The sequence below is a fragment of the Corynebacterium sp. Marseille-P3884 genome, from assembly GCF_017942225.1.
Classification (GTDB): domain Bacteria; phylum Actinomycetota; class Actinomycetes; order Mycobacteriales; family Mycobacteriaceae; genus Corynebacterium.
In genome coordinates, this window is record NZ_JAGKSD010000006.1 from 113,507 (window position 1) to 164,099 (window position 50,593).

Annotated in this window: 48 protein-coding genes, 7 tRNA genes and 1 pseudogene (1 of these 56 only partly in view); 19 read left to right on the top strand and 37 right to left on the bottom strand. The window is 62.7% G+C overall.

Features of this window, described 5'->3' with window-relative positions; translation table 11 throughout:
• The 3 genes in view from J5Y21_RS05325 to aspS are tightly spaced (at most 50 nt apart) and all read right to left on the bottom strand, a layout consistent with a single transcriptional unit that may run on beyond the window.
• Positions 1-428, bottom strand: the start of a protein-coding gene (locus tag J5Y21_RS05325; protein ID WP_210573471.1) for a replication-associated recombination protein A. It extends 958 nt beyond the left edge of the window; the window shows 428 of its 1,386 coding nt (coding positions 1-428); its start codon is at positions 426-428; its stop codon lies off the left edge, out of view.
• Positions 425-1,564, bottom strand: a complete 1,140-nt coding sequence (locus J5Y21_RS05330) for a phosphotransferase (RefSeq protein ID WP_210573472.1) — start codon at positions 1,562-1,564, stop codon at positions 425-427. Before J5Y21_RS05330 ends, J5Y21_RS05325 begins: the two co-directional genes overlap by 4 nt.
• A 50-nt stretch (positions 1,565-1,614) precedes the next feature.
• On the bottom strand, positions 1,615-3,447 hold the full coding sequence (gene aspS / locus J5Y21_RS05335; protein ID WP_210573548.1) for an aspartate--tRNA ligase: 1,833 nt from the start codon (positions 3,445-3,447) through the stop codon (positions 1,615-1,617).
• A gap of 133 nt (positions 3,448-3,580) precedes the next feature.
• Between aspS and J5Y21_RS05340 the strand changes: the two genes are divergently transcribed.
• Positions 3,581-4,489: a neutral zinc metallopeptidase gene (locus J5Y21_RS05340; protein WP_210573473.1), complete on the top strand. Its 909-nt coding sequence runs from the start codon at positions 3,581-3,583 to the stop codon at positions 4,487-4,489.
• A 15-nt stretch (positions 4,490-4,504) separates the two neighbouring features.
• Positions 4,505-5,266, top strand: a complete 762-nt coding sequence (locus J5Y21_RS05345) for a CBS domain-containing protein (RefSeq protein ID WP_210573474.1) — start codon at positions 4,505-4,507, stop codon at positions 5,264-5,266.
• 191 nt (positions 5,267-5,457) lie between these two features.
• Here the strand turns inward: J5Y21_RS05345 and J5Y21_RS05350 are convergent, their stop codons facing one another.
• The 6 genes from J5Y21_RS05350 to ugpC are packed head-to-tail and all read right to left on the bottom strand — an operon-like array spanning position 5,458 to position 11,774.
• Positions 5,458-6,129 carry a hypothetical protein gene (locus J5Y21_RS05350; protein WP_210573475.1) on the bottom strand — a complete coding sequence of 224 codons (672 nt, stop codon included), beginning with the start codon at positions 6,127-6,129 and terminating at the stop codon, positions 5,458-5,460.
• 21 nt (positions 6,130-6,150) lie between these two features.
• The gene (locus tag J5Y21_RS05355) at positions 6,151-7,071 is read right to left on the bottom strand and encodes a carbohydrate ABC transporter permease (protein ID WP_210573476.1); all 921 of its coding nucleotides are present in this window, start codon (positions 7,069-7,071) and stop codon (positions 6,151-6,153) included.
• Between the two features lie 3 nt (positions 7,072-7,074).
• Positions 7,075-7,920: a sugar ABC transporter permease gene (locus J5Y21_RS05360; protein ID WP_210573478.1), complete on the bottom strand. Its 846-nt coding sequence runs from the start codon at positions 7,918-7,920 to the stop codon at positions 7,075-7,077.
• A gap of 30 nt (positions 7,921-7,950) precedes the next feature.
• Positions 7,951-9,294, bottom strand: a complete 1,344-nt coding sequence (locus J5Y21_RS05365; RefSeq protein WP_210573480.1) for an ABC transporter substrate-binding protein — start codon at positions 9,292-9,294, stop codon at positions 7,951-7,953.
• Between the two features lie 39 nt (positions 9,295-9,333).
• Positions 9,334-10,623, bottom strand: a complete 1,290-nt coding sequence (locus J5Y21_RS05370; RefSeq protein ID WP_210573481.1) for a DUF4032 domain-containing protein — start codon at positions 10,621-10,623, stop codon at positions 9,334-9,336.
• A 32-nt stretch (positions 10,624-10,655) separates the two neighbouring features.
• Positions 10,656-11,774 carry a sn-glycerol-3-phosphate ABC transporter ATP-binding protein UgpC gene (gene ugpC, locus J5Y21_RS05375; protein WP_210573550.1) on the bottom strand — a complete coding sequence of 373 codons (1,119 nt, stop codon included), beginning with the start codon at positions 11,772-11,774 and terminating at the stop codon, positions 10,656-10,658.
• Between the two features lie 148 nt (positions 11,775-11,922).
• On the opposite strand from ugpC, the gene J5Y21_RS05380 reads away from it, so the two are divergent.
• Positions 11,923-13,374, top strand: coding sequence for an L-serine ammonia-lyase (locus J5Y21_RS05380; protein ID WP_210573482.1), 1,452 nt, complete (start codon positions 11,923-11,925; stop codon positions 13,372-13,374).
• 216 nt (positions 13,375-13,590) lie between these two features.
• On the opposite strand, the gene hisS is transcribed toward J5Y21_RS05380, so the two are convergent.
• From hisS to tpx, 3 genes are read right to left on the bottom strand one after another with little or no spacing between them, the layout of a single operon-like run.
• Entirely contained in the window at positions 13,591-14,916 is a 1,326-nt protein-coding gene (gene hisS, locus J5Y21_RS05385; protein WP_210573483.1) for a histidine--tRNA ligase, read from the bottom strand.
• A gap of 11 nt (positions 14,917-14,927) precedes the next feature.
• On the bottom strand, positions 14,928-15,581 hold the full coding sequence (locus tag J5Y21_RS05390) for an MBL fold metallo-hydrolase (RefSeq protein WP_210573484.1): 654 nt from the start codon (positions 15,579-15,581) through the stop codon (positions 14,928-14,930).
• 48 nt (positions 15,582-15,629) lie between these two features.
• A complete protein-coding gene (gene tpx / locus J5Y21_RS05395; protein WP_210573486.1) occupies positions 15,630-16,127 on the bottom strand; it encodes a thiol peroxidase in 498 nt (165 codons plus the stop codon).
• A gap of 109 nt (positions 16,128-16,236) precedes the next feature.
• On the opposite strand from tpx, the gene J5Y21_RS05400 reads away from it, so the two are divergent.
• Positions 16,237-17,127, top strand: a complete 891-nt coding sequence (locus tag J5Y21_RS05400; protein WP_210573488.1) for a peptidylprolyl isomerase — start codon at positions 16,237-16,239, stop codon at positions 17,125-17,127.
• Positions 17,128-17,498: 371 nt separating this feature from the next.
• On the top strand, positions 17,499-17,933 hold the full coding sequence (locus tag J5Y21_RS05405; RefSeq protein WP_210573490.1) for a hypothetical protein: 435 nt from the start codon (positions 17,499-17,501) through the stop codon (positions 17,931-17,933).
• A gap of 111 nt (positions 17,934-18,044) precedes the next feature.
• Here J5Y21_RS05405 and J5Y21_RS05410 read toward each other — a convergent pair whose 3' ends face one another.
• The 18 genes from J5Y21_RS05410 to J5Y21_RS05495 all read right to left on the bottom strand — a co-directional run bounded on the left by J5Y21_RS05410 (position 18,045) and on the right by J5Y21_RS05495 (position 37,517).
• A complete protein-coding gene (locus J5Y21_RS05410) occupies positions 18,045-20,321 on the bottom strand; it encodes a bifunctional (p)ppGpp synthetase/guanosine-3',5'-bis(diphosphate) 3'-pyrophosphohydrolase (protein WP_210573492.1) in 2,277 nt (758 codons plus the stop codon).
• A 28-nt stretch (positions 20,322-20,349) separates the two neighbouring features.
• Positions 20,350-20,928: an adenine phosphoribosyltransferase gene (locus J5Y21_RS05415; RefSeq protein ID WP_210573493.1), complete on the bottom strand. Its 579-nt coding sequence runs from the start codon at positions 20,926-20,928 to the stop codon at positions 20,350-20,352.
• Positions 20,929-20,931: 3 nt separating this feature from the next.
• On the bottom strand, positions 20,932-22,728 hold the full coding sequence (locus tag J5Y21_RS05420) for an ABC transporter substrate-binding protein (protein WP_349236943.1): 1,797 nt from the start codon (positions 22,726-22,728) through the stop codon (positions 20,932-20,934).
• Positions 22,729-22,777: 49 nt separating this feature from the next.
• The gene (secF, locus tag J5Y21_RS05425) at positions 22,778-24,055 is read right to left on the bottom strand and encodes a protein translocase subunit SecF (protein ID WP_210573494.1); all 1,278 of its coding nucleotides are present in this window, start codon (positions 24,053-24,055) and stop codon (positions 22,778-22,780) included.
• Between the two features lie 2 nt (positions 24,056-24,057).
• Complete coding sequence (secD, locus tag J5Y21_RS05430) at positions 24,058-26,136, bottom strand: protein translocase subunit SecD (protein WP_210573495.1); 2,079 nt, start codon at positions 26,134-26,136, stop codon at positions 24,058-24,060.
• A gap of 274 nt (positions 26,137-26,410) precedes the next feature.
• Positions 26,411-26,737, bottom strand: a complete 327-nt coding sequence (gene yajC, locus J5Y21_RS05435; RefSeq protein ID WP_210573496.1) for a preprotein translocase subunit YajC — start codon at positions 26,735-26,737, stop codon at positions 26,411-26,413.
• 39 nt (positions 26,738-26,776) lie between these two features.
• Positions 26,777-27,853: a Holliday junction branch migration DNA helicase RuvB gene (ruvB, locus tag J5Y21_RS05440; protein ID WP_210573497.1), complete on the bottom strand. Its 1,077-nt coding sequence runs from the start codon at positions 27,851-27,853 to the stop codon at positions 26,777-26,779.
• 41 nt (positions 27,854-27,894) lie between these two features.
• Entirely contained in the window at positions 27,895-28,512 is a 618-nt protein-coding gene (ruvA, locus tag J5Y21_RS05445) for a Holliday junction branch migration protein RuvA (protein WP_210573498.1), read from the bottom strand.
• A complete protein-coding gene (gene ruvC / locus J5Y21_RS05450) occupies positions 28,512-29,066 on the bottom strand; it encodes a crossover junction endodeoxyribonuclease RuvC (protein ID WP_210573554.1) in 555 nt (184 codons plus the stop codon). The genes ruvA and ruvC overlap by 1 nt, the downstream gene beginning before the upstream one ends.
• 189 nt (positions 29,067-29,255) lie before the next feature.
• Positions 29,256-30,011 (bottom strand): YebC/PmpR family DNA-binding transcriptional regulator, encoded by a 756-nt coding sequence (locus J5Y21_RS05455; protein WP_210573499.1) that lies wholly within the window; start codon positions 30,009-30,011, stop codon positions 29,256-29,258.
• Positions 30,012-30,100: 89 nt separating this feature from the next.
• On the bottom strand, positions 30,101-30,949 hold the full coding sequence (locus J5Y21_RS05460; protein ID WP_210573501.1) for an acyl-CoA thioesterase II: 849 nt from the start codon (positions 30,947-30,949) through the stop codon (positions 30,101-30,103).
• A gap of 3 nt (positions 30,950-30,952) precedes the next feature.
• Positions 30,953-31,330, bottom strand: coding sequence for a hypothetical protein (locus tag J5Y21_RS05465; protein WP_210573503.1), 378 nt, complete (start codon positions 31,328-31,330; stop codon positions 30,953-30,955).
• Entirely contained in the window at positions 31,330-32,463 is a 1,134-nt protein-coding gene (locus J5Y21_RS05470; RefSeq protein WP_210573504.1) for a glycosyltransferase family 4 protein, read from the bottom strand. Before J5Y21_RS05470 ends, J5Y21_RS05465 begins: the two co-directional genes overlap by 1 nt.
• A gap of 6 nt (positions 32,464-32,469) precedes the next feature.
• Positions 32,470-33,381, bottom strand: a complete 912-nt coding sequence (locus J5Y21_RS05475; RefSeq protein ID WP_210573505.1) for a phosphatidylinositol mannoside acyltransferase — start codon at positions 33,379-33,381, stop codon at positions 32,470-32,472.
• Positions 33,381-34,037: a phosphatidylinositol phosphate synthase gene (pgsA, locus tag J5Y21_RS05480; protein WP_210573506.1), complete on the bottom strand. Its 657-nt coding sequence runs from the start codon at positions 34,035-34,037 to the stop codon at positions 33,381-33,383. Before pgsA ends, J5Y21_RS05475 begins: the two co-directional genes overlap by 1 nt.
• Positions 34,038-34,637: an HIT domain-containing protein gene (locus J5Y21_RS05485; protein ID WP_349236950.1), complete on the bottom strand. Its 600-nt coding sequence runs from the start codon at positions 34,635-34,637 to the stop codon at positions 34,038-34,040.
• Between the two features lie 10 nt (positions 34,638-34,647).
• Entirely contained in the window at positions 34,648-36,714 is a 2,067-nt protein-coding gene (gene thrS, locus J5Y21_RS05490; RefSeq protein ID WP_210573508.1) for a threonine--tRNA ligase, read from the bottom strand.
• 161 nt (positions 36,715-36,875) lie between these two features.
• Positions 36,876-37,517, bottom strand: coding sequence for a copper resistance protein CopC (locus tag J5Y21_RS05495; RefSeq protein ID WP_210573509.1), 642 nt, complete (start codon positions 37,515-37,517; stop codon positions 36,876-36,878).
• Positions 37,518-37,687: 170 nt separating this feature from the next.
• Here J5Y21_RS05495 and J5Y21_RS05500 point away from each other — a divergent pair, with 170 nt between their 5' ends.
• The 3 genes from J5Y21_RS05500 to J5Y21_RS05510 all read left to right on the top strand — a co-directional run bounded on the left by J5Y21_RS05500 (position 37,688) and on the right by J5Y21_RS05510 (position 40,278).
• Positions 37,688-39,166 carry an MFS transporter gene (locus tag J5Y21_RS05500; RefSeq protein ID WP_349236944.1) on the top strand — a complete coding sequence of 493 codons (1,479 nt, stop codon included), beginning with the start codon at positions 37,688-37,690 and terminating at the stop codon, positions 39,164-39,166.
• A 108-nt stretch (positions 39,167-39,274) separates the two neighbouring features.
• Positions 39,275-39,727: a helix-turn-helix domain-containing protein gene (locus J5Y21_RS05505; protein ID WP_210573511.1), complete on the top strand. Its 453-nt coding sequence runs from the start codon at positions 39,275-39,277 to the stop codon at positions 39,725-39,727.
• Positions 39,724-40,278 (top strand): PIN domain-containing protein, encoded by a 555-nt coding sequence (locus tag J5Y21_RS05510; protein WP_210573513.1) that lies wholly within the window; start codon positions 39,724-39,726, stop codon positions 40,276-40,278. Before J5Y21_RS05505 ends, J5Y21_RS05510 begins: the two co-directional genes overlap by 4 nt.
• A 179-nt stretch (positions 40,279-40,457) precedes the next feature.
• Here the strand turns inward: J5Y21_RS05510 and J5Y21_RS05515 are convergent, their stop codons facing one another.
• The 4 genes from J5Y21_RS05515 to J5Y21_RS05530 form a co-directional block, all read right to left on the bottom strand.
• Positions 40,458-40,718, bottom strand: coding sequence for a type IIL restriction-modification enzyme MmeI (locus J5Y21_RS05515; RefSeq protein ID WP_210573514.1), 261 nt, complete (start codon positions 40,716-40,718; stop codon positions 40,458-40,460).
• Between the two features lie 66 nt (positions 40,719-40,784).
• A complete protein-coding gene (locus J5Y21_RS05520; protein WP_210573516.1) occupies positions 40,785-41,006 on the bottom strand; it encodes a hypothetical protein in 222 nt (73 codons plus the stop codon).
• 17 nt (positions 41,007-41,023) lie between these two features.
• A complete protein-coding gene (locus J5Y21_RS05525) occupies positions 41,024-41,335 on the bottom strand; it encodes a hypothetical protein (RefSeq protein ID WP_210573518.1) in 312 nt (103 codons plus the stop codon).
• A 213-nt stretch (positions 41,336-41,548) separates the two neighbouring features.
• Positions 41,549-41,620: transfer RNA gene (locus tag J5Y21_RS05530), tRNA-Val, on the bottom strand.
• Between the two features lie 279 nt (positions 41,621-41,899).
• Between J5Y21_RS05530 and J5Y21_RS05535 the strand changes: the two genes are divergently transcribed.
• The 9 genes from J5Y21_RS05535 (at position 41,900) to msrB (ending at position 44,870) form a co-directional block, all read left to right on the top strand.
• Positions 41,900-41,975 (top strand) — tRNA-Gly (locus J5Y21_RS05535).
• A 21-nt stretch (positions 41,976-41,996) separates the two neighbouring features.
• Positions 41,997-42,068, top strand: a tRNA-Val gene (locus J5Y21_RS05540).
• A gap of 19 nt (positions 42,069-42,087) precedes the next feature.
• Positions 42,088-42,163 (top strand) — tRNA-Gly (locus tag J5Y21_RS05545).
• A gap of 40 nt (positions 42,164-42,203) precedes the next feature.
• Positions 42,204-42,277, top strand: a tRNA-Cys gene (locus tag J5Y21_RS05550).
• 27 nt (positions 42,278-42,304) lie between these two features.
• Positions 42,305-42,379: transfer RNA gene (locus J5Y21_RS05555), tRNA-Val, on the top strand.
• Between the two features lie 16 nt (positions 42,380-42,395).
• A tRNA-Gly gene (locus tag J5Y21_RS05560) sits at positions 42,396-42,471 on the top strand.
• 54 nt (positions 42,472-42,525) lie between these two features.
• On the top strand, positions 42,526-43,203 hold the full coding sequence (locus J5Y21_RS05565; RefSeq protein WP_210573520.1) for a dihydrofolate reductase family protein: 678 nt from the start codon (positions 42,526-42,528) through the stop codon (positions 43,201-43,203).
• A gap of 25 nt (positions 43,204-43,228) precedes the next feature.
• Complete coding sequence (locus tag J5Y21_RS05570) at positions 43,229-44,485, top strand: glycosyltransferase family 87 protein (protein ID WP_349236945.1); 1,257 nt, start codon at positions 43,229-43,231, stop codon at positions 44,483-44,485.
• Complete coding sequence (gene msrB, locus J5Y21_RS05575; RefSeq protein WP_210573522.1) at positions 44,451-44,870, top strand: peptide-methionine (R)-S-oxide reductase MsrB; 420 nt, start codon at positions 44,451-44,453, stop codon at positions 44,868-44,870. Before J5Y21_RS05570 ends, msrB begins: the two co-directional genes overlap by 35 nt.
• A 126-nt stretch (positions 44,871-44,996) precedes the next feature.
• Here the strand turns inward: msrB and hemQ are convergent, their stop codons facing one another.
• On the bottom strand, positions 44,997-45,698 hold the full coding sequence (gene hemQ, locus J5Y21_RS05580) for a hydrogen peroxide-dependent heme synthase (protein ID WP_210573524.1): 702 nt from the start codon (positions 45,696-45,698) through the stop codon (positions 44,997-44,999).
• Positions 45,699-45,924: 226 nt separating this feature from the next.
• Between hemQ and J5Y21_RS05585 the strand changes: the two genes are divergently transcribed.
• Together J5Y21_RS05585 and J5Y21_RS05590 are read left to right on the top strand one after the other, a co-directional pair.
• A complete protein-coding gene (locus tag J5Y21_RS05585; protein WP_349236951.1) occupies positions 45,925-46,491 on the top strand; it encodes a DUF3000 domain-containing protein in 567 nt (188 codons plus the stop codon).
• Positions 46,492-46,494: 3 nt separating this feature from the next.
• The gene (locus J5Y21_RS05590; protein WP_210573528.1) at positions 46,495-47,712 is read left to right on the top strand and encodes an HRDC domain-containing protein; all 1,218 of its coding nucleotides are present in this window, start codon (positions 46,495-46,497) and stop codon (positions 47,710-47,712) included.
• A 16-nt stretch (positions 47,713-47,728) separates the two neighbouring features.
• On the opposite strand, the gene dxs is transcribed toward J5Y21_RS05590, so the two are convergent.
• Entirely contained in the window at positions 47,729-49,639 is a 1,911-nt protein-coding gene (dxs, locus tag J5Y21_RS05595; RefSeq protein ID WP_349236946.1) for a 1-deoxy-D-xylulose-5-phosphate synthase, read from the bottom strand.
• Between the two features lie 138 nt (positions 49,640-49,777).
• Positions 49,778-50,593, bottom strand: a pseudogene (locus tag J5Y21_RS05600) (class I SAM-dependent RNA methyltransferase); the annotation flags it as partial.

Consider the following 50,593-nt stretch of genomic DNA (forward strand, 5'->3'; position numbering starts at 1 on the left):
AATCGGTGCACCTCGTCGATGAACAGCACCGTGCGCTGCCCGCGCACGAGGTCCTGCTTGGCGCCCTCGAGCACCTCGCGGACCTGTTTGACGCCCGACGACAGCGCCGACAACCCCACGAAGTTCTGCCCCATGGCGCCCGCGATGAGCGAGGCGATCGTCGTCTTGCCGGTGCCCGGTGGGCCATAAAGAATCACCGATGCTTCGCCGGAGCCCTCCACGAGCCTGCGGAGCGGACGGCCTGGGCCGAGGAGGTGCTCCTGGCCCACGAGCTCATCGAGGGTCCGCGGCCGCATCCGGGCTGCAAGCGGCGCTGAAGACCCCGCGTCGAAAAAAGCGGTGCCCCGCGCAGCGCTGCTGAGGCTCGCTCCGGATTGCCCCGAGCTACCCGAGCCCGACGGATCCGTGAACAAACCGCCCTGCGTCATACCAGCTGCTCCGCTACCCGGCGGGCGAAATCCGCCGTCACCGCATACGTCGGCTCCGTGCCCGTCGCCGCGTAGCGCGCCAGGGCATCGAAGGTACCGGCCACATCCCTGCGGATCACCCGCGCCTCAGCTTCATCCTCGGGCGCCTCCCCGTCTCCTGCTGCGTCTTCCACACCCCGCACGTACTCGAGCAACGAGGCACTGAAAAACGCCCAGCCGATCAGCGCCGCGGTAATCCGCGCTTGCAACGTGTCGTGGTTGAGCACCGACGGCCACACGTCGCCGACTTCCGCCACCCACGCTTCAACGAAGACTGCCGTTTCATGCTCGCTGATCGGCCGCGCCGAAATGTACTGCGGGAAACCAGCGATCACCCCAGCGATATCCGCCACGACATCACGGAAACCAGCCCACTCGTAGTCAAGGAATTGCGCGCGCTCGGCGAAAATAATGTTGTCCGGCGACAGGTCGAACGGCGTGAACGCCCGCGACCCGCCGTGCAGCATGCGCACCTGCACCGTCTGGGCCACAGCAGCGACATCCGCGGGCACGTCAATGCCCATCTGTCGGATGATGTCCACGCCTTCTTCAATACGGTTTTCCAGCATCGCTTCGCGCTGAATCTGGATCTCCCGCGCGCCGTCGATGGAGCGGAGCATGCGCGCCAGCAAAATATTGAAGCTCGTCTCCGCCCCCGCGGTTCCGGCATGCATCTTGCCCAACGACGTGCCCAGATTCCGCAGCAGACGCACGCGCGCCTCGTCGTCGGACTGGTCGAGCAGATCAGCGAAGGTCTCACCGTTGCCCACATCCGACAGGATCAGCGTGCGACGCTCGATGTCGTACCCCAGCAAGACAGGACCAGGGCGCACATCTTCGCTTAACGACGTCGTGAACTGGTACGCCACCACTTCCCTCAAAAAAGCTGCGTCGTCCACCTCATCATTCGACTCCGGCGAATATTTCACCACGACGGACCGGTGAGGAAACACCGGATTATTCGCCACACGTAGACGCAGCACCGTCGTCGCACCGGTACCGCTGAGCTCCTCAGGGTCCGTCAACTGCTGCTGCCCGCCGTAGCGGTTGTTCAACACCGCTTCGGCAGTGGCGATGATTTCTTGGTTATCCAGCATGTTCAGACAGCCGACGCAGAGCACTCACGACCCCGGCCGGCCTCGCCCTTTTAGTTGTCCGCCTCGGCCTTGTTCTCAGTCTCGGCCTTGCCCTCGGCCGAGGCATCCTTCTTCTCCGGCTTGAAGTCCACGCCGGTCTCCTTGCGCTGGGCAGCCGGAATGGTGCCCGGGGCGTCGGTAAGCGGATCGACGCCGCCGCCCGACTTCGGGAAGGCGATGACATCGCGGATCGAATCGAAGCCGCCCAGCAACGACACGATGCGGTCCCAGCCGAACGCGATGCCGCCGTGCGGCGGTGCGCCGTAGGAGAATGCGTCGAGCAGGAAGCCGAATTTCTCCTGTGCTTCCTCGTTAGTGATGCCCATGACGTCGAAGACGCGCTTTTGCACATCCTGGTTGTGGATACGGATGGAGCCGCCGCCGATCTCATTGCCGTTGCAGACGATGTCGTAGGCGTAGGCGAGTGCCTCGCCCGGCTCCTTGTCGAAGGTGTCCAGGTACTCCGGCTTCGGCGACGTGAACGCGTGGTGCACAGCCGTCCACTGGGAGTGGCCGAGTGCGACATCGCCGGAGGCCGTGGCGTCGGCAGCCGGCTCGAACAGCGGTGCGTCGACGACCCAGGTGAACGCCCAGTCACCTTCCTTGATCAGGCCGAGCTTGTTCGCGATCTCGCCACGAGCGGCGCCGAGCAGCGCACGGGAAGACTTGGTGTCGCCAGCGGCGAAGAAGATGCAGTCGCCCGGCTTCGCGCCGACGTGATCGACGATGCCCGCCTTCTCCTCGTCGGTGATGTTCTTCGCGACGGGGCCAGTGAGCTCGCCGTCCTCCTGCACGAGGATGTACGCCAAGCCCTTGGCACCGCGCTGCTTCGCCCAGTCCTGCCATGCGTCCAGCTGACGACGCGGCTGCGATGCGCCACCGTCCATGACCACAGCACCGACGTACTCGTTTTGGAACACGCGGAACGGGGTGTCCTTGAAGAACTCAGTGCAGTCCACCAGCTGAATATCGAAGCGCAGATCCGGCTTATCCGAGCCGTACTTCTCCATCGCTTCCTTGTAGGTCATGCGCGGAATCGGCGTGGTGATCTCGTAGCCGATCAGCTTCCACAGCTCAACCAGGATCTCCTCGGCGAGCTCAATAACGTCATCCTGGTCGACGAAGCTGGCCTCAATATCCAGCTGGGTGAATTCCGGCTGGCGGTCAGCGCGGAAATCCTCGTCGCGGTAGCAGCGCGCGATCTGGTAGTAACGCTCCATGCCCGACACCATGAGCAGCTGCTTGAACAGCTGCGGGGACTGCGGCAGTGCGTACCACGTACCCGGACGAAGACGAGCCGGAACCAGGAAGTCGCGGGCACCCTCCGGGGTCGAACGCGTAAGAGTCGGCGTCTCGATCTCCACAAACTCGTGCTTGTTCAGCACGTCGCGGGCAGCTTTGTTCGCCTTCGAACGCAGGCGCAGAGCCTCGGCCTGGCGCTCACGGCGCAGATCCAAGTAGCGGTAACGCAGGCGAGTCTCCTCGCCGACCTCGCTGGAGGAGAAATCCTCCACCTGGAACGGCAGCGGCGCAGAGGTAGACAGGACAGTCAACTCGGTCGCGTTGACCTCGATCTCGCCGGACGCGAGATTCGGGTTAGCGGAGCCCTCCGGACGCGGCTCGACGACACCGGTGACCTTCACGCAGTACTCGCTACGCAGGTCGTGAGCGGCCTCAGCCACCTCGGATTCACGGAAGACGACCTGTGCGTAACCGGAACGGTCGCGCAAGTCGATGAAGATCACACCGCCGTGGTCACGGCGGCGGCCGACCCAACCAGTCAGCGTGACGGTCTGACCGTCCATTTCTTTACGGAGATCCCCTGCAAGGTGAGTGCGCAGCACGGTTTCCTCCACGTCCTTCCACGTGTTGTCCAACTATTTCTCAACTCACGTGAGTCTACCGAATGGCCCCGGTGCATCTCCCTAGAAGGTTCCCACCCCCGGAACCTCCCTTGTTTATGGCATGATTTGGCCCATGACCTTTAAGAGTGGTGTGACGCCCTCCGGGCGTGGAGTCAGTACGAGCAGTGGCCCCAGCGGCGGCAGAGGCGGCGGCATGCCCATCATGCTCGGCGGCGGCGGCCTCGGCACGGTCGTCCTACTCGTCCTCTACCTGCTTCTCAGCCGCGGTGGCGGCCTTGGCGGTGGCCCGGCCGAACCCGGCCAGCAGGCTCAGCAACAGCAGCAGCAGGGCGAAAACAACCTCGAACACTGCAGTGCTGAAGGTGCCGTGAACGAGTACGCGGATTGCCGCGCTGCTGCCATGGCCGATTCGCTCAACGCTGTGTGGCCCACCGTGCTCTCCGAGCAGGCCGGCATCGAATACAGCGAGCCGGGTCTGCGTCTGTTCCAGAACAGTGTCCAGAGTGGGTGCGGTAATGCGTCGTCAAGCACGGGCCCCTTCTACTGCCCGCGCGATGAGCACATCTACCTCGACACCAGCTTCTTCGATCAGCTTGAACAGCTCGGCGGAAGCTCTGCTCCCCTGTCTCAGATGTACGTCGTCGCCCACGAGTGGGGCCACCACATCCAGAACCTCGAGGACACCCTCGGCCTGAGCAACTACGAAGACCCGGGCGAGGACTCCGCAGCCGTCGCCATCGAGCTGCAGGCTGACTGCTACGCCGGTATTTGGGCATCCCAGGCAGACAAGGGCGAAAACGCCCTGCTCGAGCCCATCACCGAGGACCAGCTGAAGTCGGCTATTGAGACCGCCCGCGCCATCGGCGATGACCACATCCAGCAGCACTCCGGCCAAGACGTCAACCCGGATGCCTGGACGCACGGTTCCTCCGAGCAGCGCCAAGAAGCGTTCCTCAGCGGCTACAACAGCGGCTCCATGGCCAAGTGCGACACCCTCAACCGCGGCGTGTACAAGGGCTAGATCTATATATAAACGATGACCAAGGGCGACAACAGCAGCGATCAGGACGCTCAGCACAGCGCACGGCCCAGCAATCGCGCTGTGCCGTTTCTCGCGGCGTTCAACGAGATCGAGAGTTTCCTGCGCTCCGCCTTGGACGCGAAGAAGACCGACGGCTTCAACTGGATGGTCTCCAAAGCGGAAAAGCGCCACATCGTCACCACCGGACAGGCCAACGATCTCAAGGAATTCGCTGGGCTTAGGAACGCCATCAGCCACGGCGAATACCAGGACTACCGGCCCATCGCCGAACCCCTGCCCGAGGCAGTCGCCGAGATCGAGGCCATCCGCGATCAACTCCTCCACCCAGCCCTGGCTATAGATGTCATCGGCCACCAGGACGTGATCACGTTCTCGCCCGACGAGGACATTCACGAGGCACTCCACGCCATCCGCGACACGGGCATCTCCCAGTTCCCCATTTACGACGACAAACAGTGCCGTGGCGTCCTGACCACCAACACGATCGCCCGGTGGCTCGCCGACGAGCTCGGCGAAGACGATTCCATCGCCAACTCGAGCATCGAGCACGTGCTCACCTTCAACGAGCGCAAGGACAAAGCCGTGTTCCTTCCCCGGACCGCCACAGCCACCGAGGTCATCGCCGCGCTCACCTCACCCTCGCGCAAGCAGGTCCTGCCCCGCCTCGTGATCATCACCGAACACGGGCACAACAACCAGCAGCCTCTGCGCGTGATCACGCCCTCGAACCTGCCCGCGCTCTTCGACGCGGTCTAGTTCCCCGCTCGCGCGGGATGCTGGTGAATCTGTTTACACTTCGCCCCGCTGCCACTGAACCCCAAAACGCGCTGACCTCTACTTATAAATAAGCAGACATGTCGGAGATGTAAACAGATTCACCGGTGGGCCTGCACCAACTATTTTCCGGCAGATCCTGCCCCAAGATCTCGCCCCACCAAAATCGGGCTTCAGTCCCCCAGCTCCTGCCCGAGCGGGCCTGCCAGCACAAGGCGCACGAGATACAGCACCATCGCGGGCACAAAGAAGAACACCAGCGGCACGGAGAAAGCGAGAGGCAGCTTGACGACGACCCACACTGCCCCGGCCACCACCGCCACCGCGATGAGCGTGCGGCCGAGGAACTGGAACGTGTGCTGGATCGACGATGTAGCGAGCTGAGCGAAACCTGGGGCCGGCGAGTTCTCAGCACCCGAACTGCCCGAACTACCCGAGTTATCTGAACCGACCGACGCCAGCGCAAAGAACCACACGCTGATTCCGGCGATGATGAATGCTCCGGCCAACGCCAGAGCTTGGATCACCGTGAGCGCGAAACCGTCCACGCCGGCTTGGAAGACCACGAACTGCTGGTAAACCAAGAGCGCACCGGCAGCCAATAACAACACCCAAAACACGGAAGCAGCGCGCCAGGCCACGGTGAGCTGGCGAATGAACATGAGAGCGTAGCGGGAGCCCCGGCCCTGCACCATCTCCCCGACCACGACATTGGCGGCACGCCACGCGGCTCCACCGGTCACCACCGGCAGCGAGGTGACCACCAGCAGCATATTCAGGATCACGATGTCCGCCAGCAGCGTGAACGCCGCCATGAACTTCGAGTCGGGGTGGAAAAACTGCATGACCGGACCGCTACCTGACCATTAGCCCTTCACAGCGCCGGCGGCGACACCCTCGATAATGTGCTTCTGCGCCGAGACGTAGAAGATGATGATCGGGGTGATCGCCAGCACCAGCATCGCCATCATGGCGCCCAAGTCGCGGTCGCCCTGCGAGCCGATGAACTGCTGGATCACGACCGGGATGGTGCGGTACGGGGTGGACAGGCCGATCACGAGGTACGGCAGGAGGTAATCATTCCAGATCCACATCGCGTTCAGAATCGCCACGGTGATGGCGGTCGGCTTCAGCATGGGCAGCACGACGCGGAAGAAGGTGGTCAGCGGGGAGCAGCCGTCGATATGCGCGGCTTCTTCGATCTCCAGCGGGATGGATTTGATGAAGCCGGAGAACATGAACACACTCAACCCGGAGCCGAATCCGAGGTAGAGCACGATCATGCCGAGCGGATTAGCCAAGCTGAGGCGGTCGGCAATGACCACGGTCGGGAACATGACCATCTGGAACGGGATGACCATGGAGAACACGAATGCGTAGTAGAGCGCGCTCGTCCACCAGGTCTTGACGCGGGTGATGTAGTAGGCGGTCATCGCGGAGAAGAACACGACGGCGACAACGGAGCTGATCGTGATCACGAACGACCACACGATCGCCCACCCGAAACCTTCGCCTTGCACGCCGGTGACATAGTTCGTCAGCCCGGCCCACAGTTCACCCGTCGGCAGCGCGAACGGGTTGGTGGAGATGGCGAAGCGATCCTTGAACGAGTTCAACAGAATGAACGCGATCGGCCCGAGGAACACGATGGTGAGAAACACCAGCACCGCGTAGATGAGGACCTTGGAGCCGCCCGACACGGTCGATTCGTCCCCGGCCTTTTTCTTTTTGCTTATCGACGGCACGTTCCGGTCCGCCTTCTTATCCGCTTTGATACTCGTAGTCATGGTTTATGCCTCCACTTCCCTGCTGCGGGTGGCACGCAGCTGGAACATAGCGATGGCGACGACAACGACGACGAAGATGACTGCCTTCGCCTGGCCGACGCCCTCGGCGCCCACTCGGTTGAACATGGTCTTGACGATGTTGAGGGCGACCATTTCGGTCTGTCCGCCGGGAGCGCCGTCGGTGAGCGCCAGGTTCTGGTCGTAGACCTTGAACGTGTTCGACAGCGTCAAAAACAGGCAGATGGTGATCGACGGCATCATCAGCGGAATGGTCACATGCCGCAGCTGTTGCCACTTGGACACACCGTCGATCTCTGCGGCCTCGATGAGCTCCGGCGGAACGTTCTGCAGGCCGGCGATGTAGATGATCATCATGTAGCCGATGAGCTGCCAGTTCATCAGCATGATGAGGCCCGCGTAGCCGAAGCGCCAGTCGGCGGAGATCGTGGTCTCGTAATTAGCCAGCACGGCATTGATCATCGACTGCCAGGTGTAGCCCAGCACGATGCCGCCGATCAGGTTCGGCATGAAGAAGACCGTGCGGAAGAAGTTGGTGCCGCGCAGTTTACGGGTCAAGATCCACGCGATGGCGAATGCGATGACGTTGACGGTGATGATGGACACCACCGCGACAAGGATCGTGAACAGCAGCGCGGAGACGAAGCCTTCGCGCTCGCTGAACACGCGGGCGTAGTTGTCCAAACCGACCCAGGTGGCGTCGGTAATGGTGGTGAATTTAGTGAACGATAGTGCCGTACCGACGATGAACGGCACGAAGAACGCGATGCCGAATGCGAGGAGCGTCGGCAGCACGAAGATCGGGAAATATTTCTTCAGTGTCTGTTGCATGATGTGATCCTGTGGTTGCTCCCGGCCCGCCTAATCCAACAGCGCGATCTGGTTGGCCATCTCGTAGTTCCAGTCTTCCTTGAGCTTGTTCACCAAGTCCTGCCACGTGAGATTTCCGTTGGCGTACTGGGCGAGGTTCTGCCCGTAGAGGTCACGGAACTGCTGGTTCGGGGTGTACTGGAAGTCCCACGGAAGCGCTTCTGTCTCAGTGTCGTTGAGCGCTTCCTGCACTTGGCGCGCCAGCGGGTCGTCCGGGACGTCGTCGACGCCGTAGTTCTCGAACGGGGCGATGAAACCGAGGTCGTTGACAACGAGTTCTTTGCCCCGCTCGGACAGGAAGAGCCACTTCAGGAAGTCCCTTGTTGCCTGCTGGTCTTCCTCGCTGGCTTTGTTGTTGACCGACAGGAAGTTCTCGGTGCCGACGTTGATACCGACGTTCTCCTCGTTCGGCAGCCCCATATACATCGGCATGAACTTGACCTTGTCTTCCTTGACCACGTTGCCGCCCTCACCGGAGATCTGACCCCAGGCCCAGTTTCCGTTTTGCACCATGGCTGCTTTGCCAGTGGCGAATTCAGCCATGGCGTCGGACACGGCACGCGCAGATGCCAAGCTCGGCTTCACCGTGGAATTCTGCAGATAAAGGTCGAAGAGGTTGTGGTAGTTCTCCCCGTAGGTGAACTCCACATCGGCCATATCGGAGAAGTCCTGAATGTCGCGGTCGACGATCTCATAATGGAGGGGACCATTCATGAGGTGGTTGGTCCAGCGCCATTCCTCACCGGCACCGAGCGATGTCGCGGCGAATACGCCCTCGATGCCTAATTCATCTTTGCGGGCCTGCATGTCCTCAGCGACGGCCTTCAAGTCGTCGAAGGAGTTGAGCTCCTCCATGGATCCAACCTTCGCGTCCGGCAGCGCGAAGTAGGCGTCCATGATCTCTTCGTTGTAGAGAATGCCGAAGCCCTCCATGGCAAAGGGAATGCCCACTACTTGGTCATTCGCATTGGTGATCGGCTGAGCGTCGTCCTGCAGAGCCTGGGTGATCTCGTAGTCGGACATGTCGGCCAAGTAGTCCTTCCAGATGCCGTAGCCTTCTTGGCCGTTGATCTGGAACAACGTTGGCGCGTTGGACTTGGCCATCTCGGCCTTGAGAGTCTGCATGTAGGAACCAGATGCGGCGGTGACCACTTTGACCGGAACGCCGGTCTGGGCGGTGTACTCTTCCGCGATCTGCTCGAACTGCTCCGCCTGCTCCGGTTTGAAGTTCAGGTAGTACACGTTCGGGCCGTTGTTCTGCCCGCACGCGGTGAGCAGCGACGCGCTCAACCCGACAGCGGCGACGGCCGCTAGCGCTCGGGTGGTCGGTTGCATGGGGTGTACCTCAATCATTGTTCTAGGGGGTGTGGGAATTCAGGGGCTACCGGATATATCGGGATTGTCGGCGGTGTAGATCCGCGCCTCATCGGGCCGCTCAGGCAAGATGGTGCGGAAATAGGATTCGGCGGCTTCTTCGAGGCGGACATAGCGTGACTCGTTCTCCGAGACGAACCAGCGGTGGTCGAGGATCTCGTGGAACACCTGAGCGGGCTCGAGCTTGGCTCGCAGAGCGGGCGGGGTGAGCGCCACGATCGGTTCGTACCGGTTCACCAACCAGTCCAGAGCGACGTCCTCGAGGGAAATGTCACCGTCGTAGTGGAGTGCCCGGTAGACCTCCATTTCACCCAGCAGACGCTGCGCCTGGCGGTCCTGGACATCGAGTCCGGTGAGCTGCTTGAGCTTGCGGCGGTTAAAGCCGGTGGAAAACACGGCGGGCTCAATGCTCACGCGGTACACATCGACGTTTTCACCGGTGGGATTACCGTCGGAATCCACACCGGGCCGGGTGCCGTGGCTGATCTCCGTTTCACCGATATCGAAGCCCAGAGCTTGGATCTTCTCGATGTGCTCGGCGATCTGTCCGAACGCGTCGCCCTCGACGACCAGCTCGTCGGTCATCAGGCCCCACAGTTCGTGGTAGGTCGCATCAACGGCATTGCCGAGGGCGATGACGTCCACGGAGGCGTCGATAAGCCCGCCTGCTTGAAGGTCCATGAGTTCGCCGATGATGTTGACGCGGGCGAGCTCGACGTCGTAAAGCCTGCGCCCTTGGGACAAGGGGGCGTGGAACTCACCCGTCTCCGCGTCGACAAGGTACGCGGAGAATTCGTCGGCGTCTCGGCGGAACAACGTGTTAGACAGCGACACGTCGCCCCAATAGAAATTCAGCAGGTGGAGGCGTACAAGCAGAACGGCGAGCGCGCGGATGAGCTTATTGACCGTCTCCGGGCCGAGCGCGCGGCTGAACACGTCGCGGTACGGCAGGGAGAACTCCAAGTGCTCAGTGACCAGGCACGGAGTGAGCTCCTCGTCGCGTGCGTCGTCGGTGCGGTGCGCGATCACTGCGACCGGCTTCACGCACGGAATGTCGAGATCCCGGAGCTTCTTCAACGTCCGGTACTCGTGATAAGCGACGGACTCGCCGATCTCCTTGATCGCTAGCGCCAATCCGCCTGCTGAAATGAGCCGCACCGTGTGGCGCGAAATACCGCGCGGGTACGCCGCGAGCAGCTCTTCAGGCCAGTCCGCGAGAGGAACAGCCCACGGCAAGCCAAGCAGAACTTGTGCATACGCCGGCGACTGGACGCTCATTTTCTCGGACATGGACTGCTCACCTCACGGCGCGCGGCAGGCGCCTAGATCCTCTTTCCGGTCGCCTTGGAGAACACGTGGAGTCCGCCCTCGTTGACAGCGACGTGGATGATGTCGCCGCCCTTGATGCCGGACATCGGTGCCACGCGCACGACGATCTTGCCCGCTACGGAATCGTCGGTGCCCTCTTCGCGCCACTCGCCGCCCACGAGGTGGCCGTAGATATAGGAATCGGAGCCGAGCTCCTCCGTGAAGTCGACCTCGATGGGAACGGTGTGCTCGGTGCTCTCCGGCACGACGGTGAGCGCCTCCGGGCGGAAGCCGAGGATGACCTGGCCGTTGTCTTCCGGAGTCAGGGCCTGGACATGCTCGGGCGCGAGCGGAATCGACGCACCGCCGAGCTTGGCCACATTGCCCTCGACGTTGAAGGTGGACAGGTTCATTGCCGGCGAACCGATGAAGCCGGCGACGAAGACGTTATCCGGGTGTTCGTAGAGTTCGCGCGGGGTGCCCACCTGCTGCAGCACGCCGAAGTTGAGCACGGCGATACGGTCGCCCATCGTGAGCGCCTCAGTCTGGTCGTGCGTGACGTAGATCGTGGTGACGCCCATCCGGCGCTGCAAGCTGGCGATCTGTGTGCGGGTCTGCACACGCAGCTTGGCGTCCAGGTTGGACAGCGGCTCGTCCATGAGGAAGACCTGCGGTTCGCGCACGATCGCACGGCCCATGGCCACACGCTGGCGCTGACCGCCCGAAAGGGCCTTCGGCTTGCGGTCCAGGTACTCCGTCAGATCGAGGGTCTTCGCGGCTTCCTCGACACGGCGATCGATATCGCTCTTGTCCATGCCCGCAATCTTGAGGGCAAAGCCCATGTTCTCGCGCACGGTCATGTGCGGGTACAGCGCATAGTTCTGGAAGACCATCGCGATATCGCGGTCCTTCGGGGACTCGTGCGTGACATCGCGGTCGCCGATCAGGATACGGCCCTCATTCGTTTCCTCCAGGCCCGCGAGCATGCGCAACGCGGTGGACTTGCCGGAACCAGAGGGGCCGACGAGAACGAGGAACTCACCGTCTGCAATTTCAAGATCAAGCTTATCGACGCTCGGTTTAACCGCCTTCGGATAAATCCTCGTCGCCTTGTCGTAGGTCACTGTGGCCATGTGCTTCTCCTCTTCCGGCGGGCGCGAACCGCCACCGGTCATCCATATTTCAAACCTTAGTTTGACCCTAACACCAGCTGGCCTGCACTAAGTAGCTCACCTGCTCAAAGGTTTGTGCCCTTTTCCCCCCGCGTTTACTCTCGTGGACATGACATCGCATCGTGTTAGCGTGATTGACCTGTTCAGCATCGGCATCGGCCCGTCGTCCTCGCACACCGTTGGCCCGATGCGCGCCAGCACCGCATTCGTGGAGAAACTCGGCCAGCTCCCCTCGGAAGTTCACATTGAACTGCGCGGTTCTCTCGCCGCCACCGGTGTCGGCCACGGCACCGACCGCGCCGTCCTCCTCGGCCTGGTGGGCTACACTCCCCTGACTACCGACCAGACCGTCGAGCCTGTCCCGGGAACACCGATTCCCGCGAAAGGCACCATCTCGGGCCCCGACGGTACTGTCACCTACGAGCTCACCTTCAACCCGAAGCCCGTCGCCGAACACCCCAATTGCCTCATCTTCGACGCATGGGCCGCTGACGGCACCCGCCTGGCCAGCCGCACCGAGTACTACTCCGTGGGCGGCGGCTTCATCATGGACCGCGCCGAGATGAACGAAGCCACCTCCGAAGGAGCCAGCACCGGCATCGCCGCTGCTACCGCAGTCGCTGAGGCGGAGGCTGAAGAGGCAGCTGGATCCGGGGCAGCTGACTTAGACGACGGCACATACGCTTATGATTCCTCCGCGGACCTCTTGGCTGTCTGCGACGACACCGGTCTGAGCATCGCCGAGGTCATGGCCCACAACGAAACCATCCAGCGCGGCGTGACCGAGTACACCACCCACTTGGACGAGGTCTGGTCCGTGATGCAGGAATGCGTGAAAAACGGCATCACCACCGACGGCTCCCTACCCGGCGGCCTCAACGTCCGCCGTCGCGCCCCGCGCATGCACGCGATGCTCACCAGTGAGCAGCAGCGCCACAACTCCGAGGGACTCGACGCGATGGAGTGGGTGAACCTCTACGCCTTGGCCGTCAACGAGGAGAATGCCGCCCACGGCCGCGTTGTCACTGCCCCGACCAACGGCGCCGCCGGCATCATTCCCGCCGTGATGCACTACTGCCGGGACTTCACCGCCGATTTCACCCCGGAGCGCGCCCGGGAATTCCTGCTCACTGCCGGTGCCGTCGGCGCGATCATCAAGACCAATGCCTCCATTTCCGGTGCCGAGGTCGGCTGCCAGGGCGAAGTCGGCTCCGCCTCCGCCATGGCCGCCGCAGGCATGTGCGCCATCCTCGGCGGCACACCTGCCCAGGTGGAAAACGCCGCGGAGATTGCCCTCGAGCACAACCTCGGACTCACCTGCGATCCAGTCGGCGGCCTTGTTCAGGTCCCATGCATCGAGCGCAATGCCATCGGTGCCGTCAAAGCCATCAACGCCGCCCGCCTCGCCAAATGGGGCGACGGCACCAATATCGTCTCCCTCGACGACGCCGTGGAGACCATGGCCGCCACCGGCCGCGACATGATGACCAAATACAAGGAGACCTCCGTCGGCGGCCTCGCCGTCCAGCTCGGATTCCCGGTGAATATCACCGAGTGCTAGCCCCACTATGAGGCTTGGTTGGGCGTCTCTGGGTGCAGGGTGGATTTGGATGACGTTGCTTCCATGTCAACCAAAACTGACCCGGGGAAACAGGTAGCCGATCCCCGGCGAGAAGAAAGAAGATCCACGCGGGAATCTGACCGCGGTCGGCGGCCGCCTCCCGGCCGGCGATCAAAACGCCGCTGGGGCCCAATAAAGGGCAGGCCCGATTGCCCCCTAGCGTTCCGTGACCTCTGGGGCGGTATCGTCCTCCGGGAGGAAGATGGCGTCAATGATCGCGCCGGTGTCGAGGGAGACAGTCTTCTGCGACTGGTTTTCGAGGTTCTTCACGGTGATCTCGCCGGCTTCGAGCTCGCGGTCGCCCAGGACGAGTGCGGTGTGGGCGCCGGAGCGGTCCGCACCCTTCATGGCGCCCTTGAGGCCGCGGCCGCCGTACGCCATGTCGGCGGAGATGCCGTTGAGGCGGAGTTCGTCGATAAGCTTGGCCATTTTCTTGGTCGCTTCGGGGCCAATTCCGACGCCGTAAACCTGGACGCGCTGGTCGACCCCATCGAGGGTGACGCCTTCGGCTTCGAGGGCAAGGACAGCACGGTCGACACCGAGACCGAAGCCGATGCCGGACAGGTCTTGGCCGCCGATCTGGGCCATGAGGCCGTCGTAGCGGCCGCCGCCGCCGATGCCGGACTGTGCGCCGAGGCCGTCGTGGACGAATTCGAAGCAGGTCTTGGTGTAGTAGTCCAGGCCACGGACCATGCGCGGGTTGATCACGTACTCGATGCCGAGGTCGTCGAGGGAGCCGGTGACGGTCTCAAAGTGCTCGCGGCACTCGGCGTCTAAGTGGTCGAGCATCAGCGGAGCGTCGGCGGTCATCTCCTGGACCTCCGGACGCTTGTCGTCCAGTACGCGCAACGGGTTGATCTGGGCGCGGTGGCGGGTCTCTTCGTCCAGCGGCAGATCGAGGAGGAAGTCCTGGAGCTTCTGGCGGTAGGCCGGGCGGCAATTCCGGTCGCCGAGGCTGGTCAGCTCGAGACGGAAGCCGGTCAGGCCAATGGAGCGGTAGCAGCGGTCGGCGAGGGCGATGACCTCGACGTCGAGAAGCGGATCGTCGACGCCGATCGCCTCGACACCGACCTGCTGCAGCTGACGGTAGCGACCGGCCTGCGGGCGCTCGTAGCGGAAGAACGGGCCGTAGTAATTGAGTTTGACGGGCAGCTGGCCGCGATCGAGATTGTGCTCGATCACCGAACGCATGACACCTGCGGTGCCTTCTGGGCGCAGGGTGACGGAGCGGTCGCCGCGGTCGGCGAAGGTGTACATCTCCTTAGAGACGACATCGGTGGACTCCCCCACGCCGCGGGCAAAGAGGGTGGTGTCTTCGAAGACAGGCAGCTCAATGTGCTGGTACCCGGCGAGATGCGCCTGATTCACAAACTCGGAACGGACCGCGTGGAACGTGGCGGATGCCGGCGGAACATAATCCGGCACGCCCTTCGGCGCGGACAGGGGCTGGAACTTCTCGGCTTTCTGCTGGGTATCGCTCACGCCGGTCGATCTTAGCGCGAACGGCCTGCGGCGCTGAGATACGGGTTTGTGGTGCGTTCTTGTGCCACTGTGGTCGCAGGCCCGTGGCCGGGCAGAACAGTGAGCTCATCGTCGAGATCCCACACGGGGCCGGCGAGTGTGCGGTCCATCGCGGCCGGGTCGCCCAAGGGAAGGTCCGTGCGGCCGATGGAACCGGCGAACAGCACGTCGCCGGCGAAGACGACTTGCTCGTCGGATGCAGCAATGAGCAGGCACGACCCCGGCGAGTGCCCCGGGGCGTGGACGATACGGAAGTCCATGCCCGCGAACGTCATGGTCTCCCCCGCTGTAAGGTGCCGCAGGTCCTCGGGTTGCTTCATGGAGTCGACCTCGAAGATCCGACCGAAGTCGCCGGGCGCGCCCCACTGCGGATCGAGCATCACCTCATCGTCGGGGTGGATGTAGACAGGCACACCGAACTCGGCACAGTCACGGGTGTGGTCGATGTGGCCGTGGGTGAGCACGACGGCGACGAGCTCCGCACCCTCGTCTTCGACGATCTTCATGACCTGGGCGTGGGAGTCCTTGCCCGGGTCAATGACGAAAGCCTCGGGCTTAGAGCCCGAGGCGGTGACGACGTACGTGTTGGTGCCGAACGGTCCTGCGGTGAATCCTGCGATCTGCATGGCCGCCAGTCTAGACGGCCCGCGCGGATCAGCCGCTGGCCCCACTAATTAAGAAAGTGCCTCCACGGCGGCATCGTAGTCGGGCTCATCGGCGATGTCGTCTACGAGATGAGTGTGGATGATCTTGTGGTCCGCATCGGTGACCACCACGGAACGCGCGAGCAGCCCCTTGATCGGCGAACCTTCCATGATGATGCCGTAGTCCTCACCGAAGGTGGAGCGGAACGCGGAGGCGCTGACGACATTGTCGATGCCCTCGGCACCGCAGAAACGCTGCTGCGCGAACGGCAGGTCCTTGGACACGCACAGGACGACAGTGTTGTCGAGGCCCGCGGCGAGCTCGTTGAAGCGGCGCACGGACTGGGCGCACACGCCGGTGTCAATGGACGGGAAGATGTTCAGAACGATGCGCTTGCCAGCGAAATCAGCGTCGGTGACGGCATTCATGTCCCCGCCGACGAGCTCGAAGGACGGAAGCTTCTCGCCTACTGCGGGCAGATCGCCAGAGGTGGTGGTCGGTTCATTGCGGAAAGAAATGTCAGCCATGGCGCCCAGCATAAATAAAGGCCGAGCCGCACGCACTGGCGTCCGCACAACGGCTGATACTGTAATTACCCATCTGACCACTCACACCTACCGATGGAGGCCGAAGTCCGTGAGCAATAACGCGCAGCGCGGCAAAGACGCTCTGAAGGAACTCGACCGCGAGCTCAAGGCCCGCGACCGCAAAGAGAAGAACAAGCCCTGGTCGATCGCGGCCATGGCGCTGCTGGTCATCGCCCTCGTCGGCGGCGGCATCTACCTGGCAGCGACCTGGGGCTCGGACGAGGACGTCGTCGCCGAGGACCAGAACGAGGAGCAGCAGGACCAGGAGCAGCCGGAGGAGATGGAGCCGGTCGCATTGAAGAAGAAGCGCTCCGAGCCGCTCGATCCGACGGTCACCTGCACCTACACCGAGGACGGACAGGGCGAGTTCTACAAGGGCCTGCCCGAAGCAGAAGGCGTATCGACGGAGGGCACCGTCGACGTCACCCTCGACACCTCCGCCGGCCCCATCGGCCTGACCCTGGACCGCTCCGTCTCGCCGTGCACGGTCAACGCGATCGAGTACCTGGTCAAGGAGGGGTACTACAACGACACCGTGTGCCACCGCCTGACCACTGAGGGCCTCCACGTCCTGCAGTGCGGCGATCCGAGCGGCACCGGCAGTGGCGGCCCGGGCTTCCAGTTCGCGGACGAGTACCCGGCCGACGACCCGGCGGAGAAGGAGAACCAGAACGTCCTCTACGAGCGCGGCACCATCGCCATGGCGAACTCGGGCCCGAACACCAACGGCTCCCAGTTCTTCCTCAACTACGGCGATTCCCCGCTCCCGCCCGCGTACACCTACTTCGGCACGATCAACGAGGAGGGCCTGGCCACCCTCGACAAGATCGCCGAGGCAGGCATCGCTGAGCCGGAGTCCGAGGAAGAGGCCATGATGGCGAACCCCGGCGACGGCGCCCCCAAGGAGGAAGTGAAGATCAACAGCGCATCGATCGCTTAATCTCCGCTATCCCCACCCCGTCCAGTGTGAGCTTACTCACATTGGGCGGTTTTTCATTGCCCGAGCTTAAGGTTGCCGTAATCACGGCCAGCGCGCATACAGCTTATCGACGCCCACCCCTCCCCCTCTCCCATATTTCCCGCTTCAACTGTGTGTCTGTACAAATTCTCCGTCGCCAGAGCCTGAGAACGCGTCCGCCAAACCAGTCCCATTAGTCCCATTCGGCACATATTTTGACTACAAACACTTAAGAAAAGCCTGAGAGCCAGTCCCCCTACCTGGATAACCGCTCGTTAAAGCCCTTGCAGGGCCTATACCCCGACTGTAGAGTGTTCCACGTCATTGAGAGCTTCTTTCTGAAAGGGACATTCATGAAGATCCGCAAGAGCATCCTCGCTGCTGCCACCGCAGCTACCGTTTCCGTCTCCGGCGTCGTCGCTGCTCCGGCTTTCGCAGCTGAGCCGGCTCCGAAGGACGAGACCCCCGTCACCGCCGAGGGCACCAACGCCGACCAGCCGAAGGACGACGACAAGGCCGACCAGCCGAAGGACGACGACAAGGCCGACCAGCCGAAGGACGACGACAAGGCCGACCAGCCGAAGGACGACGAGGGCAAGGACAACACCGACCAGGACAACGGCAAGAAGAAGTCCTTCGGCGACAAGCTAAAGGCTAACTCCTCCGACAAGGATGGCGACTGGGATCCGAAGGCTATCACCGCTTGGATCAGCGTCTTCACCGCAGTCCTGGGTCTGGTCGGCTCCGTGCTCACCTTCGCTCAGAAGAACTTCAAGCTGCCGTTCTAAGGCTGCGCCGAGCATCTAGCTCACACGCCTATACCGCCACGACGCTGCGTCGTGGCGGTTTTCGCGTCTTTAGGCTTCTAAATCAGAGGTGCGCCGAGTCCGAGTTATCGGCTAAGCGTTGACACGGTAGACGTCGAAGACACCCTCGATATTGCGCACCTGGTTCATCAGCGTGCCCAACTGCTTGGTGTCGGAGACCTGGAAAGTGAACCGGACAGTGGCGATATGGTCGTCGTCGCAGTGGTGGTTGAAAGCAATGACTGGCAGCTTCTGCTCGTTGAGAACTCGGGTGAGCTCAGCCAGCAGGCCCTGTTTGTCAAGTGCTTCCAGTTGCATCGTCGCCGTGGACGCGCCCTGTCGGGAACCGCTGTTCCACTCCACCTGGATGAGTCGGGCTTGTTCCTGTTTGAGTTTCTCTGCGTTGGTGCAGTCGACGCGGTGGACGGACACTCCCCCGCCACGGGTGACGAAGCCGAAGATTTCATCGCCAGGCACGGGCTGGCAACAGCGGGCCAGTTTGGCCATCACATCGGGGGACCCCTCGACGAGGATGCCGGGGCCGTCGGTACGCGTCGGCGTTTTGAGCTCCGCGATGGGCGCGCGTGCGGCAAGCGCGTCGACGGCGTCGTCCTCATCGCCGAACATCTCCACCAGCAGGCTGACCACATGCTTCGCAGAGGTCTGGCCGGAACCGATCGCGGTGTAGAGGGCATCGACACCGTCGTAGTGGAGCTGAGTAGCCACCTTGTTCATCGAGTCAGCCGTGAAGAGGCGGTGCAACGGCAAACCGCCGCGCTGGACCTCCGCGGCCAAGGCATCGCGACCAGCCTCGAGGTGCTCTTCGCGGCGTTCTTTCGCGAACCACTGGCGGATCTTGCTCTTGGCGCGCGGTGAGACGACGAAGTCTTGCCAGTCGCGCGACGGGCCCGCATTCGCGTCCTTTGATGTGAAGACCTCGACACGGTCACCTGACTTGAGTGTGGATTCAAGCGCGACGAGCTTGCCGTTGACCTTCGCGCCAATGCAGCGGTGGCCGACCTCAGTGTGCACCGCGTAGGCGAAATCGACGGGTGTCGAGTCCGCCGGCAAGTTGATCACGTCACCTTTCGGGGTGAAGCAGAAGATCTGCGCGGAGGTGAGATCGTAGCGCAGGGAATCAAGGAACTCGTTCGGATCCGCTGCTTCCTTCTGCCAGTCGAGCAACTGACGCATCCACGTCATTTGATCCAGCTCAGCCTGGTCGCCCTTGTGGGAGCCCTTCGTTTCCTTGTACCGCCAGTGAGCGGCCACGCCGAATTCGGCGTTGTAGTGCATCTCATGAGTGCGCACCTGGATCTCCAGCGGGCGACCGGAATCTGTCATCACGGTGGTGTGGAGTGATTGGTAAACACCGAAGCGCGGGTTGGAGATGTAGTCCTTGAAACGCCCCGGCATCGCCGAATACAGCGAGTGCACGACACCGATGGCGGCGTAGCAGTCGCTGACATTATCCACCAGGACGCGAATGCCCACGAGGTCGAAGATCTCGTTGAAGTCGCGGCCGCGGACCACCATTTTCTGGTAAATCGACCAGTAGTGCTTCGGGCGTCCCATGACCTCGGCCTTGACGCCGTTTTGTTTTAGCTCGGCCTGGATTTCACCGGTGACTTCTTTCAAAGCCCGGTCACGCGAGGGGGCGCGCTCAGCGACGAGGCGGACGATCTCCTCGTACTTCTTCGGGTACAGGATCGCGAATGCGAGGTCCTCGAGCTCCCATTTCACTGACGCCATGCCGAGGCGGTGCGCCAGCGGGGCAATGACTTCAAGGGTTTCACGCGCTTTTTTCTGCTGCTTCTCCGGCGGCAGGAAGCGCATGGTGCGCATATTGTGCAGACGGTCGGCGACTTTGATCACCAGTACTCGCGGATCCTGCGACATGGCCACGATCATCTTGCGGATCGTCTCGGCCTCAGCAGCGGCGCCGAGGGCGACTTTGTCGAGCTTGGTCACACCGTCGACGAGCCGGGCGACCTCCGGGCCGAAATCATTCGTGAGATCGTCGAGGGAGTATTCGGTGTCCTCCACTGTGTCGTGGAGAAGCGCGGCCATGATCGTGGTCGTGTCCATACCGATCTCAGCGCAGATCGTCGACACAGCCAGCGGGTGGGTGATGTACGGGTCACCGGACTTGCGCTGCACGCCCTCGTGCAGGCGCTCCGCCGTCTCATAGGCGCGCGAGATATCCTCGACGCTCGCCTTCGGGTGGTATTTGCGGTGGATCGAGTACAGCGGCTCGATGACCGGATTAGTTTTCGGTCGCCCACCGGTGAGCGACCGGGCGAGCCTGGCCGACACACTGCGCATCGACGAACCGGTGGTGCGCCGCTGCGATCGATCTTGGGACGTCATGCGCCCACTTTAAGCCACACGGTCAGTTCTATGCTGCGTCGCCGTTACTTTGGTTCAGAACGACCAGGGGAATACCGTCCAAGCGTTCGCGGCCACCAAGGCCAGAGACCTCGAGAACGACGACGCAACCGGCGACGATTCCGCCAGCACGCTCAATCAGATCGCGGGCGGCGTGGAGGGTACCGCCGGTAGCCAAGACATCGTCGACAAGCACGATGCGCTTTCCTTCGATATTCATGCCTTCCGCGGGAATCTCCAGCGCGGCGGTGCCGTATTCGAGGGAGTATTCCTCGCTGATCACCGGCGGCGGCAGCTTGCCCTTCTTGCGGATCGCCAGGATGCCGAGGCCCATGTCGTACGCGACGGCAGAGCCGAGGAGGAAGCCACGCGCGTCGAGGCCGCCGATCATGTCGGCGCCGAGGTTCTTGGAGGCTTCCGCCATCTCGGCGATGACGACTTTCAGAGCCGCGCCGTCAGCGAGCACCGGCGTCAGATCCTCGAAGAGCACGCCTTCTTCAGGGAAGTCCTGCACATAGCGCATCTTCTCGGCCAAGGCCTCGCGGGCGGTGCGGTACGTGGGTTGAACAGAGTTCTCTGGGGAGGTCATGGTCTACTTGTCGTCTTTCTGTTCCGGTGTGGGTTCCAAACCGGGAACGTGCCAGCGGTCCATGTTCCAGCCGATCCCGACAGGGCCAGTGTAGACCACCACGTTCTTGATGCTGTTGTCCACGATGAAGGTGCGCGGCTGAGCAGACAGCGGAATAGACGGCACCTCGTCCCACAGGCGTTTTTCCTCCGCGCGGAGGCTTTGGAGTTCCTCGGAGCGTGAGGTCGCGGATTCATATTCCATCATCGGGTCGACGGCGCCGAGGAAGGCATCGATTTTGCCGCCGCGGTCGAGCTCGCCTTGCTCATTCCAGGTCGGCTCCTCGGTGAGGAGATCTCCGCGTGTCTTGCCGTTGGCAGTCACGTCAGTGATCGTGATGCCGGCGGGCTCGCACGATTTCTTCATCGCTTCGACCATGGCAGCCATCCGCTTATTCGGCGCGTTGTAACCGACGTGCAGCTCAAGTCCAGAGGCGACGCTGGCACCCTCGATATCGACGCCGAGGTGCGGGTCCGCAATATCGGCGAGGCGACGCGACATCGGGTCATTCTGGGTAAGCACGTGCACGGGTGACGGCGGGAGCTCGATGCCGGCTTCGCGTGACGACGCCTCCGCCACCGCCCGAATGTCGATGCACTTGGCCAGAGCCTGCCGGTTGTCGTGATACGCCCACGAACCTGCGTCGGCGAAAACGAGCGTGTCGGTCATCTCGCCGATGACGGTCTGTAGTTCTTGGTGGCTCTCCGGGGAGTCCGAGTCTGCTCCATCGTCAGAAGGTGTCTCCCCCGCTGCGCTCGCCTCGGAGGCATCTGCTTGTTGGCCGTCCTTGCCCGTGCGCACATCGTCGGCGTTGGCACCCTGATCGGGCTCAGGCGGAGCCTCGTACCAATCCGGATTGTGATCGCTCAGGTCACCGACCATGAGTGCGCCTGCTTCCTGGAGTTCCGCGGAATCCTTGGACGCCGGCCACACAACGACCTTCGGCACCTCGGGGGCATCGCCGTAGTATTTCTCATTGGCGACGAGGACGACCTCGCCTTCCTCCCCGATCGATTCGATCTTGTACGGGCCATAAGACACCTGAAGCTCAGGATCGAATTTGCGGAGGCCGTAACCGAAGCGCCACACCTCGGCAGTGCGGGCGAACAGATCCGGGTCGCCGGACTGGAGGCCGGTGGTGAAATCGGCGGTCTCCATGCCGAGGCGCTTAGCGATGGCGTGGGCGGGAAGCACCGTGCCCGCACCGAAAAGCTCGCGCCAGCGGCCACCCTTGCCCGGCTGGAAGACGACGGTGAATTCCTTGGAGCCCGGCGTGCAGTCGACACGCTCGACCTGCTCCATCTGCGGCATGTGAGAGGAGAAGACATCCGGGTTGGAACCGGCGGCAAAAGCGAGGGCATAGTCGTCGCATGTCACCGGAACACCGTCGGAGAATTCGGCTTGATCCGACAAGGTGTAAATGACCTGTCGTTGCGGGCCCGGCAATACCTGCGTGGACACAAGGTCGGTATTCGGGATGCGCTGGCCGGACGGCCCGGGAATGAATGCCCCCGGGAACATGCGTCCGGAAAGACGCTGCATCTTCAAAGAATCGCCGATCTTCGTCGCCGCATTCGTGGTAATCAGCGGAACGGGTAGCTGGTACCCGAAATAGTCCAAGGCGGTCTGGTCCGTGGGCTCCTGCTCAGAATCGGAGCACCCCGCCATGAAGGTGGCTGCTGCGGTAAGCAGGGCGGCAACGCGCACAGAATTCTTTCGTCGCGTCCGATGTCCCGCCGTGGTTTTCATGGGAGTGTTCACGGTGTGCTCCTCTCGCCCTGTCTAATCCTCATCTACTTGCCACGGTGCACTACTTCTGGTTCGGCCGCCACGTTGCGGCGGACTGGCGTGCTGGCTCCGTCACGTGCGTTTCAGCGTCAAGGCGAGAAGAGGAACGCGGGGAAGTCACAGTGCGCTTCGCGGACACCGCTTCAGCCACGTCGTCGTTCTGCTCGGAGGTGGAGGAATCGGCGGAAGCAGAGGTGTCGTCGATAAGCTCACTCTCGCTCTTGCCCGCGCGGTAGTCAGCGACCTTCTTGTTGTGCTCCTTGTACTGGCTCTGCGCGTTGGTGAGAGTGACCAGCAGGGCGCTAGCGAGGAACAGGGAGGAGATAACGCCTTCCACGACGCCGATCAGCTGAATCAGTGCGAGGTCCTGGAGGGTGCCCACGCCGAGCAGCCACACAGCGACGATCATGAGCGCGATGATCGGCAGCGCCGAGATCACAGAGGTCGAAATCGAGCGCATCAATGTCTCGTTGACTGCGAGGTTGGTCTCTTCCGCGTAGGTCGAACGGCGCGAATCGAGCACGCCCTCGGTGTTCTCCTTGACCTTGTCGAACACGATGACGGTGTCGTAAAGGGAGAACGTCAGCACGGTCAGCAGACCGATGATCATGGCCGGGGTGACTTCGATGCCGAACAGGGCGTAGATGCCCATGATGACCACGGCGTCGAAAAGCAGGGCGACCATGGCTGCGATCGCCATATTGCGCTGCAGACGCAGGGCGACGTAGATCGCGGCGGTGACGAGGAAGATCAACATCGACAGCAGCATGCGGTTCGTGATCGTCGAACCCCATGACTCGGACACCGTGGAATCGCCGATCGCGTCCGGTGTCGCCTCACCAGTAGCGTCCTTCGGCTGGTAGGCGTTGTAGATCGCCTCGCGTGCGCTGTCGATTTGCTCCTGGGACAGGTGCTCGGAATTGATTTCCAGCGTGCGCGAATCACCCGCGCCGACGATCTGGGTCAGCTCCGGAGTCACGCCCGTTGCATCGACAAAAGTCTCCTCAACCTGCTCGACGACGAGTTCGCCGGCTGGCATCGACATCTTGGTGCCGCCCTCGAAATCGATACCGAGGTTGAAGCCGCGCAGCAGCATCGCAGCAGCGGAGATGACCACCAGAGCCACGGCGATGATGTACCAGAGCTTGGAGCGGCCGATGAAGTCGATCGCGCCCTTGCCTTCGTAAAGGCGCTCGATGCCCTTCGTGTGCGTTGCGGTCTCGTGTTCCGCTGCGGCAGTGCCTTTCGCAGCGCCGTTGCTTGCCGACGAATCAGCTGCGGCGTTCAGTGAGGTGGTCATGATTATTTCTCCTCTTTCCTGGTTGCCGTGGGCGTGGCGGTGTCGGTGTCTTCGTCCTCATCTACTGCTGTGACAGTATCCGCGGCGGTCAGAGTCGCAACGGTGGAACCGCCGGCGGCGGCGTTGCTCGTCGACGTGGAGTTGATGGTGGACGCTTCACTCGGCTTTGTCTCGGTAGCGCGTGCAGCATCGGACTTGGTCTCTGCGTCCGCACTCCGCTTGGAACGACGCGCGGTGACGGTCTTGCCGCGGCCGGCCTCAAAGGCCTTGGCCATCCCGTTGACAGACGGCTTAGCCCAGAACGAGCTGCGCGAAGCCAGGATCATCAGCGGTGCGGTGATCAAGAACGTCACCAGCAGGTCGAAGATCGTGGTCAGACCCATGGTGAAGGCGAAGCCCTTGACCTCACCGACGGCGAGGAAGTAGATCACGACTGCACCGATGAGGGTGACCATATTGCCTGTGACGATCGTTTCCTTCGCGCGATCCCAACCGTTGAGCGTCGCCGAGCGGAATGTTCTGCCGCGACGCACCTCGTCCTTGATGCGCTCGTAGAGGACAACGAAGGAGTCGGCGGTGGTACCGATACCGATGATCAAACCGGCGACACCGGACAGGTCCAGCGTGTAGCCGATCCAGCGGCCCAGCAGGACCAGCGCGCCGTAGACGAGCAGCCCCGCGGTCGCCAGAGTGAACAGGGAAATGAGGCCGTAGAGGCGGTAGTACACGAAGACGAAGATGGCAACGAGTGCCAGACCGACCAGGCCCGCAATGATGCCCGCCTTTAGGGAAGCGACACCGAGTGACGGCGGAACGGTCAGCGCGGTGCCACCCGGTTCACCGTTCTCACCAGCGAAGGAGAGCGGGAGTGCGCCGTAACGCAGGTTATTCGCTAGGTTCTCGGCTTCTTCCTGGGTGAACTGACCGGTGATCGAGGTTGCAGAGCCGACCGGCGTCGGCGACTTGATCTCCGGTGCAGAGATCACCTGGGAATCCAGGGTGATCGCGATCTGCTGACCAACCATGGCCGCAGTCAGCGCTGCCCAGGTAGAAGAACCATTGTGTTCGCCTTCCTGCTTGAAGGCGAAGTTGATCTCCATCTGGCCGGTCTCTGGATTGATGCCACCGGTAATGGGGCGATTGGTGTCGATCTCGCTACCGGTCAGACGCGGTCCGTCCTCGTCCTCGACGCCCTGGAGCAGCGGCACCGGGTCGAGCAGCAGCGCCTGGCCCTGGCTAGGATCGCAGGCCACGAGCGGGCGCTTCGGATCGTCAGTGCCCGCCAGCGGGTCCACCGGCGCCGGCTTTTCGGGGTCGGCCGGGGTGCACTTCATCAGCCAGGATGCCGCCTGAAGCTTCGTCATGTCATCGGACTGGCGGTCCTCGCGCAGCATCGCCGTTGCTTCCTTGCGCAGATCCGATGCTTCGAGGGAGTTGTCCGGCTCCGGCTTCGGGTCGGCGGTGATCTCCGGTGCCTCGATCGGCTCGAGGTTTATCTCGGTGGTGGCTTCCCCGCCCTGCTCCTCCTGAGCTTTTTTCATCGCCTCGGCCTGCTGGTTGAAGGCGTCGGCGAATGTCTGCATCGACGACTGCGCTTCTTCCTTGGTGATCACGCGGTACTCGACCCAGCGGTTCGCCATGTCTTCCAAAACCTTCGGGAAGTTGACTTGGTCGGCCTGCTGGGTCGGCTGGGCGACCGGGCGGAACAGCAGCTGGGAGGTCTGGCCGATATTGCGCACATCGGCGGAATCCTCGCCGGAGACCGTGATCACCAGCGTGTTGCCGTCGACGACGACAGATGCGTCGGAGACACCCATGCCGTTGACGCGGTTCTCAAGAATAGTGCGCGCCTGGTCCAGCTGATCCTTCGTGGGCTCCTCCCCTTGCGGGACGAGCGTGACACGGGTGCCGCCGCGAAGATCGATGCCCAGTTTCGGCGACGCCTCACGGTCGCCCGTCAAGAAAATAAGGGCATAAGTGGCCACCAAAATGAGTGCGAATAGCGCAATGGCCCGTTTGGGCCACGCTCGCTTCGATCCTCCCTCTCGGGCTGACCGCCTGCCTGACGTTTTCGAAGTCACGTACGTGCTCTCCTCGTTAACCTGCTTTATCCACCTCAGGCGGCTACGTTCCCCGCAGTTGCGCGGTGACGGCTGCGGCTACCCGTGCAAGGTGGTTGTGCTTCTGTCGTCTCTTCCCCAGCCCCGGCGTACTCGCAATTCTGGGGCACTGATTCCCGGGCCGGGAAAGGTCCAGACAGTGATCGTACGTCATGGACGTGGAAATGATTAAGCCCGGCGTGCCTTTTCTTGATCGCACGCCGAGCTGCTGTGTCTTGCCGGTGGCGTCTGACGCCTACCGGTCGCCGTCTGCCGGATCAGTCTCGGTCTCGCGCACAGTGCTGCCTGTGCTGCCTGCGGCACCGTCGTTCTCAACCACCTTGTAGACACCCTCACGCTCCATCGTGACAACGATGCCGGGAGCCAGCTCGATGTCAACGGTGGTGTCACCAGCGGAGACGATGTCGCCGTGGAAGCCCGAGACGGTGATGATGCGGTCGCCGGCCTTCGCCTTGGCCTGGACGGCGCGGGCTTTCTCCACCCGCTTCCGGTTCATGCGCGCCAAAAACAAGCTCGGCAACGCGAACAGAACGAAGATTAGGAGAAGAGGTAAGTATTCCATGGTGAACCATTGTGGCACACCAATCCGAGAGGCTGGCAGCTAGTACAAGTGAAGCTGCCCCGGGGCTTCCGGCGGCGGTGTCATGCCGAGGTGGTGCCAAGCAGCGGCGGTGGCCACGCGTCCCCGTCCGGTGCGCGACATGAGGCCCGCACGCACGAGGTAGGGCTCGCAGACTTCCTCCACGGTGGAGGGCTCCTCCCCCACTGCGATAGCCAAGGTGGACACACCGACGGGGCCGCCACCGTGGCTCCGAATCAACGTGTCCAACACCGCACGGTCGAGACGGTCGAGGCCCAACTCGTCAACGTCGAACACGGTGAGAGCCTGCTGGGCTGCCTCCACGGTGACGGTTCCGTCGCCGTTGACCTCGGCCCAGTCGCGCACGCGGCGCAGCAGGCGGTTGGCGATGCGCGGGGTGCCGCGGGAACGCGAACCGATCTCCACCGCGGCATCGTGCTCGATCTCGACCCCGAGAATCGACGCCGCACGCGTGATCACATCGGTGAGGTCCTCCACGTCGTAGAACTCCATCTGCGCGGTGAAACCGAAACGGTCGCGCAGCGGTCCGGTGAGCATGCCGGCACGCGTGGTTGCGCCGACCAGAGTGAACGGCGGGATTTCCAGAGGAATGGAGGTCGCACCCGGGCCTTTGCCCACGATCACATCGATGCGGAAATCCTCCATGGCCATGTACAGCATTTCCTCGGCCGGGCGCGCAATCCGGTGAATCTCGTCGATGAAGAGCACATCGCCTTCCATCAGGTTCGACAGCATCGCCGCGAGGTCGCCGGCACGCTCAAGCGCGGGGCCGGAGGTCATGCGTAGCGACGTCCCGAGCTCCTGCGCCACGATCATCGCCATCGTAGTCTTGCCCAGACCCGGTGGGCCGGACAGAAGAATGTGGTCAGGGGTGACATTGCGCTTTTTCGCACCAGTGAGCACCAGGCTGAGCTGCTCGCGCACCTTCGGCTGGCCAATGAACTCGTCGATGGATTTCGGGCGCAGCGATTTCTCGAAGTCCTGCTCCCCGGTGTGCTCCGTCGCATCCACCGGCGAGTCCACCTGCCGGGCAAGGTCGGCCGGTAGCTCGAACTCTGTCTTCTCTACATCAGACATGTGCTGCACCCTCCATCTCCATGCCTTATGAAATCAGCTGCTTATTTCTTACCCAACCGGTTGAGCGCATTGCGCAGCAACGCCGAGGACTCCGCGTCCGGGGACTCGGCAGCAACAGCGTCGACCGCGCTGCGGGCGCCCTTTTCTGGAAAGCCCAGCCCGACGAGCGCTTCGACGACCTGTTCCGTCGCCAGCGACGCGCCCTGCGTCTGCGACGTGGCATTCTGCCCGGCAGCCTGACCTGGCTGCGTGCCGTACACCCCAGCGAGTTTGTCTTTGAGTTCCAGAACGAGGCGGTCAGCCATTTTCTTACCCACGCCGGGGATGGACTGGATCGTCTTCGAGTCACCGGCCGTAATGTGGCCGGCCAGTTCAGCAGGCTCGAAGACGGACAGAGATGCCAGCGCCAGCTTCGGGCCGAGTCCTGTGACCGAGGTCAGGCGATCGAACATCTCACGTGCATCGTCGTCGCTGAAGCCGTAGAGCGTCATCGCGTCTTCCTTGACCACCATCGTGGTCAGCACACGGGCGTTCTCACCGCGGGTCAGCCGACCCAGCGTCGGCGGGGTGGCTAGGAAGCGGTAGCCGACGCCGCCGCATTCGATCACGCCGTGATCCAAACCGATGGAGATGACCTCACCGTTGAGCGAATCAATCACTACTTCCAACTCCTTTTACCAGTCATATTCCCGGCAGCATTCCGTCCCGCGGCACCCGTCAACGTCGCCGCCGCCTGAGTGCGGGCCAACAACGGTGCGCGCCAGCAATGGCATACCCCGATGGCGAGCGCATCAGCTGCATCCGCTGGCTTCGGCGGCGCACCGAGCCCGAGAATGCGGGTGATCATAGCCGTCATCTGTTTTTTGTCCGCCCTGCCGTTGCCGGAGATAGCTTTTTTCACCTCTGAGGGCGTGTACATGTACACGGGAAGCCCGCGCTGTGCGGCGGCGAGCACCATCACCCCCACGGCATGGGCGGTGTGCATGACGGTGGAAACGTTGCTGCGTTCGAAAATACGCTCCATCGCGACAACATCTGGTTTGTAATCGTCCAGCCATTCGTTGACCGCATTAGACAAACGCAACAGGCGTTCAGGCAGCTCCGCATCAGACGGTGTGCGCACCACTCCGACAGCAATGGGAATCACCTGCCGCCCCTTGCCCGTTTGCAGCACGGAGAGACCGCACCGGGTCAACCCCGGGTCAATCCCCATCACGCGCAGGCCCTCCGTCGTAGTCACACATTTGTTCTACCACACGACCCAGACACCGCTCGCGAGCCATGCCGTTCCGCTTACAAGCCATGCCGTACCGAGCACGACAAAGCGGACCCGGCAACAGCCAGATCCGCTTCGGTAATGCTGTGCTCAGGCCCCGTCAACGACGCCTGCGCACGCTTTGTTCTACTCGTTGGCGAGTGCTTCAGCGACCTCGTCCGACATGGTCGAGTTGGTGTAGACGTTCTGGACGTCGTCGGCGTCCTCGAGCGCGTCGATAAGCTTCTCGAGCTTCTTCGCGGCCTCAACATCGAGATCGACCTCCACCGAGGCGCGGAAGTCCTGCTCCGTGTCCTCGATTTCGATGTCGGCCTCGCGCAGGGCATCACGCACGGCGTACATATCGGTCGCCTCGGAGACGACCTCGAAGTGCTCGCCCAGGTCGTTGACCTCTTCGGCACCTGCCTCGAGCACGGCCATCAGCACGTCATCTTCGGTCAGGTCGCCCTTGACCACGGTGTTCACACCCTTACGGCTGAACATGTAGGCGACCGAACCGGACTCGCCCAAGTTGCCGCCGTTCTTGGTCATCGCGGTGCGGACATCGGTGGCCGCACGATTGCGGTTATCGGTCAGGCACTGAATGAGCATGGCGACACCATTCGGGCCGTAGCCCTCGTAAGTGATGTCTTCCCAGTCGGAGCCGCCGGCTTCCTCGCCGGAGCCGCGCTTGCGGGCGCGCTCGATATTGTCCTTCGGGACGGAGGCCTTCATGGCCTTCTTCATCATGTCGTCGAGGGTGGGGTTGCCCGCCGGATCACCGCCGCCGGTGCGTGCCGCGACCTCGATGTCCTTGATCATCTTCGCCCACAACTTCGAGCGCTTTGCGTCGTTAGCGGCTTTCTTGTGCTTCGTTGTAGCCCATTTCGAGTGGCCTGCCATGCGCCATCTCCCCTTTCCTCCGGCTGAAGTTTCGGCTGTCCACTATACGCCCACCCCGGGAAACGACATTCAGGGGCGGACTAGTTGCGTTAGGAAAACGCCTTCCCGCCCTCTTTGAGCGTACGGGTGAGTCCTTCCTGCACGGTCATGGCGACAAGGTTGCCCTGCCTGTCGAAGATCCGGCCTTGGGTCAAAGCGCGTGCGCCGTGAGCGGACGGCGAGACCTGGTCATAGAGCATCCACTCGTCGGCGCGGAACGGGCGCATGAACCACATGGCGTGGTCGAGGGACGCCATCTGCACCTTGTGATCGCGGTGCGGCACCAGCGCGGAGTGCAGCAGCGTCAGGTCCGACATGTAGGCCAGGGTGCAGATGTGGAAGGTCTGATCGTCGGGAAGCTCACGCTTCGACCTGAACCACACGACTTGTTGGCTGGGCGTGTACGGGTTGTGCTCGAATTGGTCGTCGGGCACGACGCGGACGTCCCAGTCCTTTGCCCACATGGAGAAGAATTTCAACGGTCCATCGGTCTCCTCGAGCGGCACGACATTGTCCGGTTCGGGCACGGTCCGCATCGCATCGGAGTGCTCGATACCTTCGTCATCGGTGATGTGGAAGCTCGCTTCGAGCGAGAAAATCGTTTTCCCACCTTGAACCGCGTCGACGATGCGTGTGGCGAAGCTGCGTCCATCGCGCACGCGGTTGACAACGAAGACGATGTCCCGGTCCGCCTGACCGGGGCGGATGAAATAGCTGTGCAGGGAGTGGACGAGCTTGCCGTCCTCGACCGTCTTGGTCGCCGCCGACAGCGCCTGCGCCGCCACCTGGCCGCCGTAGGTGCGCTGCAGTCCGGAGTAGACGCTGGTGCCGCGGAAGACGTTGTCGTCCAGCTGCTCCAGATTCAAAATATTGTCGATGCTGGGAATGTCGAATGGCATGGGTCACAGCTTAAACGGCGCGCCCGCTTCACGGCCGTGAAATTCCGGCATTGGTGCCGTGCCGGCGAGCCGCAATGCGCGCACTCCGGGTTTCAGCCGCACCGCGCGTGTGGCGGCAACGGCGCCGTTGTACAGGCGCAGGGAGAGCTCAACACGGTCTTCCGCGACGGCCAGCGCTGTTCGCGCCGCTTCATCGTCACGGGTATTCGCAACAATGTCGGCGACGGCATCCCGATGCTCGACCGCTGAGTCGAGCGCTGCCCGGGCCCGGTCAAGCCGGATATGCAGACGGTCGAGCCGGCGTGCGGTGAGAATCGCCCACACCACGACAGCGAGCACAACGAATACCAGTGCCACTATCAGCACAGACACACCGCTCATCACGCACTCGCTCCCCCGCCAGCTGCGGCTTCGTAGACAGCTTCGACCCGCCCCGCGACGACATTCCAGTCGAAATTCCGAGCACGCTGCGTCCCAGCGGCCGCAAGTTCAGCGCGGGCTGCAGGATCGCGGACCAATCGCTGCAGGGTCACCGCGAGGGCGTTCGCATCCCCCACCGGGAACAGGGCGCCCGCGGGGGTATCGCTATCCGCCGCGCACACATCGGCGAAGGCTTCGATATCGCTAGCCACGACCGCGCATCCCGCCGCCATCGCTTCAACGAGCACGATGCCGAAGGATTCGCCGCCCGTATTCGGCGCGACATAAAGATCGGCCGATGCGAGCAACCGCGCTTTCTCAGCCTCACTCACGCGCCCAACGAATTCCACATTCGCCGGCGCAGCAACAGGACGGCCGGAACCGCCACCGATCACGGTCACGCGCGGTGCATCATCCATGATCGACAGCGCATCCAGAAGAATCGGCAGACCTTTACGTGGCTCGTCATAGCGCCCCAGAAAGACGATGTGCGCGTCTCCTTCAGGTGCATCGCTTATCGACGCCGCAGTTGCCGTCCCCCGCGCCCTGCGTGCCTCCCGGTAGATGCTCGTTTCCACTCCATTCGGAATGAGCAGCGGGTCCCCGCCGAGTTGCTCCACCTGCCAGCGGCGCGACATCTCGCTCACGGAAATGCCCGCCTGAATCTTCTCGAGCGTCGGGCGCAAGACCGGTCGCACGAATTGCAGTGCGCGCGATGACGTCGCAGAGGCATGGTAGGTAGCCACGACCGGTTCGGAGGCCAGAAGCAATGCGGCGAGGGAATAACTCGGCGCATTGGGCTCGTGGATGTGAACGACATCGAATCCGCCCTCGCGCAAAAAGCGTCGTGTGCGTTGAAAAGTCCTCGGCCCGAAAGAAATCCGTGCGACCGAACCGTTGTACCGCAGCGGAATAGTTCGCCCGCCGAGGGTGACATAATCCGGCAGGTCGTAGGCCGAACCTGACCGTGTTCCTGGCCCAAGCACGCGCACGTCGTGCCCGCGTTCAGTAAGGATCCGGGCAAGGTCCAAGATGTGCGCTTGCACCCCGCCGGGGTGGTCGAAGGAATATGGGCACACCATGCCGACGCGCACGACGCATCACCGCTTCCGTTTCTCACGGTCGGCGGGCCACATCGGCTGGAGGGCGTGCCAGTCTTCCGGATACGCAGCGATATTTGCCGCGAAGCCGTCGGCGATCCGCTGAACGGTCTCTTCCACATTGGTGACTTCGATCTCCGGTGAAACCGAATGACCCCAGTCCGGCTGAGTTGCTGAACCCGCGAACCAGGAGTGCGCTACGTGCAGCCCGGCACCGGTGTCCAGTGCGAGCTTCGCCGGCCCGGCTGGCAGGGTGGTCTCCTCCCCGAAAAAGGTGACCGGAACACCACGGGGAGTCATGTTGCGCTCCCCCATCAGGCAGACGATTCCGCCGGAGACGAGCACCTCTTTCAGTCGCTCGTAGGGTGGCACGGATGAACCAGTAGCTGCGAGCACCTCGAAGCCCATGGATTCGCGGTAGTCCACGAAGGCGTCGAAAAGCGCCTCGGGCCGCAAGCGCTCGGCGACAGTGGCGAAACCGCCGTAGCGGGACACGAGCCACATGCCCGCCATGTCCCAATTACCGGAATGCGGGAGGGTGAGAATGAGACCTTTGCCGCGAGCCAGGGTCGCTTCCAGGTGGTCACGGCCACGCACACCGGCGTCGAGGCGTGAAAGCAGTTCCGGATCACCTGCGATCGCCGGCAAACGGAAAGCCTCGCTCCAATAGCGCGCGTACGAGCGCATCGAATCGCGCACGAGCGCCCGGGTGACATTTTCCGCACCGACGACGCGTGTGAGGTTGCGCCGCAGCATCTCCGCGCCGCGTCCCTTGTCCGACGCATAATCCGCGCCGGCGTTGAACAGTGCGGCGGCCGCACGAGGCGGCAAGTACCGCACGGCTTTCCATCCCGCGATGTACCCGGCAGCCGCCAGTCGCTCGGAGAATGGTGCTTTTGCCGCTGCCGTCACTAGCGCATGCCCTCCGGTTCAGGAACGCCTGCGGGTGCGGCGATGCGCTGGTTCGCTTTCGGGTCGCGCGAGGCCATATACAGCCGTTGGATCACGGTGATCACCGAGCCCACTGCGAGCGTCCACAACGCAGTTTCAATCGCCAGATCCACTCCGAAGCCTTCAAGAACAAGGCCAGCTACAGCGACGATCAGGCGTTCGGGTCGCTCAATGAGCCCGCCGTTGACCTCAAGTCCGCCGGCTTCGGCTCGGGCTTTGATGTAACTGATCGTCGGCGACAACGCGAGGACGACCAGCGCACCAGCAACCGTCGATGCCTCTGCTTGATCGACGTAGATGAGCCAGTAGACGATGGCACCGAACAATGCGCCGTCGGTCAGCCGATCGCACGATGCGTCAAGCGTCGCGCCGTACGCCGTGCCCCCTCCACGCAACCGCGCCATCGTGCCGTCCACGACATCGAACGCCGCGAAGAACGCCATCAGCACGCCGGCCCACACCAGATGCCCGGTGGGTATCAGCACGACAGCGACGGCGATGGTGGCCAGCGTCCCTAAAATCGTCACGGCATTCGCGGACAAACCAAGGCGCAGCAACAGCTTTGCGACGGGCGCTGCCACCACCGACGCCGGTTTCCTTCCATAAAGACCGAGCATTTAGGCGCCGTCCTCTCTGACGATCTCCACCCAGCCCTCGGCCAGCAGCGAGCGCGTTTCCCGGAGCAACTGCGGAAGGACCTTTGTGCCGTCGATGACCGTCATGAAATTGGAGTCCCCCGCCCACCGCGGAACCACATGCAGGTGCAAGTGATCGCCGACCGAGCCACCTGACGCTTTCCCGAGGTTGAGCCCCACGTTGATCGCTTCAGGCCGGGAGACGCGTTTGAGCGTGCGCACCGCAAGCTTGGCGAATGCCATAAGCTCGGCCGTTTCGTCATCGGTCAACTCTTCTAAGTCCGCGACCTTGCGGTACGGCACGACCATGAGGTGGCCAGCGTTGTAGGGGTACAGATTCAACAGCGCGTAGACGCTCTCACCGCGGGCGATGATCAGCGCGTCTTCATCGGATTGCTCCGGCGCTGCGAGGAAAGGATCTGCCTTGCGCTCTTTTCCACCAGGGATAGACGAGATATACGCCGAGCGAAACGGCGCCCACAGCCGCACGAGGCGGTCGTGGTCGCCCACGCCGGAATCGACATACTCCCTCGGGGCATGGGTCTCCCCCGGCGCAGCGGAGTCAGCCTCCCTTTCGGGAATGCCGCCGTTGCTATCCTCGGCGTGCCTCAAAGGACACCTCATTCGGCTGCTCGTTGAGCTGGTCGCCCACCCAGGCGCTGATGAGTTCGACTGCCTCATCCACCGGCACACCGTTGACCTGGCTGCCGTCGAGGAAGCGGAAGCTCACTGCGTTCGCCTCGACATCGCGTGCGCCAGCCAGCAGCATGAACGGGACCTTGCCCTGCGTGTGGGTGCGGATCTTCTTCTGCATGCGGTCGTCGGAGTGGTCGACCTCCGCACGGATGCCGCGGGCGCGCAGCTGCTCAGTCAAAACGTCGAGGTGCGGTGCAAAATCGTCCGCGACCGGAATGCCCACCACCTGGTGCGGTGCCAGCCATGCCGGGAATGCACCGGCGTAGTGCTCGAGCAGCACGCCGAAGAAGCGCTCGATGGAGCCGAAGAGAGCGCGGTGAATCATCACCGGGCGCTTCTTCGTGCCGTCGGAAGCGGTGTATTCGAGGTTGAAGCGCTCCGGCAGGTTGAAGTCCAGCTGCACGGTGGACATCTGCCAGGTGCGGCCGATGGCATCGCGTGCCTGGACTGAGATCTTCGGACCGTAGAACGCGGCACCCGCCGGATCCGGAACCAGCTCGAGGCCGGATTTCTCCGCGACAGACTGGAGGATATTCGTGGAACGCTCCCAGATCTCGTCGTCGCCGATGTACTTCTCCGGGTCCTTGGTGGACAGCTCGAGGTAGAAATCGTCGAGGCCGTAGTCCTTGAGCAGGGAAATGATGAACTCGAGGACGTCGGTCAGCTCCTGTTCAAGCTGATCTTCGGTGCAGTAGATGTGCGCGTCATCCTGGGTGAAGCCACGGGCACGGGTCAGGCCGTGAACCACACCGGACTTCTCGTAGCGGTACACCGTGCCGAATTCGAACAGGCGCAGCGGCAGCTCGCGGTAGGAACGTCCGCGGGAGTCGAAGATCAGGTTGTGCATCGGGCAGTTCATCGGCTTGACGTAGTAGTCCTGCGCCTGCTTGGTCACCTCACCGGCGTCGTTGGTCTCGCCGTCGAGCTGCATCGGCGGGAACATGCCCTCTGCGTACCAGTCGAGGTGGCCGGACTGTTTGAACAGATCGCCCTTGGTCACGTGCGGGGTGTTCACGAAGGAGTAGCCAGCCTGGATGTGGCGGTTGCGGGAGTGGTTTTCCATCTCCATGCGCACGATGCCACCGTCCGGGTGGAAGACAGGCAGGCCGGAGCCGACCTGGTCTGGGAAGGAGAACAGGTCCATCTCGGAGCCGAGACGACGGTGGTCGCGCTTCTCGGCCTCCTCGATCATGTGCTGGTATTCCTCCAGCTTCTCCTTGGACTCCCACGCAGTGCCGTAGATGCGCTGCAGACCGGCGTTCGCCTGGTCGCCGCGCCAGTACGCGGCGGAAGAGCGGGTCAGCGCGAAGGCCGGAATGTACTTGGTGGTGGGCACGTGCGGGCCGCGGCACAGGTCGTGCCAAACGACCTCGTTGGTTCGCGGGTTGACGTTGTCGTAGTGCGTCAGGTCGCCGGCGCCGACCTCGGTGGCCTCGTCCGAGTTCGGGTCCACAGACCCCTTGTCTTGGATGAGCTCGAGCTTGTACGGCTCGTTCTTCAGATCTTCGGCGGCTTCTTCGGCGGAGGCGTAGACACCACGGACGAATTTCTGCCCCTGCTTGATGACCTTCTTCATACGCTTCTCCAGCGTCTTCAGATCCTCAGGAGTGAAAGGTTCGGTGACATCGAAGTCGTAGTAGAAGCCGTCGTTGATGGCGGGGCCGATGCCCAGCTTGGCGTCGGGGAATTCCTCTTGCACTGCCTGTGCGAGAACGTGCGCACACGAGTGGCGGATGACGCTGCGTCCCAGCTCCGTGTTCGCCGCGACCGGCATGAACGTTCCGGTCTCCTCCGAGGTGTGGGAAAGATCCTTCAAATTCCCTTCAGCGTCCTGCACGCAGACGATGGCATCTTCGCCCTTATTGGGCAGTTCCAGCTCACGCATCGCTACACCGACAGGTGTGCCGGCGGGAACCTCGAAAGGCTCGTGATTCAGTGGAGTTGGGGCAATCCCGCTGGACATATGTTCTTCAGCGCTCCTTTGCGCTCGTGCGGGACGGCATACCTGGCCGCGCCCGCGGTGTGTTCATGTCTCGCCCCCGCGGGCCGGCACAAAAATAACCGCCGCGTGGGCACTGGGGGCGATCTTACCCCTGCCCGCCGCGGCGGTAATCGGCGCGTTGCCTACTGGCGTTCGCTATCGCCGTCGAGCTCCTCCATTTCGCGCACTCGCTGCGTCGCATCGTCGTTCTGGCGGCGGCGGCTCAAAGCGACGATCACCACACCGCCGAGGAACAACGCGCCGAGCAGCAGCCACAGCCAGGTGTAGCCGGAGCCAGCGTCTTTCTCGGCGGAATCGGTTGCTTGAGTTCCTTCGGTCTCGCCTTCGTTATCCCCTCCGCCCGGCGCGGTGGACTCCTCAGATGCATTTGCCGGGGTGAAGGTGAAGTCAGTGTGCCCCTTGGTGGCATGGCCATCGGAGGAAGTGATCTGGTAGCCGATGCGGTACTCGCCCGGCTGCGCATCTACATCGTCCGGGACGTCAATGGAAACCGTGCGGTCATTGACTTCGGGCTCGCCGTTGAACAGGACTTCGCCGTCGGAAACGCGTGACAGCGCGACGGTGTTGAAGTCTTCTTTCGGCTGCCCGGAAAATTCCAGGACGAGCTCTGTCGGGAATTCGGTGACGGTCTCGTCGATGCCTGGACGCGCGGAGATCACTGAGTCGTGTGCAAACGCTGCGGGCGCCGTGCCTACGGCGAGCATTGCTGCGGCGGTTCCTGCAAGCAGTGTGCGGGTGGTGGCGGATTTAATCCTGCGTGCCATCAGTGGGTTTCTCCTCTTTCCAGGTCAGTTTCAACAGTTCCAACTGTCATCACTTCTGCGATGCGTTGGTCTGCCGTAGTAGTCCCCACGCTAGGCCCGAAAGTTCCTGGGATTTCCATGTGGACCTACCTAATCGTGACAAACCACTGGTTAAGCGGTAGGTTGACCGGGTGATTTCCCGTGATCGTCGTTCTCGTAGAAAACCGGCCAACCCGAACCGTTGGCCATTTTTCATTGTCGTGTCGCTTGGCCTGTTGATGGTCGCACTGGATAACTCTATCCTCTATACCGCGCTTCCTGCCTTGGATGAGCAGCTCGGCGCGACCGCGTCCCAGTCCTTATGGATCATCAACGCCTACCCGCTGGTGATCACGGGCCTTCTTTTGGGTTCGGGGTCATTGGGCGACCGCATCGGTCACCGCCGCATGTTCATGGTGGGGCTCGTCATTTTCGGTATCGCGTCTCTTGCCGCGGCATTCTCCCCCACTGTGTTGTCGCTCGTGATCGCCCGCGGTTTTCTCGGTGCCGGCGCGGCGACGATGCTTCCCGCCACGCTTGCCCTGATCAACCAGATTTTTCCGGAGGAGCGCGAACGCAACCTCGCGATGAGCATCTGGGTTTCCGCCGCGGTCTTGGGTGCCGCGCTCGGCCCTGTGGTGGGCGGTGCATTGCTGCACTTCTTCTGGTGGGGCTCGGTCTTCCTGATCAATGTTCCGGTCGTTGTGCTGGCCCTCGTGTGCACGCTTCTGATCGGCCCGCGCAACAAGCCGAACCCGGACAAGCACTGGGACCTTATTTCCTCCGTATTCGCGTTGTTCGCCCTGTCGGGATTGACGCTGACGATTGAGGAAGCCGCCCGCCTGGACACTCACATGCCGGTTCTCATCGGCGCCGCTGTGGTCATGGTCTTCGGTGCCGTCATGTTCGGCCACCGCCAGCAGAAGCTCGACGACCCGCTGTTGACTTTCGACATCTTCAAAAACCCGGTCTTTACCGGCGGTGCGGTCTCGGCTGCCGGCGCCATGTTCGTGTTGGTGGGCTTGGAGATGACCTCCACGCAGCGCCTACAGCTTGTCGACGGCTTCTCTCCCTTCCACGCCGGCCTTGCCATCGGCGTGATCGGCTTCGCGGCGTTGCCGTTCACGATCGCCGGCGGCGCACTGCTGCACCGCATCGGTTTCCAGACCATCGTGTCCGGCGGCTTCGCCGCATGCATCGCCGGCGCACTTATGTGCTGGTGGGGTTCCGCAATCGATAGCTTCCCCGTTTTCCTCACCGGCGGCATTCTCCTCGGTGCCGGCGCGAACTTCGCAATGTCGGTCTCCTCCACCGCCATCATTGGCGCCGCTCCCCCGGAGCGCGCCGGTATGGCCGGCGGCGTGGAGGAAGTGTCCTACGAGTTCGGCACCCTCATCACCGTCGCCGTGTCCGGATCAATGCTGACCTCGCTGCTGCTGTCGTTCCTCCCACCGGAGCTAGCCGAAAAGGGCATGAGCGCAATTTACGATCCCGCCACCCACGATGCCGCCGCCCCGGCCTACGCCCATGCCCACGAGCTGACCATGGCCTTCCTCGCCGCAACCGCCGTGGCCTTTTGCGCGATCACCGCGTGGTGCTTCCGCGGGAACCCGAAAACCCCGAGTGTTTAGGTGCCGAAGGGCGGGCCAAGCTACATAGCCCGCTATAGGCAGATTCTCGCTAGCAGTTAGCCAGTTCATACCGTTTCGTTTATTTCGTTTACGTGCTAGCGTGACCCTATGACGAACCTGCAGGACAATAGCGCCACAGAGACCAGAGCAACCGCGCGTCAAGCGCTTCGGAAATTGAATAGCGTGCTCGCAAAACGCTCGGGCTCTATTGAAGGCGTCGATGTCGCGGTAGAAGGTTCAGGCGAGGTGATCCGCCTGCCGCAAGATGTCGCTGGCCTGCTCCGCGATATTTTGGCCAACACTGCTGCAGGACGATCGGTTAGCGTGATCCCCACGAGCGCAGAACTCACCACCCAGCAGGCCGCAGATCTCCTGAACGTCTCCAGGCCACATGTGGTCAAGCTGATGGACGATGGCATCTTAGAGGGACACAAGGTGGGAACTCACCGCAGGTTGTATGCCTCTGATGTGCAGGCCTACAAGCATCAGCGCGACATCAAACAACGCGCTGCCGCAGATGAGCTGACGTCCCTGACCGATCACCTAGGGCTGTATGAATGAGCAATTTCACGGTGGTCTACGACGCTAATGTCCTCTACCCCAGCATCCTCCGTGATGTCCTCATCCGACTAGCAAATGGCGGGAATTTCCACGCGCGCTGGACCGACATGATCTTGGATGAAGTGTTCTCCAACCTGAGTAAGAACCGGCCCGATTTAGATACGACAAAACTCAACAGGACACGATGCCTGATGTGCGAAGCGATTGACGATTGTCTAGTAACTGGGTACGAAGAGTTGATTCCAGCGCTCCACCTTCCTGACCCGGACGACAACCACGTCCTAGCCGCAGCCATTCGCTGCGGAGCTCAGGCCATTGTCACCGAGAACAAACGCGATTTCCCTCAGTCTGAATTAGCCAAGTATGACATCGAGGTTCGCACAGCCGATGAGTTCCTCTGCGACCAAATCGACCTCTACGGTTCAAGCGTGCACCAAGCGATTACCTATGCGACGGCAGCTTTCACCAACCCGCCGAGAACCGTTGATGATGTGCTTGATGCTCTAGCTAAAGCGGGAGCACCTGAGGCGGCAGAACTCCTGCGCCGCTAGCGAAGATGAAAAATACGAAATCTCGACGTTCAGCGGAACACTAATCGTTGAGATTCGAAGGGAGTCAGGAGGCGGAAGGTCTCGAAGTCACTGGCAATGATGTAGGACGGCTGCTCCGCGTCCGTAACGCTGCCGCCTTGCAAGTACTCCCGCGCCTGGTCGACCGCCTTGCCGAGGTCCTAGCCGGGACTTTTCGCCTCGCCGATTACGACTCCGGGCCAAAACAGGTCAATGTAGCCCCCCTTGCCTGATGAAGCGCGGCGGGCGTCCTGCTCGAACAGGTCCATGCGCGTAGCACTCACACCGAAGGCCGCGCATAGTTCAGCCCAGAATGATTGCGCGTATTTCTTCTCGATTCCCCCTTGTCCCTGCTCATTCCACGAATCTAGACGCTCCCGCCACTCGTTGTCGATCTTTTGCGGTGGCAGGGCAGTTGTCATGCCTCAAAATTAGCAAGGCAACCCGGCGCGGTTGGGGCGTTACCGCGCCGGGTAATTAGTTTCCAGTCAGGCGAGTAGCTCGTCCGCTTCTTCCCGGCTGATCTGCCGGGTCGCTTGTGCGATTGTCACTTCCTCGAAGATTGAGGGGGGAGTCCATTTCACGTCGTTAAGGTCCGGTTGGCTGTACGGTGGCTGCGGCTTGGTCATTCCCTGCCGCTGGCGCGCCACTTCCGCCTTGACCTGCTCGGCTGTCGCCTTGCCTGCTAGGTAGTCCTTGAACACGGTCACCGTGGCCTCCTCGTTGGTTAGTACTTGATAGTTCCGAAGGCCGCGAGTTGGCAGATTTCATCGGCCGGGCGGGGCGGGACGTGTTTGGGAACGTTGTCGTCCAGGAGGGCCGTGGTGAAAGCATCGTCGGGGTTGTCCATAGCCCAAGTTTCGGCTGCGCGCTGAATGTCTGCGGCGGTGACGCGGTGGTCTACCTCGTCAAAGTCCGTGAAGACTACGGCATTCGGGCCATGTTCATCTTTGCCGACGACGACCGGCCGTGACCAGAAGGCGCCGACGATAAGGCCGCTTCGAAGGAGTGCGCTTGCCATTTCTGAGCTGACGGACATCCGCTTCTCCCCTTTCGTTCCAGGCCAATTCTAGGCGCTGTTTGTCGGGGTCACTGGCAATGACATCGCCGCTGTCGTGGTCATTGAGTCCGGCCCGATGGCCGCATATGGCCCCGACAGATCCGTGACAAGCGCGCGAGCGCTAACCCATTTCCTGCGTTCTTCAAAACAAAGAACCTCAGATGATTTCTCACCTGAGGTCCTGCAATTCTGTGGTCCCAGCTGGGATCGAACCAGCGACCTTTCCGGTGTGAACGGAACGCTCTTCCACTGAGCCATGGGACCGTTGCGTTTTTGGTGCGAGGGATACATTAACACTGCTGTGGTGAAAGCCCCTAATCGCGTGTACAGACACTGTGGACGTGGGCTTCGGGTGTGGCGGCGGGACACGGGGAATGTGTGGCCGGGTTCCGGCGCTGGGATGAGGGCGGGATGGAAAGCAGGCGGCGTCGATAAGCGCGCGCTTTGGCGCGACAAAAACAAGTCACAACGACGGGATTTGGTTCACGCGGGCCAACACATTAGAGTTTCTAGTCGCACAAGTTCACATCGGAACGAATGCATGCGGATGTAGCGCAGTTGGTAGCGCATCACCTTGCCAAGGTGAGGGTCGCGAGTTCGAGTCTCGTCATCCGCTCCAAGTCCCCTCACGGGGGCTTAAGCGCGATTAGCTCAGCGGTAGAGCACTACCTCGACACGGTAGGGGTCACTGGTTCGATCCCAGTATCGCGCACAAGGGCGAAAGCCCCGATGCGGATGTAGCGCAGTTGGTAGCGCATCACCTTGCCAAGGTGAGGGTCGCGAGTTCGAGTCTCGTCATCCGCTCCACGTACCTCTTGGTACTGTGTAAGAGGCGGAAATCGCCCACGGTGGAATGGCCGAGTGGTGAGGCAAAGGTCTGCAAAACCTTGTACACGGGTTCGATTCCCGTTTCCACCTCCATATTCATGTGAATATTGTGAATATCGCGCGCGATTAGCTCAGCGGTAGAGCACTACCTCGACACGGTAGGGGTCACTGGTTCGATCCCAGTATCGCGCACCAGGGCGAAAGCCCCGATGCGGATGTAGCGCAGTTGGTAGCGCATCACCTTGCCAAGGTGAGGGTCGCGAGTTCGAGTCTCGTCATCCGCTCCACACCACCCCACCGGCTGGAATCACTGTTCCGGCCGGTGGGGTTATCCTTTTGCCATGGCAGCATCCGATTCATCTGAAGCATCACCGAAGACGCACGCGGAGATCATCGGGCCGTCGACGGCGACCCAGGAGGTCCGCGCGGTAGCGATCATCACGGCGTTCGGATCGTTCACCGCTTCCGGCACGTCCGGGGCGCTGGGCAACGACGCTGACAAAGAGGTCATGCTCGCGCTGCGCGAGTGGGCGGATGCCGTCCTCGTTGGTTCCGGCACGGTCAAAGCCGAGGATTACGGCCCAGCGGACATTCCCATCGCAGTTGTGTCACGCTCGCTCGACTTCGACACATCCGCGAAGCTTTTCGACGGCCCGGGCCCGCTGGTCCTCGCCCCCGACGAGTCGCTGACGGACGCCGAGCTCGCCCCGCGCCGCGAGGCGCTGGCGGAGGCAGGCGCCGAACTCGTGGGCACGGGATCGGGGTCGGCGGCAGAGATCGTCGACACACTCCGCGGACGCGGGCTCGGCCGCATCGTCTGCGAGGGAGGCCCGTCGCTGTATGCCGCGATGTTCGAAGCATCGCTTATCGACGTCCTCCACCTCACCTGCGCCCCCTTTGTCAACGGCGAGCCTTCTGGTTTGGACGGCGATATCGACGTGGAGCTGGAATTGGAGGACGTCTACTCCGCAGGCTCCCATATCTTCGCCCGGTACCGGCGGGTGAGCACGGGAAATTAGTGCCCGTTTAGTAGTTTTGGGGGCTGTGACTATCCGCATGAACGCATTACGCACCGCCTGGTCCTCCCCCGCACCGGAGGGAGCCCAACGTCTGTCGACGGTGGCGAATGCGTTCCTGTGGCCGCTGGCTGCGCTGCTTATCATTCACCGAATCTTCGCGGTGGCGCTGCCCGGCACCGTGACCGACGACTTCACCACTGTGTGGTCGGCCGCGCGCCGATTCGTCCTCCGTGAACCGGTGTACAACGAGCTCTACCACCACGTCGACCCGCACTACCTGTACAACCCGGGCGCGACACTGCTGCTGTCTCCTTTGGGGTTGGTGGACAATATCGGCGCGGTTCGTGCCCTGTTCATCCTCGTCAACGCCGCATGCATCATCGGCGCACTGGCCTGGCTGACACGGCTGGGCGGGCATCGGTTGTCCTCCCCCGTTTTCCCGGGCGCGCTGGCCCTCGCGTTTCTCACAGAAGCGGTGACCAACACCCTGGGCTTCGCCAATATCAACGGCGTTCTCTTCCTCGGGCTCGTCGCCTTCCTCGCCTGGCTGCTCAACGCGGGCGCCGGCTCGTCGTGGGCCGCCGGACTCGTGCTCGGTCTGTGCATCCTGATCAAGCCGATGTTCGCGCCCCTGTTGCTGCTGCCCCTGCTGCGTCTGGATTGGCGCGCCATCATCGGTGGCATCGCTGTGCCCGTCGTGCTCAATCTGATCGCCTGGCCGCTCACCCCGGGGGCGCGCGACTACATCGATATCGTCGCGCCGTATCTCGGCATCACGCGCGACTACGCGAACTCGTCGCTATCCGGCGCAGCGGTCTATTTCGGCATGCCGGGCTGGTTGCACACAGTGCTCTTCGCGCTCTTCGCCGCTGCTGTGCTCGTCGCCGTGGTGTTCTTGGCTCGTTACCGCTTCACCGCTGAGTGGGTCTGGGCCGCCACCACCTCGGCTGTTCTCCTCGCCGGCGTGTGCCTGCTGTCATCGCTTGGCCAGGCGTATTACTCGATGCTGCTCTTCCCCGCTGTGTTCACCATCGGCCACCGTCTCAGCGCTTTCCGTTCGCCCGCCGCATGGGCGGGAATAATCCTGTGTCTGTCACCGCTGACCTGGGTAGTGGACGGCCACTACGTCACCGGCCGCTGGCTTGACACCTTCCTGCCTACAGTCGGCTGGGCGGTGTTCATCGTCGCAGTGGCGGCGTGGGCCGTGGCTGTCAGCACTTCCGACCGACCTGAAAGGACGCACCGCCATGGCGGACAACACGAATTACAGCGACTGGACTGAAACTCAGTGGCGTGAGCGCCTGAACCCGCAGGAGTACCACGTACTCCGCGAAGCCGGCACGGAGCCACCGGGAGTCGGCGAGTACACCGACACCACCACTGAAGGCGTGTACCGTTGCCGCGCCTGCAATGCAGAGCTGTTCCGCTCCACCGAGAAATTCGATTCCCATTGCGGCTGGCCGTCATTCTTCTCCCCGCTCGCTGGCGACAAGGTGATCGAACGCGAGGACCGCTCGCTCGGCATGGTGCGCACCGAGGTGCTGTGCGCCAACTGCAATTCCCACTTGGGCCACGTGTTCGCCGGTGAGGGGTACGACACCCCGACCGACCTGCGTTACTGCATCAACTCCATCTCCATGACATTGGAGGAAAAGCCGGTGCAGTAAGCTGCCGGCTCCCGCTGGCTTAGCTGAAAGTGACTGAGCTGCTTCAGGACAGCGAAAAGCGCCTGTCTCCGCGGAGGGTGCGGGGCAGGCGCTTCGTCGATAAGCGAATGCTTTATGCAGCGAGGTTTACGGCAGGACCTCGACGATCTCTGCGATGTCGGTGACGCGACGGCCGGAGAAGAACGGCAGCTCCTCGCGCACGTGGAGGCGTGCCTCGGTGTAGCGCATCTTGTGCATCAGATCGGAGATGCGACCCAGCGTCGGCGCCTCGAATGCGAGCATCCACTCGTAATCGCCGAGGGAGAAGGCCGACATCGTGTTCGCGCGCACATCCTTGTAGTCCGCGGCGGCCTGACCGTGCTCGATGAGCAGTTGGCGGCGCTTGTCGGCATCCATGATGTACCAGTCGTAGGAACGGGTGAACGGGTAGACCGTGATCCAATCCTGCGGCTCCTCGCCCATGATGAAGGCGGGCAGGTGGCCACGGTTGAACTCTGCCGGACGGTGGAGGCCGACACCGATCCAGAAGACCTCGAGGCACTGGCCCAGCACAGTCGTGCGACGGAAATCGTTGTACGCCTTCTGAATGTCTTCGAATTCCTCCGCGTGCCACCAGATCATCACGTCGGCTTCCGCACGGATGCCGGAGATATCGTAGATGCCGCGGACGACGACCTTGCCCTCTTCCTCGAGGCCGGCGAAGAACTTCTTCAGCTCCGCGATGACATCCCCACGCTCCGAGCCGAGCGCGCCCGGAATCGCGCGGAACGTCGCCCACTGGGCGTAACGCTGAGTGTTGTTGAGCTTTTCAATATCCGGCTGAGTCATGCCGCACATCCTTTCTTCCCCTACCGCGGGGAGGTCCAACAAAAGTTCTATACGCCGATCCTACAGGGCGTGCTTCAACGGATAACGGCGCGCCTCCACAGAATGCGGCTAGGCACTGTCTAGCTTGGAACGCGTGACACATTCGGACCACCCGCAGCTCTCCGCCGCCCCCTCCCCGACCACGAAATCTGCCGCGACCGACGCGCAGAACGGGGAGTCCGCGACGATCCCTGCCGAATTCAACGAAGCAGTGGAGTCCATGCACCGCGCGCAATTGCGTCCGGAGATCAGCCTGGGCACCATCCGTCCGCCGCAGCGCCCCGCGCCGTTCAGCCACGCCGTGGGCCTCGAGGTACAACAGCTTAACGACGATGCGCCTATCCCCACCGACTCCCAAGGCGACGCGTTCGGCCGCCTGATCCTTCTGTACTCCCCCTCCTCCGAGGAGTCGTGGGAGGGCTCCATGCGTCTCGTTGCCTACATCCAGGCGGACATGGACGACGCGGTGGCCTCCGACCCGCTGTTGCCGGATGTCGCGTGGCAGTGGCTCGGCGAATCCCTGGCCGAATCCGGTGCCGAATACACCAACCTCGGCGGCACCGTGACGTCCACGTCGTCGGTCCGCTTCGGCGAGATCGGCGGTCCGCCGCGCGCCTACCAGATCGAAATGCGCGCCTCCTGGACCGCCGCCGGCACCGACCTCTCCCACCACGTCGAGGCGTTTTCGAAGGTGCTCGCCCACGTCGCGGGCCTTCCGCCGGAAGGTGTCGCCGGCATCGACGGCCGCCGCTAACCGATGCCTGACTCTTCCCGTCGCGTCTCCGGCTCCGGCGCCTATACTGTCGCCACCTCGCCTGAGGAGTACGAGCGTGCTGCTGCGGCGCTAGCTGCCGGACGGGGCCCTTTCGCCATCGACACTGAGCGCGCGTCAGCCTACCGCTACGACGACCGCGCCTTCTTAGTCCAGATCTTCCGCCGCGGCGCCGGCACCTTCTTGCTCGCGCCCGAAGGTCACCGCGATGATTTCGAATCGATTCTCGCGCCCGTGGTGGGCGGAGGCGACTGGATCGTCCACGCCGCGCCGGAGGACCTCCCCAGCCTTTCCGAGCTCGGCTTGTACCCTGGCACGCTTTTCGACACCGCGCTCGCCGGCCGCATCGCCGGCTTCGACAAGCCAAACCTGGCCGCCATGGTTGAGCAATTCTGCGGAGTGGTCCTTGAAAAAGGTCACGGACGTGAGGATTGGTCTGAAGTTCCCCTGCCGGCGGAATGGCTCGACTATGCAGCCGAGGACGTCATCTACCTCAATGAGCTCGCCGAAGCGCAAGCCGAGCTGCTCGCTGCCACTGACAAACTCGAGATCGCGGACGAGGAATTCGCCTTCATCGTCGCCGAATACGCTGAATGGGAACCGACCGTGAAAACGTGGCGGGATCTCAAAGGAATCGCGCAATTGAAGTCGCGGCAATCCTTCGCCGTGGCACGCGCCCTGTGGGAAGAACGCGACGCCGAAGCGCGCGACCGCGATAAATCTCCGTCGCAAATCCTGCCCAATAAGGTCGTCCTCGCCGTCGCGAAAGCCCTGCCCCGGTCTCCGCGTGATCTGGGCGCAGTCCCCGGATTTCCGCAACGCCGACGCGGCGCTGTGCAACGCTGGTTTAAGGTGCTGCGATCCGTCTACGATGCCGATCCGTCGACATGGCCGGCGCGGAAAAGACGTGCGGACGATGACGAAACCGGCCCGCCCGGGAAATCCGCATGGCAGCGCCACCACCCTGATTCATGGGAGGCGCTGCAAGCCATGCGATCGGCAGTGGCGTATTCCGCGGCGCAGCTCGAAATGCAAGCCGAGGTCCTGCTCACTCCAGCGACGCTGCGTGAAGCGGTGTGGACGGTGACCAATGAGCCCGGCCCGTGGAGCACGCACCGCGTTGCGGTGCTGCTGCGTTCGCTCGGCGCCCGCGAATGGCAGATCGCGGAAGTCGCCCCGCTGTTCGGGTTGATAGAGGTCTAACTGCTTCGCGCAGCGCTTAGAGGTTCCCGATCCACTCTTCAATAGATGCCCCGGCAGAGGCCGCATCCAAGCCCACATCCGCGATCAGCTGCGAACGTGACGCATGATTCGGGAACACGTCCGGGAATGCCAGACGGCGCAGCGGCGTATCCACCTCGGCAGCGCTGAGTGCCTCGGACATGACGGATCCGACGCCGCCGCGGACAATGCCGTCTTCGTAGACGACCACCATGTCGGCGGATGCCGCCATCTCAATCAGCTCCGTGTTCACCGGGACGATCCAGCGCGGGTCCACCACGGTGATGCGCTGACCTTCACCGTTGAGCTCGTTCGCAACACGCACTGCGTTGTCTGCGAACTCACCGATGGCGATGACCAGTACCTCAGGGGTGTCGTCGCTTTCCTCGCCCAGCGGCTCAACCAGAATGTCGCAGCCGCCCGGCGTGCGGCGTACCGCATCGATGGCGGGGCCGACGTCGCCCTTCGGGAAACGAACCACCGTCGGGCCATCCTCGATCGCGATCGCCTCGCGGAATTCTTCGCGCAGACGGTCAGCATCGCGCGGCGCCGCCACCCGGATGTCGGGAACGATCGATGTGATCGCCATATCCCACACACCGTTGTGGCTCGCACCGTCACTGCCCGTGACACCGGCACGATCCAGCACCAGCGTCACCGGTTGCTTGATCAGTGCGACATCCATGAGCAACTGGTCAAACGCTCGGTTGAGGAAGGTGGAGTACACCGCGACGACCGGGTGCAGACCGCCCAACGCCATGCCAGACGCGGAGGTCACCGCGTGCTGCTCGGCAATACCGACATCGAAGAACCGGGACGGGAATTTCTCCGCGAACGGAGTCAGCCCCGTCGGGCCTGCCATCGCCGCGGTGAGCGCGACAATGTCTTCGCGCTCGTGGGCTGCGCGGAGAAGCTCTTCCGAGAAGACCGAGGTCCAACCGGGCCCCGCTTCGCCGAGCGCCTCACCCGTCACCGGGTCGATGACGCCGGTGGAGTGCATCTGATCGGCCTCATCGTTGACGGCCGGAGCGAAGCCGTGGCCCTTCTCAGTGGCCACGTGAATGATCAGCGGGCCGTCGTATTGCTTTGCGTACGCCAGCGCCGTCATCAGCGAACCGATGTCGTGGCCCTCAATCGGGCCGACGTATTTCATGCCCAGCTCTTGGAACATCTGCGTGGGCACCACCTGGTGCTTGATGCCCTCCTTCATCGCGTGGAGGGCATCGAAAGCGCGCTCACCGACCCAGCCCATGGATTTGAGGGTGCGTTTGCCCTGCTCCATGACCTCGTCGTAGCCCGGCTGAATCCGAATCTGCGCTATCTGGGAGCGCAGCTCATCCAGGTTGCGGGCGAAACCGCCGATCGTCGGCGAATAGGAGCGCCCGTTGTCGTTGACCACGATGACGACATTGCGGTCGCTCTCAGCGATATTGTTCAGCGCCTCCCAGCACATTCCGCCGGTCAGCGCACCGTCGCCGACGACAGCCACGACATTCTTGTCGCCCTTGCCGTGCAGCACCTTCGCCTTGGACAAGCCGTCGGCGTAAGACAGCGCCGCGGAGGCGTGGGAAGACTCCGTCCAATCGTGCTCCGACTCGCTGCGGTTGGTGTAGCCCGACAGACCGTCTTTCTGGCGCAGAGTGTCGAACTGTCCGGCGCGGCCGGTGAGAATCTTGTGCACGTAGGACTGGTGGGACGTGTCGAAGATGATCGGCTCTTCCGGCGAATCGAAGACCGCGTGCAAGGCGATCGTCAGCTCCACCACACCCAAGTTCGGGCCGAGGTGCCCGCCGGTGGCGGAGACCTTCTCAATCAGGAATTCGCGGATTTCACGCGCGAGACGGTCAAGCTCGTCCCTCGACATGTCCTTCAGATCAGCAGGAAAATCGCGGTGGTCAAGGCTACTCACTAGTCGTCTTGGCTCCTTCTCGGCGAATTCTTCCCCCGCCCCGGTTTCTACCCAGCTCGGGTCACCGTGGACGGACTCTCTCGTTCTGATCGAGTTTACACCGCGTGTAGCCAAAACCATCATTCTCCTGCCTTGGAATTAGCGCGGGACGAGACTCGTGAGAACTTCGAAGTGGTGGGTGTTCGGGAAGGCGTCGATAAGCGCCATGCGCTCGACTACGTACCCGCACCCGCCCCACGCTGCGAGGTCGCGCGAAAACGTCGCGGGATCGCAGCCGATGTGGATGACGCGCTGCGGCCCGCGTGCCGCGACGGCCTCCACGACATCCGCGCCGGCACCTGTGCGCGGCGGGTCGAGGACAACCAGACCCGGATCGGGCAGCCCGTCGATGCTCGACTCGACCTTGCTGTTGCGCACCTCCACGTCGACATCCGCCAGCGCCGGTTGCGGATCGCGCGTCGCCGCCGCCGAATAATCGACGCTGACCACGTGCGCGCCTGAGCCGAGCGCATCGCTTATCGACGGCACGAACAACCCCACTCCCCCGTACAAATCCCATCCGACGGGCCGTGCATAGGTGTCCGCAGCCCAATCGCCGATATAGCGGCAGTACGTGGCCGGAGCTGTGGTGTGGGCCTGCCAGAATGCCGTGGGCGGAAAACGGAATACCGATTCTTCGATGCCACTGCTTTGCGGCGCGGGAACCGCCTCGGTCACGACGGCATCGCCTTCGATCCGGGTCTCGATGTGCTCGATCCGCTTGCCGCGCTGCGCGCGCTGGGTCTCCACGACATGGCGCGTGCCGCGTGAATCGACCACGACGACGAGCTCCGCGCCCGGAGTGAACCTGCGCGCATCGGCGCCGACGATGCCATCGAGCGCTTCCTGGTTGACCTGCGTGCAGCGCACCCCCGCGATCACGTCGTGGCTGCGTGCCCGGCGCATCCCGGTGCG

Coding starts and splice junctions, on each gene's coding strand:
- J5Y21_RS05330 (WP_210573472.1), bottom strand. CDS start 1,564: ATGCTGGATAACCAAGAAATCATCGCCACTGCCGAAGCGGTGTTGAAC.
- J5Y21_RS05340 (WP_210573473.1), top strand. CDS start 3,581: ATGACCTTTAAGAGTGGTGTGACGCCCTCCGGGCGTGGAGTCAGTACG.
- J5Y21_RS05345 (WP_210573474.1), top strand. CDS start 4,505: ATGACCAAGGGCGACAACAGCAGCGATCAGGACGCTCAGCACAGCGCA.
- J5Y21_RS05350 (WP_210573475.1), bottom strand. CDS start 6,129: ATGCAGTTTTTCCACCCCGACTCGAAGTTCATGGCGGCGTTCACGCTG.
- J5Y21_RS05355 (WP_210573476.1), bottom strand. CDS start 7,071: ATGACTACGAGTATCAAAGCGGATAAGAAGGCGGACCGGAACGTGCCG.
- J5Y21_RS05360 (WP_210573478.1), bottom strand. CDS start 7,920: ATGCAACAGACACTGAAGAAATATTTCCCGATCTTCGTGCTGCCGACG.
- J5Y21_RS05365 (WP_210573480.1), bottom strand. CDS start 9,294: ATGCAACCGACCACCCGAGCGCTAGCGGCCGTCGCCGCTGTCGGGTTG.
- J5Y21_RS05370 (WP_210573481.1), bottom strand. CDS start 10,623: ATGTCCGAGAAAATGAGCGTCCAGTCGCCGGCGTATGCACAAGTTCTG.
- ugpC (WP_210573550.1), bottom strand. CDS start 11,774: ATGGCCACAGTGACCTACGACAAGGCGACGAGGATTTATCCGAAGGCG.
- J5Y21_RS05380 (WP_210573482.1), top strand. CDS start 11,923: ATGACATCGCATCGTGTTAGCGTGATTGACCTGTTCAGCATCGGCATC.
- J5Y21_RS05390 (WP_210573484.1), bottom strand. CDS start 15,581: ATGCAGATCGCAGGATTCACCGCAGGACCGTTCGGCACCAACACGTAC.
- tpx (WP_210573486.1), bottom strand. CDS start 16,127: ATGGCTGACATTTCTTTCCGCAATGAACCGACCACCACCTCTGGCGAT.
- J5Y21_RS05405 (WP_210573490.1), top strand. CDS start 17,499: ATGAAGATCCGCAAGAGCATCCTCGCTGCTGCCACCGCAGCTACCGTT.
- J5Y21_RS05410 (WP_210573492.1), bottom strand. CDS start 20,321: ATGACGTCCCAAGATCGATCGCAGCGGCGCACCACCGGTTCGTCGATG.
- J5Y21_RS05415 (WP_210573493.1), bottom strand. CDS start 20,928: ATGACCTCCCCAGAGAACTCTGTTCAACCCACGTACCGCACCGCCCGC.
- secF (WP_210573494.1), bottom strand. CDS start 24,055: ATGACCACCTCACTGAACGCCGCAGCTGATTCGTCGGCAAGCAACGGC.
- yajC (WP_210573496.1), bottom strand. CDS start 26,737: ATGGAATACTTACCTCTTCTCCTAATCTTCGTTCTGTTCGCGTTGCCG.
- ruvB (WP_210573497.1), bottom strand. CDS start 27,853: ATGTCTGATGTAGAGAAGACAGAGTTCGAGCTACCGGCCGACCTTGCC.
- ruvC (WP_210573554.1), bottom strand. CDS start 29,066: ATGGGGATTGACCCGGGGTTGACCCGGTGCGGTCTCTCCGTGCTGCAA.
- J5Y21_RS05455 (WP_210573499.1), bottom strand. CDS start 30,011: ATGGCAGGCCACTCGAAATGGGCTACAACGAAGCACAAGAAAGCCGCT.
- J5Y21_RS05460 (WP_210573501.1), bottom strand. CDS start 30,949: ATGCCATTCGACATTCCCAGCATCGACAATATTTTGAATCTGGAGCAG.
- J5Y21_RS05465 (WP_210573503.1), bottom strand. CDS start 31,330: ATGAGCGGTGTGTCTGTGCTGATAGTGGCACTGGTATTCGTTGTGCTC.
- pgsA (WP_210573506.1), bottom strand. CDS start 34,037: ATGCTCGGTCTTTATGGAAGGAAACCGGCGTCGGTGGTGGCAGCGCCC.
- thrS (WP_210573508.1), bottom strand. CDS start 36,714: ATGTCCAGCGGGATTGCCCCAACTCCACTGAATCACGAGCCTTTCGAG.
- J5Y21_RS05495 (WP_210573509.1), bottom strand. CDS start 37,517: ATGGCACGCAGGATTAAATCCGCCACCACCCGCACACTGCTTGCAGGA.
- J5Y21_RS05505 (WP_210573511.1), top strand. CDS start 39,275: ATGACGAACCTGCAGGACAATAGCGCCACAGAGACCAGAGCAACCGCG.
- J5Y21_RS05510 (WP_210573513.1), top strand. CDS start 39,724: ATGAGCAATTTCACGGTGGTCTACGACGCTAATGTCCTCTACCCCAGC.
- J5Y21_RS05515 (WP_210573514.1), bottom strand. CDS start 40,718: ATGACAACTGCCCTGCCACCGCAAAAGATCGACAACGAGTGGCGGGAG.
- J5Y21_RS05525 (WP_210573518.1), bottom strand. CDS start 41,335: ATGTCCGTCAGCTCAGAAATGGCAAGCGCACTCCTTCGAAGCGGCCTT.
- J5Y21_RS05565 (WP_210573520.1), top strand. CDS start 42,526: ATGGCAGCATCCGATTCATCTGAAGCATCACCGAAGACGCACGCGGAG.
- msrB (WP_210573522.1), top strand. CDS start 44,451: ATGGCGGACAACACGAATTACAGCGACTGGACTGAAACTCAGTGGCGT.
- hemQ (WP_210573524.1), bottom strand. CDS start 45,698: ATGACTCAGCCGGATATTGAAAAGCTCAACAACACTCAGCGTTACGCC.
- J5Y21_RS05590 (WP_210573528.1), top strand. CDS start 46,495: ATGCCTGACTCTTCCCGTCGCGTCTCCGGCTCCGGCGCCTATACTGTC.